Here is a 57,286-nt window from a genome sequence, read left to right on the forward strand (position 1 = left end):
CCCGCGTGTGTCCCACAGGCCCGGATGGGATCGCGGTTCGGCCAGTACCTGGACCAGGAACATCGTCGTGCCATACATGACCATGACGTCGCCAGGCGCGCTCACGCCGACGCTCGTCGCCTCGGCCCAGGCATCGACGGTGCCCGTGGTCACCGGCAGCCCCTCGGGCAGCCCGGTCAGTGCCGCCGCGGCGGCCGTCGCATGTCCAGCGATCTCGGTGGGCCACCGGAGCTCGGGCAGCGCCAGGCCGGGCGCGACCAGCTCCGCCAGTCGTGGGCCCAGCCGGCCGCCGCGAGATCGTAGAGCGGCACGCACTGGCTGGCCGGGTGGTGGTCGAGCACGTACCGCCCGGTGAGCCGGTGCACCAGGAACGAACTGGCCATCAGCATCATCCGGGTGGCACGGCTCACCGCTGGCTCGTGGCGCGCGAGCCAGCGAAGCTTCGGGCCGACGGCCTGACTGGTCAGCGGCGAGCCGCAACGCGCGAGCACCTGATCGCCGCCCAACTCCGCCTCCAGCTCATCGATCTCGACCAACGCGCGAGTGTCGACGCCGTAAAGGATCGCGTCACGCAACGGTTTTCCATCAGCGTCGGCAGATAACAGGCAGGGACCGATGCCGCTCACCCCCAGCGCAGCGAGCTCCCGACCAACCGCCGCCTTGACCAGCTCGCTGGTGATACCCGTGAAATCCCGCCACCACACGGTTTCCGGGTCGTGCTCCACCCAGCCAGGTTGCGGCGTCGAAACCCGTGCGCCCGACTAGCCCTGGCCAGCACACAGCTGTCCGGATCGACCAGGGCACCCTTCGACGCCGACGTGCCGATGTCGACGCCAAGCAGCAAGCCCACGCGATCAGCCCTGGGTGAACTCGTCAAGCCTCACACCCAGCAACCGACACACCGCACGCAGCTCAGCGCGGCGGTCACCCGGCACGGCGTGGATGTGGTTCGCGCCAAATCGCGACAGAAAGTCGTCAGCCTCGGCGTCCAGGCGAGCGAACGCGTGCGGCCACTCTCGCGTCGACTGCCTCATCAGGGCTTCGTTGGTCTCGTCGTCGTAAGTTTCGAACTCGCCGAGCATGAGCTGAAGCCGGTAGTCACCGTCCTCGCGGGTGAGCCGCGCGAGGGTCATCTCACCGGGCGCGCCGAGGTGGTGCACCAAACCGCCCCCTGCTGGGAAGAAGAACACCTCCGGGTAAAGGTGCACCTTCGCGAGGTTCTCCGCGGGATCGTCGCTGCGGGCCGCGTACCAGGTGGCGTGCTGCCCCGAGTTGCACAGGTCCCACACGTCCCGAGCGGCGTGGTGGTGCCGGACGTCCGCGAACAGCACAGGAGTCCGGGCCACGTGCTTGAGCAACTGCATCGTCAGGGCGCCGTCCATGTCCGCTTCGGTGGCGCACACATGCGGTTCCTTGGGTCCACGCCAGTCGTACGGGTCGTTGAGCAACGCCTCGGTGACATCCATGGTGACGAAGTGCGTGGTCAACTCCGGCTGACCCTTGATCCCCGTGAAGTCCAGCCGCCACTCGTCGATCAGCTCCCTCACAGCCAGGTAGGAGCGCAGCTGCCGCTCCAACAGCTCCGGCGTGAGTTTCACCCCGTCGTAGTGCACCGTGGCCAGCCGCCAGCCACTCCCTTCCGGCGGTCACCTCGGCCGCATCCACTGTCGCCGAGCGACGCACGATCTCCCACTGGTCGATCTCCTCGACATCGACCCCGAACATGCGCTGCCACTGGTCAGTATTGGCCACCGCGGTGTTCATCCCCATCGGCCGGCCACCAACCCTGCCGAAGGTCGAGCCGCGCAACGCCGCCACGGCTGACGCCGCGGTCGCGCGCACTCCGATCGCGCTGATCAGGCCGGGGTCGTCGGTGTCGCCCCACAGCCGGTCGTGCACCCCGTCCGATCTGGTCGAGCGCACCACCCGCCGCGAGCATGCCGACCAACCCCGGCTGAACCGGGTCGATCGTGGACACCAGCACCAGCGGGCTGGGAGTCGCGGCCGCGGCGAGCATCGTGAAGTGTGGGAACGCCCAGACCGCGTAGTGCAGGATGGTCAGGTCGACCCCGGCTGCGGCGACCTCCCTGGAGACCGAGACGGCCAAGCCGTTGTCGCTGACCTGCCTGCTGCCAGCCACCACGTCGTGGCCCGCCACGCTGAGACTGCGGACAAGCCGGTCCTCGTTCACCTTGATGTGCTCAGCGATACCCTGATGCACGTAGTCGCGCCCATCCGAGATGCTGATCACGCCTATCCGTGCCACGGGCCCTCCTGGCTGAGGCAAACGCCGGAACACCTTGGTCGCCTCAGTTGAGAAATCGTTTTCCCGCAAGTTATTCTTGTCGTTGACGGGGTGTCAAGAGACCTCGTCGAGCACAGCATGAGAGCGAGGCTATGTAGTGGCGACCATGCGCGAAGTGGCGGGACGCGCCGGGGTGTCCACCGCCACGGTGTCCCGCGCCTTGAGCGGAAACCCGACGGTGGATCCCGACCTCGCGGCGAGGGTGCGATCGGCGGCGCATGCGTTGGGCTACCGGCCAAACGGAGTGGCGCGGAGCCTGCGCCGGCAGACGACAGCCGTGCTCGCGCTGATCATCTCGGATGTGGAGAACCCGTTCTTCACCGCGATCGCTCGCGGTGTCGAGGACACCGCACAGAGCGCGGGCTACTCCGTCGTGCTGTGCAACTCCGACGAGAGCACCGCCAAGGAGCGCCGCTACGTCGACGTCCTGCTCCAAGAGCAGGTGGCAGGTGTCATCGTGTCGCCGACCTCGGCCGCAGGTGCGCTCGAACCGCTGTGGGACAACGGAACACCTGTCGTAGCGGTGGACCGGCCGCTGCCCGGCCTGGAGTGCGACACGGTGTTGGTGGACAGCCGAGTGGCAGCGAACGTGGCCACCACTCACCTCGCCGCTCAGGGCTATCAACGCATTGGCTGCCTCACCGGCCCGGTCGGCGTTCACACTGCCGACGACCGCTTGGCCGGCTACCGGGACGCGCTGCGCGCGGCTAAACGCCGTTCCGCCGCGGACCTCGTTCGACGTGCCGAGTTCAGGACCGTCGGCGCAAAACGGTCTGCGGCGGACCTGTTCGGCATCGCGGAGCCACCGGACGGGTTGCTGGTGGCGAACAGCACCATGGCGACAGGTACCCTCGAGGCGATGAGCGAGTTGGGCCTGCGCGCAGGCCGCGATGTGGGTTTGGTGGCGTTCGACGACTCGCCGTGGGCAACTCTTGTCGACCCGCCGCTGACAGTGATCTCCCAGCCCGCGTACCAGATCGGCACAATGGCCGCCCAGTTGCTGCTGGCGAGAATCGGCGGAGACGCTCGGGCACCTCGAACCATCACACTCAACGCCCAGCTCGTCGTGCGCGGCAGCTCTCACCGCTGAAGTCTTCGGACGCAACGGCGAAGCCGTATCCGATCAGGCGCCGGCACGGCCCGATCCTCTGTCAGTAGGTGCACGAGCGCACTCTTAAACGGTTCCAGGCGAGGTCGATCAGCGGGTCAGCCGGATCAGCGTCACGGTGGGAGATCTATGGGCCGCGGACGCCGTACGCGGCGGGATTCACCGAATAGTTGGGGCACAACAGTTAAGCGCCGACTGTCGTGCGGACACATCAACGTCGCATGATTCACCTGAGCCGGTGGATGCAGACAGCAGCAATCGACTCCGCCGAGTTCGGCCTGGCAACCGCAGCCGCGTTCAGCGCGGCCCAGGGTTCAGCGGGGCGGTTCTCGGACTGGAACGCCGGATCATGGGCGGCGCTGCTGGAGTATCTGAGGTCGATCAGAGTGCCGTTGGCCAATCCGCCCGCACCGGTGGTGACCGCCGCCGATGTGCTGCTGACTCGGTATTCCGAGTACTAGGTGACGGAGCGGGGCCTCGCTGCAGTCGATCAAGCTAAGTGTGCACGGTCCGGCCATTCGTGGAGTGCGGATGCGCGACGGGCAGCATGGACTGGAACAGTTGACCGCCAGGGAGGTCACCGCGTTTGTGGTCGAGCAGGCGCGCTGAGCTCCCCCGGTCGCTGGCGCGCCGCGGTCGCTATTGATACTGCACGTCACCAGAGCCAGCCGGTCGGGCTTGCGAGCGCGATGCCGAGCGTGGCTCGGTGAAACTGGCCGGGTTTGTCGACGGCGTTACGCGAAGATCAGGTATGGATGCTGTTGGCCTCGTTCGACCCGGAAACCGAGATAGTGCAACGCGACCTCGCGATCGTGACCATAATGTGGCGGCTGGGACTGTGCATCGGCGAAAGTCGCCGCATTGCGGCTGGAGGACATCGACTGGCGCCGCGGTGAACTGATCATCACGTGCAGGAGCTCGCGCTGTGACCGGTTCCGCTGCCCTGCGATGCCGGGCAGGCGATCGTGTCCTATCTGACCAGCTGGCGGCCCGAGATCGATGCTCAACACGTGTTCGTCTGCGCGAAAGTTCCTCACGGCCTCACGTTCCGCAACACGCGCTAACGCGGAGGCCAGAGCCGCCCGCCGGACCCGCCTGGGCATGGCGCTTGAGCATCGGCACAGCGCGGCCACCTCCATGCTCAGCGTCGACGCCTCCCCCGAGGAGATCGGCCAAGTCTTGCGCCATTGAGACTCCCTCATCACAACGATCTACGCGAAGGTCGACCTCGCCTCACTGCGCGTGATCGCCCGCCCCCGACCACGACGGTTACTACATGGGGCCGAATGTCAGCAACTTCCCGTCTCGGAGCCGTACCTGCCACGCTACGTCCGTCCTCAGTGGATGATGTACGCCGTGTCGTGAAGCTAGCCGCAGATACTTCGAACTCGTTGCACCCCATCAGCACAGGTCACAATTAAGGTCTGGGCTCATGCGAACCCGCTGTTGACGGGGTCTGTTTCCTCGATCTTGGGACCTTCACGAGGTGCGCGGTGTTGACTTCAGCCACGGCTGGGCTTCGATCGTCGACACCAGCAAAGACGTCGTTCCGGCTGCCCACAACCCAACGCCGCCGCACCAGCACCCAGACCAACTGAACGTCACTCAGAACGGGGCATCGCGCCAGTCCAACGCCCCGCCCGCCCGGCGGGACATTGCTGTGTCGATCTAGATTCGCTCACCTGTGGCAATCTCGGCAGCATCGTTGACGCAGTCCCCGAACCGCAACAGCCTTGGCGCCACAGTGATTGCAGCCAGAATCGTGGGTTGGCCGAACAGTTCGCGGTGGTGCCGGCGCTGGGAGATCACCACCAAGGGCAGACGTGCCGGTCGCAAAGTACTCGTCCGCGCCGACTCCGCCAGCGGCACTTACGAGTTCGCGGAATGGCTGCACGGAAGGAAACTGGGCTATTCAGTTGGGTTCAACCTGCCCGACAACGCGATCAAATGCCTCGGCCGCATCCGCGCACACACGTGGACCTCGGCCTACGACGACGAGGAACGCCTCCCGCGTGACGGGGCGTGGATCACCGAGGCTGCCGACGTTCTGGAGATGTCCTGGTGGCCGAAGACATGCGGGCCGCTGTAGGGAACGCCGAGCAACTGGCAGATCACGAAGATCGGAAAGGGGCGGAGACGCGATTCAGCACATACTAGGAGTGTGGCCGCAGTGCTGGATTCTTTGGTGTCGATCTTGTTGCTAGCCGCAGCAGCGGTGGCCGCGGGTACACGGTCGTTCACCGCGATCAGGGAATGAGCGGCGGACGCTTCGCTGCAGTGCTTACGCTGCTCGGGGTTCGCCAGCCCCGCGCCGGACGAGGCGAAGATGCGCCGGGAGCTGCAACGAGTAAACGGCGACGCGGTAGAAGCCGCAATCACGGCCGGGATCCAGGTCCAACGCGGCTGACTGCCACCACCGGAAAGGCCTGTTGTGATCGGCGATGGACGGCAAGACCATGTGCGGCACTCGCGGTCTCGACGAATCCGGGGCCGGGCAGTTGCTCCTGGCGTTCTCCCACGCCCGACCCGCTGATGCTGGCCCAGGTTCTGGTGAAACCAAGTTCAGCGAGATCAAACGTCCCATGGCGTCGGCTACGTGCTGCCGCTGAAAGGAACCAGCACCTGCTCTACGCCCTACCCTGGTACGAGCCCCGCACACACAACAGTGGACGGGGAAGGCCGCCACGAACGACGCGCCATTCAGGTTTTAGCCATCCCTGAGGACGTCGCGTTTCGCGTTGCGGCACAAGCGTCTCTCATCGAGCGCTACGTCACCCGCAGCGCAGGGAAAGCACCGCTAGGACCGTCCTCGGCGTCATCAGCCTCACCCACACCAAGCCGACCCAGCCGAGCTCGCCACCTGCACCCGCGACGTCATCTAGATGAGTAAGTCCTAACTGATCAGTGGTCGTAGGCGATCAGCGATCGGGTGAGCGGCTGGCCGGTGGCGCGGTTGTGCCAGATGGCGGCGGTCAGTGCGAGGACGCGTGGAGCGATGCGCGCGGTGACACCGTCGATGGTGCGGCCGCCGTGCAACTCGAGGTCGAGCTGGCCTTTGAGCGTGTCGTTCATCGACTTGATCAGCTGGCGCACGGGTTTGAGCAGGTGTTCGGCCGGGTGCGGTTGCGGTAGTTCGGGCGCAGTAATCGGACCCCGCGTGCGGCATACACGACTCGGTGGGCACCCGCCCTCGGCCTCGAAGCGGACCGAGAGCGGTTGTCCCGCGACGGAAGCCTCCAGAGCCGCTCGCAACGACGGGGAGTCGCGCCATGGACGGCCCTATGGCAAAGGACCACGCGATACCGAGGATCGCGGCGAGAGCCGAAAGGATCATCCTGCAGTGAGGACGTGAACGCCAGCAAACCAGATGCTCCACGCTCCAGCTGCGCAGAGGAAGTCACATGTGGCTGACCCCGGCCGAGGTGCACCCCGGACAGCCCGCCGTCCGTCTCCTCGCCGAAGTTGAGTGCCGTCAGCCACTCGAGGTTGTGCGGCCGCAGCCCTACCAGATAGCACCGTGCCGCAGCACTTGCTGGGCGTTGGCATAAGCAGCCAAAGTAGCCCCACACACGGGCCACGGTCTCAGGGACAGCGAAACGCACCACCCATCCTGATCAGGCCGCAGTCTCCCCCTCGGCCGCGAAGTGATCACAGCTCGGGCTGGCCCAGGTGCCGGTCGAGACGCGCACTCCCTGCGTCAGCGAGACTCTTCTCGGCGACCAGCCGGATGACTCGTGTTCTCGACCGAAACAGTCGCGTTCAGTCAGCGGCGTCGCCCCTGGCCGGCCCGATCTCAGCCAGGGCTCGTGCCCAAGGCCCCGCACCATGCTGCGGTCGTGTACTCCAGCATCGCCACGTCAAGATTTATCCGTATAACGACAAAATGGTCCGGCAACTCGATCAGCAACTCTCCCGGAGATTCCGCCCGCCCGGCAGACACAAAGTCCATTAATCGTCCCATTACCCTAGTCAACTAGGACAACAATCCACTGCGTCAGTCAGCGCATCGCCGCGCCGAAGCGGCCCGAACACCTATCGCCGAAACGTGACGTTCAACCAGGAAAAAAGTCAGTCGAACACCGACCCGCGAGCCTGTTGATCTTACGGGTGGCCGAGTGTTAAATGACGCCGGACAAGAAGCCTCAGCGCCCCCACGAAGGAGTTCTCCCTGCCCGACCACGAGCACACAAACCGCAGACGAAATTTTCACCCTCATCCAACTAGTCCAGAAACAGACATGACGAGATGTCCAGGATCTCGCGTTCGACCGTCTAGGTGAAATTTTCGGGCACAAGTGCCGACCGGACGAGATCAGCGATTCGCAGGGGTTGGCTGCACTGGAACACGTGGCGGACGTGACGCAGCTTTGCCATGAACTTTTCTCAGCTCCAGGGACGAGGCAGCAGAAACGCGTGTCTTCGACCTTTCACGGTCGTCATCCGAGAAGAAACGTCTTCAAGAAGCAAGAGAGCGCACTTGTTTCGATTCCCTCCACTTCCACCCAGCAATGAAGAAGAAGGCCCCAGCAACTCTCCCGAGCTGAGCGCCGCGCGGCAGCAACTCGTCGGATACCTACAGCCCCGCACCGTTCACGGCCATTTCACGCAGGGCATGTTTGCGAAAACCCCAAAGCACCAGCGCTCCAACGCCTCGACTACCAGGCTGTCCGCCGAACCTCGAGGCCGCAAGTGAGAGCGCCGAGAGCTACCGCAAGTGGCAGTTGAGCAGGAGACTGAGCTGCGAACCGCCGACTGCACATCCATGCTGGCAACTGAAACCACCCGTCCAGCGATCTCAGCCGTTCGAGGATCGAGCACGCGGCATCAGCGCGGCAGCGACGCGGCACTGACATGGCAGTGAGTGCTGCCAAGCTGACGCTCAGTGTGGGGTTAATCAGCGTGCCTCGGCAGGCTTGCTCTCGGGGGACATAGGGTTTACAGGATGTGCGATGGAACGTGAATCGGACTTCGGAAAAGGCGGCGGACAAGGCTGGCTGGTCGGCCAGCTCAAGGGCTGCACGGTAGAACAGGTGGAGATCGCCACTCTTGCTGTATCGGCGTCTCCGCGGCTCAACGGAGAAGTTGAGGAGCACGTCCGACTGTTGGCAAAATCGGAGGCGATCCTGCCGCCGATCGTAGTGCATCAGTCGACAATGCGCGTGATCGATGGGATACACAGGCTACGTGCAGCAGCGCTGAGGGGCCAGAGTGTCATCACAGCACTCATGTATGACGGCGACGACCGCGACGCTTTCGTGTTGTCCGTGCAAGCGAACGTCACGCACGGGTTGCCGTTGTCGCTCTCGGACCGCACTCATGCCGCGAGCCTGATCATCGATTCGCATCCGGATTGGGCTGATCGAATGATCGCGTCGGTCACTGGATTGGCCCCAGGCACAATCCGTTCGATTCGGCAGCGCACTGGTGCGATGACTACAACGACGGTCGCCCGCATCGGCAAGGACGGTCGAATAAGACCGATGGACGTGTCGGCAGGCCGTCGGCTGGCTGGCGAGCTGATCACCACAGATCCGAGTGCGCCGTTGCGCCAGATCGCGAAGACCGCCGGGATATCACTGTCGACAGCCCACGATGTGCGTAAACGCGTGATGTCAGGACTCGATCCTGTTCTGCCACGACGGTCTGAAACCGTGGCCGGGGCCACCAAAGAAGAAGTTCCGCCAGCCACGCGCCGTTCGGTCACGAGTCGCCCAGCGGGTCGGCTTCGCACGGTACCTGTTGCGGATCGTTCCGTGGTGATGTCGAGCCTGCGGCGCGATCCGTCACTTCGGTTCACTGAAGTGGGTAAGACACTGCTGCGCCTGCTTGAGCCCGATCTCACCATTGCAGAGCAGCGAGAGCGAGTCGTGGCGGCGGTGCCACCTTATTTGATTGACACCGTTTCCCTTCTTGCGCGCACGAACTCGGAGGCGTGGGCGGCCATCGCGGACCTCCTGGAAGGGCAGGCGATGTCGGAGGCGGCTCAAGGAAAAATGCGGCGCGCACGCTGACCGGTGGGTACTAGGCGTAGCGACGGCGTACTCGCCCGCGTGAACAGGCTGCGGCTAGAAGTTGCACCAATTCGCTCGCTGCTGGTATACCAACTACGCTCAAGGCACATCGTGGCGACAGGCTGCACTCCAGTCCGCTTAAGCCCATCTCTGAACCGCAAGTCGCGTTCAGGTGAGAGCCTTCTGGGTCAGTCAGTCCGAGTCGGACGTTCTGCGCTGCTGATCGTCGAGCAAGTCGCAGTTCTGCTGACGAACGGCAGCGCGGCAAACCGCCCTTTGTGGATCTTTCGAGACTCTTCTAATCGAGTCGTCGAACGACTAGCGCCCCAGCCTCCCGATCTATACCGTCTCAAACGGCACGAGGCGTCCGCGTTACCCGCAAAAGCGGGCCAGTCTCATTGCCATCATGTGCGCGCCCGTCGACTCTGCCCCCAGGTCGGCGGGCGCACGCCGTGAGGGCGAAGCACCAAAGACATTCCAAATGGGATGACATAAAGCAGCAAGGAAAATAAGACCACCGCGGCTGTTCGCTAGCACGTGAAGCGCTTACTACCTTGCCAAGATGGCCACTACAGTAACCGAGATTGCTATAACCGCCTGCAGGGGCAGGTGTGTCTCGGCATGGTCCTGTATTCCAGCAGGAGCGAGCCGTGGACCAGATCACTGGGAGTACGTCGAGCAACGAATGCGGCACAGACTGGACCGCTGAATGGCGAAGCAGGCCGCCAGCCGAGATACAAGCTTGAGCTGATCCCTTCCCGGGCACTCCGACCAGATGTGTGACGCGCCAGAGATCAGGTCCGACTTGCTACGTGGAGCACCAACGTTCGACCGGAGATCTTCACCGGTCGAACGTCGTCGATCGGATAATTGTTCACACGCCCCCGAGTTGCCTCAGCGTCTCTTCCAGGCCGATAGCTGGTGACCGCTAGGAGCTGGCGCATCTTGTCGGCATGCTGTACGCGCCTCAGCTCAAAGCATCACTACTTCCAGCGTGGCGTGCACAAGCAATAAGACTCTTCGTGCTCGCACTAGGAGCTGAGCAGCCGGGGGGCGCAGTCCACATAATTCGCCAAGCGCGAAATCTGGGGACATTGTACGTGACCGTCGGAGTCGAACTGCGGACCTTGCTTGCACGAACGAAAGATCGATGTTTCTCTTTCAAGGGATGGCGTCAATCTCGATGGTTCAGGTCGCCGAGCACGAGAGACGCCAACACTAGAGGGATTTCGGATTGACGGGGTGTCGAACGGCGGCATTCCAGGCGTGTGGAACAGCGTCAGATGATGTGAGAGAGCAGCAGTGACCGAAGAGGGGCGGCTCATCGTCGGCCGTTACAGGCTTGCGCAGTGGATTAGTCAGGGCTCGATGGGTGTCGTTTGGCGCGCACACGACGTGCGGCTGCTGCGAGATGTGGCCATAAAGCAAATCAAACTCGGTTCGACCGGCGTCACGTACAAGCGAGATGAAGCCGTACAACGCACGTTGCGCGAAGGGCGAATTGCCGCTCGTCTCCGACACCCGAACGCCGTCACAGTCTACGACGTTGTCGAGGAAGAAGGGCTCCCCTGGCTAGTCTTGGAGTACTTGCCGAGCCGGAGCCTTGCGACCGTTCTTGTCGAGCGGGGCTCGCTGCCGTACCAGGAGGTCGCGCTCATTGGTTCGCGGCTGGCCTCAGCACTGGCAGCTGCACACCGCGCGGGAATCGTACACAGAGACGTCAAGCCTTCAAACGTCTTGATAGGGCACAACGGCGAGATCAAGCTGACTGACTTCGGCATCTCTCGCGCAGCGGGCGATGTCACCGTCACCGCAGCCGGTCTGATCGCGGGCACTCCTGCATACCTGTCTCCGGAAGCAGTTCACGGTGCGCGTCCAGACAGCCCGGCGGATGTATTCGCGTTAGGGGCAACGCTCTACGCTGCAGTAAGTGGCGATCCACCTTTCGGCAGCGATGACGACACCATGGCTGTCATGCAGAGGATCGCCTCCGGCTGGGTACCACCGCCGCACAATGCGGGACCACTGAGTGCGATCTTGATGTCGCTGCTCAAGTCCACTCCAGAGGAGCGCCCATCGATGACTAGCGTTCGGCGCATGCTTGATTCTGTGTCATCTGGCAGACAGGATTCTGTTTTGCACTTAGCTGCAACACAGTTCCGCGATGGTACTGGAATCGCATCGCGCGGATCGCTCATGGTCACACGAAGCAGCCGGTTTTCGCTGCTCGATTGGTTCCATCGTCAGTTGCGCTGATTGGTGCCCGGAAAGCGAACCTCCGGAGCAGCTCAACTGCCCTTGCGAGGAGCAAGCCTCGCGCTCCCCAACCGCCGATCTTCTTATAAGCAAGATTCGTGTTACACACTTCCGACCGCGAAGCGCCGACGTCGTGAGTAGAGGCTGCGCGAGTCCGCCGCAGGATTCCAACAGGCCGAATTGCCCTGTTCCCGCCAGGCTTTTCTGCGGAAAGAGTGCTTTTCTGAGAACAGACCACCCCGTGAGCACCTACGAGTTTTCACGGGGCCGTCGTCACCCAAGCGGCCGCGTTGATGACCACGGAGAAGAAGGCCTAGGAATATAAGGAGACTTGGCACCTCAGCCTCAGGTTTCCACTCGGCTTTGCTGACCCTGCTACGTTCGCTAACGCAGCAGGCCTACGTGCGGGGAGCAGCAAACGTCGTCGTGTGCACGACGAGTTCCTCCCCGTCGCCGAGGGCCATGTTGTCCAGCAACAGCTTCACCCGCGGCTGTCCGCCGCACTGTCTCTTCGACGCCGGGGATCTGGGTCATGAGGGCAACAACAGTGGGCACGACCAGTGATCGAGGGGCGACGCCCCGCCGAGCACGGCGGTCATAGTCGCAGCACCTCGACGACGTCAGCGCCCACCACCCCGATCGCCGTGGACCTCGACCAGCACCGCACAACGCGGTGAAGTGGCATGTCACCGCAGCCTCAGATAGCGCCACAGTCGGCCGATCTCGCAGCAATCTCGATCGCGTGGCATAACCCAAGCCATGTCGGATGTGAGCACCGCGATTCGTCGCAATGTCGTGAGCCCGAACGTGTCTGAAATCAGCGCCGGAGATGGGTAGTGCACCCCGACTGGCCGGTTCGGCTCGATGACGACCTGGTCCTCCCTCTCCGAACCGCGTCGGAGTGAGCAACAGCGCTCGGTCGTTGGTCGGCACTCGATTGCTGACGACCTTTGTCGATCACGAGCCGGCCGAACGCCGCCGTGACCGCAGGAGTCAGCTGCCGAGCGCAGACAGCCAACCGGTGTGCGCCGCGCGTTGCGACCTGACATCGATAGCCTGCCGCTGCACCACCCAGTCCGGCCCGCTCAGGTTGGTGGCCACGCTCATAAGCAAGTACCAACCCACCTGCGGAGGCAGGTCTGCCGAGATCGGATAGCCGGACCACACGCGCGACCACGTGTCGCAAATGTTCAGCGCTGCAGCTCAGACGCGGTAGGTGAGCTGCAGCGCGAAGCATTTGTCCCGTGTCGTCGAGTTCGAATGGACGTCGGTGACCCAGTTCTTCTCTCTCTCCCCCGGCGATCCGTACCCACGCAGCTGATGAGGTCCACAAGTCAGAGGGTTGATTTGGGAGGGTCGCGACTCTGGCCCCACGCTTCCCAGGTTGGCGGGACACCGTTGCGGCATCGTGACGAAATCGCCGCGTGTAACAATTTAGCAACTTGTTATACCTGTCGGCCGCTTCGGCTGGCCCAGGCGTGGACAAGATCAGAAAAGAGATCTCAATGCCGGTTCACAGTTTCAGCCGCCGTTGGTCGTCTTCGGCTGGGTCCGCTGCTGCAGTAGGGGCTTCAAGGGAGTTACCGGACCGCACGAGCGTGCAAGTTTGATTCTTGTTTGTTTCTTCTCGAACAGTGAAACGCTCACTGACGTTGGTATAGCGTTGAGAACGCGGAATCTTCCGTGCTCCAGTGCTTACGACACTGTCGAGCGTGGGAAGGCGGATGTCGGATCGACTTTGCAGGGAACCAAGTCGATCCGACATCTCGACCTCGACCACCAGGACCTCCGCCAGCTGAAACGAAGTTCAGCAGAAGCGAATCGGCCCAGGCTCCAGCCCAGCACGGTCGGGCTTGTGGCAGCCGGGCGCCTTAGTCAAAGGTTGAACTGGCACCTCGTCCCCGCCAGGCTGGACAGGCCTCGCCGAGCTCGACAGCAGCAGAGCAGCCGCCCGGGCGACGAACGGCCAGCCAGGCAGAAACAGACCCTTGACTGGCGGAGAGTCCGGCGACGACGTGCTTGGCCGTGGTCACAACCTTCCCCCGCCTGCTGCAATCGGGTGGAAGACCAGGCCCGAGTCCGGCGATGCCGCGCTGCCTTCTGAATCATCCTCATCGAACGTTCAGCCAGCTGACAGCTCTCTCGCGCCCCCAGCATCAGGTTCTACCTGATCGACAGTCAGGCCTTGATAGCTGGAAGCAACGATGATCGCTGAAGAGTTGCGGGCCTTTCGTGCCCAGCCTGCCGGCTACCGGCCACTGCCGACGATGAAGTCACCCGAACGATCGAAGATCCCGATTCCCGACGCCCCGTGGGGAGTCTGCTGCGATCACTGTTCCGATCGAGGCTGATACGCGTGACAGAGCTGCAGTGGCGAGACTGACTTGACCGACCGAACACAGCCGTCATCGCTCCTCGATCGGGTGAGCAATTCGAACAGCGCAGCGAGTTTCGCAGAGGCAGCGTTGGCCTTCAGCTGGAGCGACATACAGCGTAACCTGACGTGGGAAAGTTGCGAGATTCATCCACCGCGTCGATGAACCCACCCTCACACGAGCAGGCTCCCTGAAACCTTGGCTCGCGATGCTCGAAGGGCTGCCAGGCGCACTGCCAGGACTCAGTCGAGCGGCCTCGCGTCGTCGTTCACCTGGACGGAGCGAAAGTCAGCGGAGGAATGACTCGATCTTGCACAGCGCAATATTCATCTGCTGTCTACTTGCTGTCGGCGTGCACGCCTCCTTGTGGCATGTGAATCTAGAGTCTGTTCTGGCCGGGTTGCGCCCAATCGTTCTATGAGGGCGCACAGGACACTTTGCGCCGACGACGCACCATCGAAGATTCGGTCGCCCTGCGACCGTACGACCTCAAACCACTCCTTCCCTGCTTGGAATTGGCGCGCGAACGCCTACCGTCTGCCGTCACCAGTGTGAAAAACGATGGCAATCGACTGATGTCGCACACTCAATACAGGGCAGCGTGTTCGACGCACTTACTGGCTACTTAATGCATTGCCGACTACGGTGTTCGCACTACTAACCGTCTGAAAAGTCCACTGCATCCCAGGCGATCGACTGCGCATGACTAGGCGTAGCAATGAAATCGAGGAGTGATGGTTGCCAGTAGCAATAGCAATTCGAGGACCAGGGAGCAAAGTGGTGATCAAGCTCGCAAAGATAGTGTTCTTGAGCGTCGAATGGTTCGCCCGTACGTCGCCGTAGGCGGCCGCACCAGTGTCGACGGCAGCCAGGAGTTGGAAATCACCACGCCCCTGGTACCAGTGGAGCAAGCTGGCTGGCGAATGCCGATCGATCCGCAATCGTATGCCATCTGGAAACTCTGCCGGGATTCTGTGCTCTCCCCAGTCGACGTGGCAGCGAAGATGAGATTGCCGATCGGAACCGTTCGCGTGGTCCTGGCCGATATGATCGCCTCCGGTTTTCTGATCGCGGGCTCGAGCGCTTTTGATATGGACAAGGGTTCATTGGAATTCATGTCCAGGGTCCTAGCAGGCCTTCGCCGGTTGTAGAACGGCAGAGATCGAAAACGGTCGGATGCCCATGGAGGCTGCTCTCATCGGGTGCCACGAAGGCCTCGCGACCGCTACGACAAGCCGTGCTGATCATGTTCGGGATGGCCCGTGTCACTCGCAGCTGAAGTTCCTGAGACCAGATATCGGAAACCCGCACGCAGTCAGGACGTTCAGCTGAATCGGAAAGCGGAGAGCCTTGTCGGCAACTAGCTGCGGCAGACTCTCAACCGTGCTCAGGTCCTGCGCGTTGTGTTCTTCGCTCTCGGGCGCGTCAGCAGGCAAGTGCCCTTGCGACGCGCGAGAGCTGTTTGCCTAGCTCAGGGAACCCGGTCCCTGGACTCCTGGTGGGTGTCTGATCATTGGCACGAGCGAATCCGAGATCGGCGCTCCGTGACCACCTTGGCGCGAATGGGGCCAGCGACACCGTAGCCAAGCAGTGTGAGGGGACGCACGTCGCGGACTGCGGACAAAAACACTTCGTTCCCCAGCGTAGGACAGGTACTTGCAAGAGATCAGACATGGAAGGCTCTCCGCGTCTTCCTAAGGCCAGGTCGAAAGCGACGTCTACCGCGTCAAGATGATCAACGACAGACTTCCAGGAGAGTCAGCTCTCTTGGTGATGACAGCTGGACGTTCGGGTGGATTGGCGATCACTCAATCAGAACGGAGCAACCACAACTTCAGTGGTGTTCGACCGAGCATTGCCAACACTCGAACGATTTGTTCGGACCGATGGCTCGAAGCTCGGATGGACACAATCTTACCAGCTCGAATCCCCTTGCAAGAGTGGAAATCTCCCGAAATCAGAGCTAACCTTATTCGCAGTCGATCTGAGATGAGTGATCGACAACCTTGGCGCTTACGGATCTTGAACCCGGATGCGGTCCTGTCGACCTCTGCCTCTCACAGGCCCGTAACTCAATGCGGCTGAATCCGTGCTCCGCAGGGGTGCAACGACCTGCGGAGCACGGATTCAGCTGTGAAGCTGCGCCGGCTTCGACGCGCCGGCCTCACGCGAGGAACAAGAAGTTGTCAGGCCCTCGCCGAACTTGACGCGGGACGGAATCTGCCCGACCAGCATTCCTCGGTGCGCACGTTTGGATCAAAAAGGTCAGCGCGACCGGACTAACAGCCCGCCTCAGCCTATTTGTAGCCTGTGCACTCACAGCGGGACCCAGTGACATGAATTCCGGCAAGATCACATATATCTTACCAGGAAATCAGGCCCAGTCCCGGACAGCAGCAGGGGTTCGCCGCCACCTCGGCTGCGAAGAAACAAGATCTCGGCAGAGTAGCCAGAGATGCAAATTGCAGTTCTTCAGGAAGCCGATTCGGACGGCCGGTCTGAGCCTGCTGGGACACCCCGGGTCTCTAGCGCTACGTCGAATCGGCCAGGAGCACACTCCACAGCTAATCCGCGTCCGCAGGTCCGCCCGCATCAGCCGGCCGGGTACATCGGGAGAGCGGCTATCAAGGTTCGGTCGTTCACCTCCGGAACCCGGACCGGCCGCTCGTCCGCCGCCCACATCTCGCGCAGACCGAGGACTCCGAAACGCAGGACGTGTGGTTTTCGGTGCTGGTCTGACGCCGCTGGCGAGGAGTCAGTCGGCGGCTCGGCGCGGGACGGCGATCGTGGTGGCGGTATGTTCGTCGTGGGGTACAGGTGTAGGCGGTCTGGCGGTGATCGTCGATCATGACGTGCGCGAGCCCGTGGCCTGGTGTCGGGCTGCGGTGGGCGGTGCGTGGCTTGCCGGTGTGGCGAATCTGGTGCGGTCGCCCCTGGGGTCCGGCCGGCGAAGCGTCAGCCGCCCCTGCCGGTGATGTTGCCCGGCATCGTGACATCAGCGTGCAGCAGGGCGCCGGGCGCAACGTGCTCATCGGGGCGGACCCTCTCGCCGGAGCACCGGTCCAGGACCGGGAACCGGTTGAGCCGGCAACCCACCAAGAATTGATGCACAGCCGGCCAGGCGACACCAGCCACGCGGGCGAGAGCGGCTGGCTTGAGCGTCCGGCCACGCCAACTTCGCCGGACGGCGGAAACCGCTACACCCAACGGTTCGCCGTCAGCCACAACACCGCGAAACGCGTCGTCACATGACCAACCTCGCCCGGCCAATGCACCTAGCGCAGCACCCCGACGATGGACACGAAGTCGATCTGAAGCGGCCTGAAGCCCCGGTCCACACGATGGTGGCCATGTCAGAGCGCTACAGCCAGGACCAGGGCATCCGGCCCAACCTGATGCTCCCCGTCCAAGCGTTGATCGACGAGCGAGTGGCCGCCGGGCCCAGTCGTGGCTTCATCCAGGATCCTTAACAGAAAGTGGGTACCGGACAAAGTAGTAGGTACTTGTTGCCGCGTCAGTACCAGAACGAGCATTCACGGCATGGGGATTAAGGAAACCGTGAGCGCCGCGTGCCTGGCCGGTGTCATCAACGTGGTCGAGAGCCCGGTGCGGACCTGATGAACGAGCTTGCGCGCGAACCGAATGTCAGCCGCACGGTGTCCGTCCGGCTGAGCGTGAATGGGGAGGAACAGGACGCGACCGTCGACCCGCGCATGACGCTGCTCGACCTGCTCCGGGACGAGCTGGGCCGCACCGGCACGAAGGTCGGGTGCAACCACAACACGTGCGGAGCGTGCACCGTGCAGGTCGACGGTCGCCGGGTGCTGCCGTGCCTGACGCTGGCGGCGAGCGCCGACGGCCGCTCGGTCCGCACGATCGAGGGCATGGCCGCCCCGGACGGCGGTCTGCATTCGTTGCAGCAGGCTTTTGTGGACGAGGACGCGCTCCAGTGCGGCTTCTGCACGCCGGGCCAGCTCATGTCGGCCGAAGCGTGCATCCGCGAGGGCACGCCGGGTCGGACGACGACGTCCGGGAGTACATGAGCGGCAACCTCTGCCGCTGTGCCGCCTATCCGAACATCGTCCGCGCCATCCGCTCCGTCGCCGAAAGGACCTAACCAATGCGGCCGTTCACCTACACCAGGGTCACGACGCTCGCCGAGGCGGTGTGTGCAGTCGCCCGCGACGGCACGATGCCGCTCGCCGGGGCACCACGCTGATCGACCTAATGCGGGACGACATCCTGGCCCCGAGCCACGTCGTCGACATCGGCCGGGTGGCCGATGTCGACCACTTCGACACGTCCGGGCCGACACTGAGATTCGGCGCGCTGGCCAAGATGGCTGACGTCGCGGAGGACCCGGCGCTGCGCGCCGACTACCCGGCGCTGGCCGAGAGCCTGCGGCTGGCCGCCTCCCAGCAGCTGCGGAACACGGCCACCATCGGTGGCAACGTGCTCCAGCGGACCCGCTGCCCCTACTACCGGGACGGCACGTCCGCGTGCAACAAGCGCGCCCCGGGATCCGGCTGCAGCGCCATCGACGGGGTCAACCGCGACCACGCGGTGCTCGGCGGTTCTGAGTCGTGCGCCGCAGTCTACCCAGGCGACCTGGGCGTAGCACTCATCGCATTCGACGCTCAGGGAGAGCTGGCATCCGCTACCGGCCCCAGAACCCTGCGCTTCGCCGACCTGCACCGGGATGTGGCCGACCGCCCGGACCGAGAGACGAACCTGCAGCCGGGCGAGATCACGGCCGTGACGGTGCCGGCCTCGCCGACGGGTCGAAGATCGGCCTACGTCAAGGTGCGCGACCGCGCCAGCTACGCGTTCGCCGTCGCGTCCACTGCGGTGGTGCTGGAGATCGAGGGCGGCGTGGTGACCGCCGCGCGGGTCGGCCTCGGCGGCGTGGCGACCCGCCCGTGGCGCAGTCCGGTGGCGGAGGCCGAGCTGGTCGGCCGACCGTTGACTCCGGAGTCCACCCGCGCCGCGGGACAGGCCGCCTTCGCGACGGCCGTGCCACGCCGGGACAACGCCGTGAAGACCGCCCTAGAACCACGGGTCGTCGAGCGGGCCTGCCTGCTCGCTCACAGCAGAGGGGAATCTCGATGAGCGGAGCACTCGGGACGTCGGTCGTCCGCGCCGACGCGGTCGCCAAGGTGACCGGCGCCGCGGCGTACGCGGCGGATCACGTCGAGTCCGGCGTGCTGCACGCCACGCTGACGACGAGCACGATCTCCGTCGGCAGCATCACCAGCATCGATGTACGCGCGGCCGAGCAGGTGCCCGGCGTGCGGCTCGTCCTCACACACACCAGAACCTGGGTACCGGTGTCGGCTACGGGCAGTTCATGGTTCCGTTCGTCGGCGGGCAGTTCCAGTCGAGCTTCAACCCACTGGGCTCTGACGAGATCCGGTACGCCGGACAGATCGTCGCCCTCACGGTCGCGGACACCATACCGGCCGCCGAAGAGGCCGCCCACCTGGTCCAGGTGGGCTACAAACCCCGGTCGGCGGCGGTGATCTCGTTGGAACGTCGAGCGAGGTGGCCCGGAGACCACGGTGCTGTTCGGCGTCGAGGCAGGCGGCCCACCCCAGCGAGCTGCGCGGGTCCGAGGTCGTGATCGAGCAGGAGTACGGCACTTCGGTCAATCACCACAACCCGATCGGGCTGTACAACGTCACGGCGAGCTGGCGCGGCGGCGCGCTGGAGGTCCGGGTGCCCACCCAGTGGGTCTCGGGCGAACGCTACGCCCTGGCCACGGTGCTCGGCCTCGCCGAAGAAAACGTCCGGGTCATCTGCCCGTACGTCGGTGGCGGGTTCGGCGGCAAGGCGTCGACCCTGTAGCACACCGTGTTCGCCGCCGAGGCGGCCCGACGCCTGCAGGCGTCGGTCAAGCTGTTCGTCACGCGCCGGCAGATGTTCACCGTCGGCTCGTTCCGCCCGCAGTCCCGGCAGGTGGTCAGACTCGGCGCGCACCGGGATGGCCGGCTGACGCCTACCAGCACGAGATCGTGACGCAGTCGTCCAGGAGTGATCTCCTCGTGCTGCCGGGCACCGACAACACGAGCCGGATGTACGCCTACCCCAGCATCCTGACCCAGGAGAGCTCGGTGCCGGTGGACGTGAACAGTCCAGGCTTCATGCGTGGTCCGTTGGAGTACCCCCGAGCAGTTCGCTCTCAAGAGTGCGCTCGACGAACTCGCCATCGCGCTGGACATGGACCCAGTAGGCGCTGCGCCTGCGCAACGAGCCGGACCGGGAACCCGTCCAGGGACTCCCCTGCAGCAGCAGGTCGCTCGTCGAGTGCTACCGGCGAGGCGCCGAGCTCTTCGGCTGGGACCGCCGCGACCACCGGCCGGGGTCCATGCGGGAACCCGACGGCGAGCTGCTCGGCTGGGGATGTGCGACGGCGAGCTATCCGGTGTTCGAGGGCAGCGTCTGCGACTGCCGGATGACCGTCGCGGCGGATGGCCGGGCGCATCTGGAGGTGGCAGCCCACAAGATCGGCACCGGCACGTACACCACGCTCGCGCAGATCGGCGCCGACGCGATCGGCCTGCGCGTGACGGACGTGCGGGTGTCGCTCGGGGACAGCGATCTGCCGCGCGGGCTGGCGGTGGCCGGCTCGTCGACGACGGCCAGCATCGGGTCGGCGGTGCACATGACCGGGCTCGTTGCGCGAGAGCGGCTGGTCGCCGCGGCGGCCGACCACTTCGGCATGCCGACGGATGCCGTGGCGGGCATCGCGGTCGAGGACGGGATCGTGCGGGCGCCGGACGGCCGGCAGGCGCCGGTGGGCAGATCGTCGAACGGCTGCCAGGCGGCGTGCTCGTCGTCGAGGAGCGCTACCTGCCACCGAACCTGCCCACGGAGCTGGCGAAGGCGACCATCGACAAACACGCCATGAACTTCACGGGCCCGATCGGCCCGGAACACGTGTCGTTCAGTTATGGCGCCAACTTCGCGGAGGTCCGGGTAGACCCGCTCACCCGCCGCATCCGGCTCGGGCGCATGGTCGGGGTCTTCGCAGTAGGCAAGGTGATCAACCCGCGGCTGACTCGCAGTCTGCTGATGGGCGGGATGATCTGGGGGGCGGGCCATGCCCTGCTGGAGAAGACTGTCATGGACCGCGGTCGAGCCAGATTCGTCAACACCGACCTGGCCGGCTACCACATCGCCACGAACGCGGACATCGCCGAGGTGGTCGTCGAAACCGTCGATGAGCGCGACGACAAGGTGAACCCGTTGGGCGCCAAGGGTGGCGTGGGCGAGATGGGCATCGTCGGCATGCCAGCGGCCATCGCGAACGCCGTCCACCACGCCACCGGCGTCCGCGTACGCCGAGCCCCCATCCTGATCGACGACCTGCTCACTGCACCCGAACTTCCGGTGGAACGGTGGCCCGGTATCGCCTGATTGGGTCTCACGGCCGCGGCGGTGTCCGTTTGCCACAAGGCCACCGAGCCCAGTTCGACCAACTACGGACTTGAGGCGTGGCCGCACACCCTGCGTCCGGTATGAATCGCCGAACCGAGGAGAGGCATCGCCGCTGGCGCATCGTGCGACTCTTCTGGTGCGCCTTGCCGACGCCCGCCCAGGGTGCTGGGGTCGAGTTGCTTCTGCCCTGGACACGGTCTCAAGCACGAGATGGACAAGTACCGGTGATGCCGAGCGGGCCATCACCACCAGGTCAGGACGCCCTGGAAAGACTTGCCGGGACCAGCAGGCGGTGCGCGGTCGTCTGGCTCGGCAGCCCGATCTCGGGTGGGGAGCGAGGACACACGGCGAATCACTGGCCGGGTTGGTCGACCGGACAGCGGACCGAAGCAGCCCGGGGCGTCGACGGTGAGCTGGGCGAACACGTTCTGCACCGGGCGCTGATTCTCCTCGGCGCGCTCGATGCTCTCCGTTCGACAGTGGACAGGTTCGGTCGGCTGGTTCAGCACTTTCTCCAATAGGCTCCGTCGTACCGTGGTCCAACGCACGACGTCACACGACATTATGGCATCGACTGCCGCGTGGAAACGGTGCTTGAATGTCGCCAGAGGAAAGTCTTGGCCGAAGGAGCAGCAACGGAGTTCCACAGGCTTCCTGCAACCCGGCCTTGCTGACGAGTCACCCTGTCTCAGGACGCTTGCGTCCAGTGCGGTGCTGGCTCTCCGCAGAACGAACCGGAAATCCGCACCTCGCTATTCCGGTGCCTCGACAGGTAGACCCGCAGGTCTCGACCCGTTTGATGGACATCTCGACAAGAGCAGTCAGGGTGAGATGCCCCCGTCCGACGGCGGAGTGTTGATCGGGTGAGCGGCCACCAGCATGCCCTCCGTGACCTCGGACACCCTGCGAGACCCGATTTGAGCGTACAAGAACCTGGCTTCCCAGAGTTCACGCTCGGCGGTCTCTGTTTCCCCGGCTGCGTAGTCCACTCGGGCGAGTTCCTCCAAGGCCTGTCCTTGGCCGAGAACGTACTTGCAGTCACGGGCGATGCCGAGCGCCCGCAGAACCACAACCTTGGCCTGCCCCAGCTCTCCCCCAGCCCGCAGACAGCGGGCAAGTGTCACAAGCGCCCGGATCAGCGACAGCCGCCGCACCGGCTCCTCTGCTCGGGCAACGGCCTCCGCTGCGTGCACGGTCGCGGTTCGGACGTCACCGGCGTCCAGGGCCACAGCCGCAAGGCCGACAAGCGCGTCGCATTCCAGGTGGCGAGTAGCCGAGTCGCAAGCGACCCGGAATGCCTCCTCGTAGTGCGTACGGGCTCCGTCCAGATGACCGGAGCGGCGGAGGACCTCGGCGAGGGTCACTTTCGCGTTGGCCACATTCCGGCTGTCATGCTGCTCGGCCTTGGCCAGGTTGGCCACTGCGAGCCGTGCACCCTCCTCGTCGTTGCCCCGCTCCAACTGGCAGGACGCGAGCTCGTCACGCAGGCCGATCTCGGTGCGGTAATCCCCCTGCGCCTCAGCCTCGGCGACGGCTTCGGTCAACATCCTGGCGGCGTCGCTCAGGTTTCCGACGTGCTTGGCTATCACCGCGGTCACCCCGAGGGAGAGCAGGTCAGCAGGCTCCTCCGAGGTCGCGCGGAGCATGGCGCATTCATTCGCGGCCTGTTCCAGCTCGCCGAGCCCGAGCTGGGCGAGGACGAGGTTCTGCCGAGCCCGCCGTTCCAGACCGAGTTCACCCTGTGCCGCGTATCCCTCCACCGCGTCACGCAGATACTGAACGGACGCCTCGAGGTCCCCGCTGACTTGAGCGGTGACGCCCAGGTTGATCCGGGCCGCGTTCGCCGATGGCGAGCCGATCCGCTCATACACCTTGAGTGCGGCTGTCATGTCCTCGATGGCCGCGTCCGTGTCACCCGCGTAGTAGGAAAGCACGCCTCGGCTGTTCAGCATCGCAGCAATGGCCTCGTGGTCACCTGCCGCCTGCGCCGCCGGCAGGCCGGCGTTGACGCAGGCGAGCCAGTCGGCCGTGTGCCCGCGCAGCGTGAAGTACCCGCGCAGCGCATCCGCCAGGTGGTAGGCCGATTCGTGCATTCCTCGCTCCGAGGCGTTGATCACGGCGGCGACCATCGATGCCCGGTCGCTGTCCATGTCGAACACAGTCGCCCGATCGACCACGACCGCGGTGACAGAAAGCGGTCGGGAGAGCCTGCTCAGCGAGACCAGGGGACCTGTCGCCGCATCCGCGACCGCGATGTAGTGATCGAGCAATCGCAGCCGAGCGTCGTTCCGGTCAGCTTCCGGCTCCTCCTCACTGCACCGGATGAGCGCGTAATTGCGGATGAGATCGTGGAGATGGTATCTGTGCGCGGATGTGCGCATGACCAGGCTGGACGCAGCCATCTGCTCCAGTCGAACGGCTGCGGCGTGCACGTCGATCGCGCAGAGCGCCGCGGTGGCCTGAGCGCTGAAGCTGGGGCCGGCGACCAGACTGAGGAGTCTGAGCATCTGCCTCTGCTCGACGGTCAACCACTGGTAGGACCAGTCGAATGCGGCGCTCAGGCTGGTCTGATCGTCGCCTGCCACTCTCAGCGCGAGTACGGTTTTCTGATCACGCAATTGATCGAGGTAGTCTTCGATCTTGAGATCTGGACGCAGCACCAGATGCGCGCCCGCGACCCGCAACGCGAGCGCAAGACCGCCGCACAGGCCGACGAGTGAGACGACCGCTTGCTCCTCCCGGGCGACCCTGGCTTCCCCGATGACCTTCGCCAGCAACTCGCGTCCCTCGCCAGTGTCGAGCGCGTCGAGCGTGAACCGCTGGGCGCCCGGTGAAACAACCAGCCCAGCTAGCTCGTTTCGGCTCGTGACGATCACGGCGCTGCCGGCTGAACCCGGCAGCAGTGCGCGGACCTGAGTTTCGTCGCTCACGTTGTCCAGCAAGATCAGCACCTTCCGGCCGGAAAGCCGGGACCGGTATACCGCGACGAGATCGGTCAGGTTCAGCGGAATCGCGTCGGACTCGACTCCCAACGCGCGCAGGAAGTGCCCGAGCACCTGTTCGGTCGTCAGCGGTGCAGCCTGGGCATACCCGCGGAGGTCGGCGTAGAGGTGACCTTCGTCGAAGGAACCGGCGACCGCGTGGGCAGCGTGCACCGCCAAGGTCGTCTTGCCGACACCCGCAACCCCGGAGACCACGACCAGGGGTACTGAGGCCTCGACATCGACCATCGCACGCATTATCCCCACCAGCTCGCGGCGCCGTCCGACGAACCCGGTGCCTGCCGTCGGTAGTTGCCGCGGCTTGGTGTCGGCGCCGGCGAGACCCTCCGGTCCGATTGCCGATTCAGCCTCCCCGTCCGCCCCCGACTGCAGGATCTGCTGATAGGCAGCACTGAGTTCTGCTCCGGGGCCAACCCCGAGTTCGTCCGCGAGAAGGCGCACGACCTTGCGATAGGCGACTAGCGCCTCACCTTGGCGTCCTGCACCGTGCAGTGCTCGCATCGACAGCGTCCAGAATCGCTCCCGCAGCGGGTGGTCGTGGACGAGGCCCATCAACTCACCGACCACCTCGCCGTGCCTGCCCAGACTCAGGTCGACCTCGATACGGCGCTCGAGAGTTTGGAGGTACTGCTCCACCAGCTGAGGAATCTCATTGCGGTGCAACGGCTCCGAAGGCACATCGGCCAGCGGTAGCCGACTACGCCACAAACCGAGAGCGGCCCGCAGCAGTGTGGCCTCGGCCTCGGCATCGTCCGCCTCCGCGGATCGCTTCGAGCGCTCCACCAGTTCGATGAAACCGTCGAGGTCGAACCAATTTTTCGACACATCGATCCGATATCCACCTGGCTCCGTGCGGATGACCCCATCGGGCAGGAGATGCCGAAGGCGGTGGACGTACTTCTGCACAACCCCCTTGGCGTCCGCGGGCGGCGTCCACCCCCACAACTTGTCGACCAACTCGTCGATGGACACCGTGCGGTTCCGGCGGAGCAGAAGCAGTGCCAGAACCACACGCTGCTTCCCCGAGGCAATCCGGATCGGCCGGCCGCCGTGGCTGACCTCCAGCGGCCCAAGGATCTGGAACTGGATATCAGTCGCCACGAGCACACCGCCCCAAGGTCACTGTCCGCGCCTACCAGTGTGACCCCTAGGGGACACGACCTGCCGCCAACTTGATCTTGGAGGCGAGTGGTGGCTATCATGTTGGCGCTTGGTGAATCCGATTAGGACGACCACAAGGGACTATCGGAACACGAAGCCAGCACTTGAATTCACACCAACAGTCCAGCTCGCCTCCGAGCAGGGATGCACTTTCGACTCCAACAGATCCATAGTGCATCGAAGCTTCTCTTGCGTCAAGCTGCCTGTCCTTGACAGATATGACTGTAGTCGCTTCTGGAACATCGCGCCCCGTAGTTAGTGATTTTGAGGGCCATCATTCCGCGTTGGACTCGTCGAGGTTCTCACGTGCCGCTCGGCGTCGAGTGCCAGACCGAAGACCCGAGCACCCACGCCGGACGGATTGCACAGCGACCGGGTCAGGAGCACGTCCTCGGTCATCGCGGCGAGGCCTACTTCGGTGTCGTTCAGCAACGAGACGTCGGGAGGTGGCTCGACGCTCATCCGGATCATCATCATGGACGGTCGGCCTCATGGTCACCGATGCCCAACGCCGCGTGGTGCGGAGCCAACCCTTACTGCCTGTCGCGCCGAAGGCACCCAGACCGATGAACTCGACAGAGTCACCGCGCACGCTGTACACCGCCGCTTTGCCCGCGCTGACCCTGTCGCAGGTACGGCCGCGCGAGACCGGACCCCACTTCGACCTGCACGAACACCAGCTCTGCGGTCTCCTCGAAGCGGCAGCACCGTCTCGCCCAGAGCGAGAGTTCTGGTCGGGAGGCCGAGGTCGTGGACAGCATCGCCGCCCGTCCGCTCCTGATCCGAGAAGTTGCGGTGGATCGTACGATTGCCGAAGGACACCTGACCGCGGTCGCCGCGCTCGTTGGCGTCCTGTTGAGACCCGTCGGCGCCAGCGCGCCGGACGACGACAACCATGTCCAGCTGCGGCGCCTTCGTCAGAGACGCTGCACGCGGTCACGTTGATGGTGCCCAAGACGACAAACGCGACAAGGATCTCTCGCAGCACGCCTCCCTGGGCCCACGCCTCAGACATCGCTCGCCTACTCGACCCGCTGCCCGATCAGGAAGTGATCAGCGCTGCCGCAGCTAAGTCCGGCCCGAACCAGCAGCACGAGTGAGTCAACGCCCATGGTCGCCACCACGAATCCGGCATCGATGGGCCGGATCGCTGATCGGCGGGTACCCGTTGGGGAACTGCGGATCATGGTTTTCCAGAAAGTTGGTGTGTCCATGGCGGTGGCACTACCCCTGGCTGGTCAGAAGCGGCGCAGGGCGAGCTCGCCGGTGATCGCGCCACTGATCACCGCGTCGATGCGACCGCTCATCATCGAGTTGTCGTTCGGGTTGTCAGCGAAGGTGGACGAACCCGAGTCCTCCGACGGCGAGACGTTCGGAGTCATACAGGCCGAGGCCTACCCATCGTGCGCTTCAAACTCGCGGAGCGTTCCCTTGATGCTCTGGCTCAGCGCGTTCGGTACGACGACGAGCGAGCCGATGTCATAGCGGACGGCGAACAGGTGACCATCGGGGTACCAGACGATGTCTTTCAGTCCGTCACTGGTCAGAGCAGCGAAGCGGGCGTCCTGGGCCAGCACCGATTTTCGGCCGTGCACGCCGACCTCAAAGATCTTCTCCGCTGTTGTGTCCGTGACGTGGGCGTTGCCCGCGGAGCGGAGCGCGAAGTCGTCCGCCACGTGCAGATCCGGCACTACAGCGAGGCCGGCCGAGCACAGGGTTCGGCCGGCCTTCAGGTCGAAGATCCTGAGCCCGGACTGGATGAACGGCGTCACCAGTGGACCGTGTGCCGACGCCGTGGTGTGCACGCGCCGCGAGCATCCGGTTCCGCTCAACGTCGACGTGCACGCCTGTCGCTGGCACGATTCTCGGCTCGCTCGCCAGCGTCTGGGTCCGTCCGTCGGTGCCGACGACCGACACCGTGCCGAGCCGCAGAAAATCGGCCAGGCGTGACTTCCGCGTCGGCCCCCAGGCAATCCCCTCCCGAGGTAGCGATGCCGCGCTGCCATTGACCACATCGGACAGGGCACCCGCCCGGAAACGCTGCGCCATTGCTGACTCGCCGATCCGCCGGCGGAAGCCAAGACAGCGCCAGCGGTCATGATCACGGCGAGCGTCGCCATCTTGCCAATCGAGTACCTCGAACGCATGTATGCGCTCCTAGATCATCGAAGCTGGTGAACGCACACGATCACCGTGTGGTCCACAGTCGACCATCAGGGGCATCGAGGACGGAAAGACCGAAACGGTCACGTGTTATACAGCGCGGGTATGAATGATCTCGATGTTCGTGAACTGCGCCGCTTCGTGGCGGTTGGCGAGGAGCTCAACTACGAGCTGACCCACTGCGCCGACCTGGTCACACTGCCATTTCGCACCCTGGCCGAACGAAACCCCTCGAACAGGCCTGCTCGTCCGCTCAAGACATCACCAGCGCCGGCACGCCGTCCTCTGGCTCGACCGGCCCAGCAGTCAGTGAGACCGCCCGACTGCTGGAAGTCGTCTGCCTACCCGCTTGTGGATGCCAGCGCATGCGTTCTGTCGATTGTGCGGCGCGAGGGTAGCCCGCTCACCAGCTATGGGTTCGCCAACCCACTCACCCCGGCTCACTGTCGCGTTGCCTGGCCAAGATTGATGATCTTGGCGGCGACCTGGTGATCAGTATCGAGCAGGGAGAGCAAAAATGCTCGTATCTCGCCGGATCGTGGCCTCTTGGAGCGGTAAGCACATCGGGATCGGTCGGCGTTGAGCCTGTCGCTGGAGGTCACGTGTCACTGGGGACGGTGTGCTCGATCTCGCTAACGGGTTCGACCTCACGCCAGATGCTGAAGACCGTTGCGCGGCCGGCCCCGAGCTCATCCAGGCGGTAGCAGAGGACTGAGTCGCCATGCCTGGCGTCGGTGTTGACGAGACGCGCGAGTGGCACCAGGTCGGGATCGCGAACGTAGATCCGCTGCTCGATCTCGTGCAGCGAGTCGGGTGAAACCGCCGGTCCACCTCGATCGAGGGGTACAGCCAGCTCCCAAGGTTGATTGCTGAAGTCCACCCGCAGGTCCAGCGTGAATGGCCCGGCCTCAGCGATCACGAAGAACTCCTCTGGGAACTCAACCCTGTAGCACTGGCGCAGGACCTCACGTGGGTTCAGACCCTCGTCGTGCAACGCCCGTGCCAAGCGGGCCATCGACGCATAATCGGCGCGCGACACCTCTGCCCGCAACCGCTCGATCGCGTTCGTCACCTCGACGAGGCTATCTGTCCTGAGCCACTCGATGTCCCCGGCGACCGCCAATCCGGCGCGTCGATCTTCGCGCCAATGACTCACGCGGTTCGCGTGACACGCCCGGATCACTCGGCCATTGGCCCGATCCCCAAGGACGCACGCCGAGTTCGCCACCCCGTAGAACTCCAGCTCGCCAAAAGCCGCATCAACCACACCAAGGCGATCAAACGACAAATGCTCAGCAGCGCCAGCCTCGCACCAGACACGGCAACCTCACGACACGCCCGATCGCCAAAGTGGGCCAGATCCCAAGTCTCGTCAACAAGGTCGTGCGCACCTCCTGCTGCAAATACGACGGCATCCGACACCCGCCCGAGGCGTCTCCCACACGCTCAACCTGTCTACAACGGCATGGGCGATCAGCGACCGCGCAACCGCGCTGTTCCCCATCTCTGCCAACTGTTTCTGCAAAGCCACTTGTGGCACTTCCCCGAGCAGCTCGGGCTCCGACGCTTGGAGATCACCGTGGCGTTCTCGCCGTGCGCGGCGGCGATCGACATGCTCAGCCCTGCCCTGTGGCCCGCACGCTGGAGTTGTCGTAGAACCCGTTCGAGCGCGTGCTCCTGTTGTTCCTCGATCATGTCGGGCCCACCGTCGGGTCACTTCGATCACAACGTTCGGACTAGAGCTGCCAATGCACACGTGGGCGGTGACTCAGGACGAAGTGCGTTTCAAGGTATTGGACCATAGCGGCCCAATACCTGGTGCACGCGTGCAGGCTCGCTGAGGACTGTCGCCGCGTACCGCGGCTCGATACCAGGTCCTGATCAGAGACTCGACGACAACATGCAGCTGGTACTTCCCGCCCTCCCCAGTCGTCGCCGGCTCACAACCCGAGAATGACGCGACGCCCGTCACACATGACCGCGAGCGTGACGTAGATCAGCAGGTTGACCACCTGCTAATCGCGGATCTTGACGTGGGGCGACGTCGCTGAAGATCACCGGCGACACCGGGGGCCAGACCAGTTCTGCCGTTCGACCACGCTCTCGATCACATTGTCAGTGATGGTGGAGATGGCTTGGAACGATACTTCGGCCTCCGTGATGCGCGCAAAGATCTCATCAGTCGTCAAACCCCTGACGGCTGACGGGATCAGGATCTCGTCCACACCGACCAAGCGATTCTGGCGCTTGGCGAGGACCTCGAGTTCGACGCTGGCGTCCTGTTCCCGAGGCAGGTCGATCTCGACCAGGTCTACAACGGCGAGCACGGTCTTGGACTGAGGGCCGTCGCGCGAGTTGCCAGTCCCGCGGCCGGACGGGTTGTGCCGGTCGTAGCCGAGGTGGTTGGTCATCTCACCCACCAGGGCCAGCTCGGTCAGCTGCGGCCCGATTGCCCCAGCGCTGCTCACCAGCCGCGCGACGAGCTGTCCGTTCAGGCCGACTAGCAGGATTCGAGTCCCGGTGTTCTCGGCGCAGGACACCATGTCGGTCAACCGGTGCGTTTCCCACGATCGGGAACTACGCGACTCATCGTATAGTCCTGGCAACCGCAAGCAAGGCACCAAATAGTCGCATGTGGACGTACGAGCCAGCGCCGCCAGCAGGCGAGCCGCGGTCGCAGTGTCGCGCTGCGTACCTCGCACGACGAGCCGGCACCTATACCGCCGCGATATAGGACATGACCGGATTGGTCTTTCCGTCCGTTGTGGACCTTGTGGTTTCTTTGGCCATCAAGGGTTCTCTTCGTTCCTTTGGGTCGACCTAGGAGAGGTTCGTGCCACATAACTATCTAGGCGGGATCGTTGTCACTCTCGCCCTCACTGCTGCATCAGTAGTGGGCTTCGCGGCCGCTGGTCCGGCCTCGGCGAGTTCTACGTCACAGCATCGCGCATTGTCTGATGTGGTCAACGGAACCGGTGCCGCACTGCACCCGGAAGGGGTCGGCTGGGACCCGTCCCGCAAGGCGTTCCTGGTCGGTTCTCTCCGGCACGGGACGGTATCCGTCGTTGGCGCCGATGGGCGGGCCAGCACTCTGGTGAACGAGCCGCGGATCGTGTCCACGGTCGGCGTGCACGTCGACGTCGCGCGCAACCGGGTGCTGGCGGCCTACGCGGACTACGGGGTCGGCACTCGATCGAGTCCGTCGACCATCCAGACGCAGGCCGGTCTGGGGATTTTTGACCTGAAGACCGGACGGACGCTGCATCTGGTCGACCTTGCGATCGGTCCGGGTCCCCACATCGCGAACGACTTCGCACTGGATCTGGCCGGCAACGCGTATGTGACGGACACGGCGTCGGACAAGATCTACAAGGTCGACGTGAACGGCCGCGCCTCGGTGCTGGTCCAGGATCCTCGGTTGGCGGGCCCGACCGAGGACGGGATGAACGGGATCGTCTGGCACCCAGGCGGATACCTGCTCGCGGTCGGTTACGAGACTGGTTCTCTGCTGCGGATCCCGTTGAAGGATCCCCAGGCAATTCATGAGGTTCGGCTGGATCAGGCTCTGGTCGGAGGTGACGGCCTCGCCCTGCGCCCGGACGGGACGCTTCTGGTCGTGTCGAACGAGTTCGGCCGGAGCACTGCTGGAAGCGTGAAGGTTCTGCGGTCCCGTGACGGATGGACCTCAGCGAAGACGGCGAAGACGGTCGCTCAGTGGCCGGATCCTCTGCCTACCACGGTGGCGGTTTCGCCTGCAGGAGCCTACGTGCTGAGTGGCCGGCTCGACGTGCTGATCACCGGCAGCACATCCGACCAGTTCACGTTGCGCCGGATCTGACGCTGCAACCTGATCAGCACGAAAAAGAGAAAGACTCACATGAATCAGATTCGACAAATTCTGACAGGTACGTCTCCTGCGATGAACGACATTGGTCTGCTTGCCTTACGGCTCGTGGTCGCGACAGTGTTCATCGTTGCCGGGGCCGCAAGCCTCTTTGAAGAAGGCATTGACGCGAACATCGAGGGCTACCAGGCGATGGGCATCCCGTTGCCAGCGCTGAGCGCTGCCTTCACCGCTTACGTCGAGTTCTTCGGCGGCTTGCTGTTCGTCCTGGGTGTTCTGACCCGGCTCGTCAGCGCGGGCTTCATCGTCGTGATGGCAGGCGCCATGATCTTCGTGCACGCCGATCACTCACTTCTCCCCGGACCGGACGGCCCCGGCTCTGCGCTCGCGCTCGTCATGGGCGTGGCCTCGATCGCGTTCATCTTGACGGGTCCCGGCCGCTTCAGCCTTGATCACTACTTGATCGCCCAGCGAAAGACGGGCTCGAGGCAGCACAGCCGTGTCTGACGTCCTCCCCTGGACGAATGCGGCGCGGCGGCGGCCTGGGGGCGTCGCCGCGCTCACCCTCCGTGCCGCACACAACGAGACGGCATGCACCAGCTCGGCAAACAGGTCCGGCCGTAACGCAAGAATAACGAGAGTCAGCAGACCAACGCCGTCTGGCAGCAACGGACTTCTGGCTCAACCGGCTCAGCGCGATCTCTTCGGGCAAGGGCGCACTGGTGCTGAGGCCATTGGCTGGCCGAAGGTTCCAGTGGGGCGACTGCGGGCGAGCCCTCACAGCCGTTCCAAAGCAACAACCGATCTGGCCTTGGCCACATTTGATGTGGTGCCCGAGTTGAACAGGCTTGTCCGAACGCAACCACCTGCGTGGCTACGACGTGGCTCTGCCAGATGGGGTGCGACCCGATGACTGGAGTGCTCTTGACCAGGCACCGAGGCTCAGATGCGAAGCCGCCGCGGATCCTTCGGATCGCCTTCACGGCTCTACGGCGGATGCGGGTGGGTGCGGTTGTCGCCGCGGTTCTCGCCGTATCGGCCTGCAGCTCTGGATCCGCACCGAGAGTTGGGCAAGCCATTGGTTCCGGTCCCGAGTCATCAGCTGCCGTCCCCGCAGACGTGGCGCGTTACGTGCTGCCCAACCTCGTCACGATCGAGGCCAGGCACAGCAGTGGGGTGACCACGACGGGGTCCGGGATCCGCGTCCCCATCGACGGGATCGTGGTGACCACCGCACATGTCGTGGGGGACGCGGCAGAGGTCTGGCTGACCCTGCGGGACGGTTCTCGCCGCTTGGGAAGCGTCCTCGGCACGGCGCCTGAGCTTGATGTCGCCGCTGTACAGCTCCCCGGAAGCACCGATGTTGCCGTGCCGGTGAACGTCGGGGACGCGCTGGCCAAGCTCAAGACCGGAGACGGCCTGTTCGTCGTCTGTTCAACGGTGTCCGGCCCAACCGTCACAGCCACGAAAGTTGCTGCACTTTCCCGGCTGGTTCAGATAAACCAGGGGCCTGCTGTCGCTATTCTGGAGATGAATGCGGCGATAGACCCGCCTTGCTCCGGCGGATCGCTTGTCAACACGACCGGCGACGTCCTCGGATTGACCACCACCGTCGCTGTGCGACCGGTTGACGACAACGTCACGACGAACAGCTTCGCCATACCGGTGCCTGTCTCCCGCAACGCCGTTTTCCGCATTATCCTGAACCGTTAATCGAAAGTGCAGCTCCAGCAAGTGGAGCAGATTTAGAATAGCTGTTTCTACGCGCCCACAAGCGCCCTGAAACTCGAAACCCGTAGGCAAGATGGGCATTACAGCCTGTTTCCAGGAGAAAGTTAGCAATATGTCTCTCAATGCGAAGTCGATCGTCGGCACGTTCGCCGCAGATCCAGCACACTCGTCGTTCACGTTCGCCGTGAAGCACATGACGATTTCATTGTTTCGGGCGTCGTTCGACGATGTTGAGGCACAGGTGGTAGCGAGCGAGGACGGAATCCGATTCGAGGGCGCGGTTCGTGTCGAGTCGGTCTCGATCAGGACCCCGGCGGAGTTTCGCGACAAAGTTGTCAACGGTGCCGATTTCTTTGACGGGAAGAACCATCCTGAGATGAAGTTCCGGTCTACCGACGTCGAGCTTCGCGACGACGGCACGGCGATCGTCGATGGCGAGCTGACGATCAAGGGCATCACCAAGCCTTTCAAAGCCACCGGCACGTACGAGTTGCCGGTCGAGGACCCGTTCGGAGGTACTCGTGCCGCGATCGCGCTCGAAGCGACGGTTGACCGGCGTGAGTGGGGGCTCACCTGGCAGATGCCTCTGCCCAAGGGGGGCGACGCGCTCGCTTACGAGGTTCGCCTGATCGCCAACGTCGCTCTGACCAAGACGGGGTGACCATGGTGCGCGTTCTCGGTCTCTGCGGAAGTTTGCGCGAAGCTTCACACAACAAGCAGTTGCTGCTGGCGGCCGCGAGGGAACTGCCTGCTGACGTGACTCTAGAGGTCTACAGTGGCCTGCGGGACATTCCTCCTTACGACGAGGATGTTGTCGCACCGGAGTCAGTCAACCTGTTTCGACGAGCGATCGCGGAGGCCAACTGCGTCCTGGTGGCAACGCCTGAGTACAACGCTTCTGTGCCGGGGCAGCTGAAGAACGCGCTGGACTGGGCGTCACGCCCCTTTCCTGACAATGCTCTTCGCGGAAAGCCGGTCGCTGTCATCGGCGCGTCCACCGGAATGTTCGGTGCAGTCTGGGCACAAGCCGAGGTCCGCAAGGTGCTCAAGACGATTGGCGCCGATGTGCTGGATGACGAACTGCCCGTCGCGAATGCCGACACGGCATTCGCCGACGATCTCGCCCTAGCTGATCAGGAGTTGCAGGCGGCACTGGCCGACATAGTGGGCCGGCTGCTGCTGCGGACTGGCTCCCAGGTTCTGTGACCGAGCAAGTCTCAGTGTGGCGAATCCCGGGTCTTCAAACGCTCAGCCTGAACTGCACACTGAGACTCGACCTGGACGCCTTTACATCAACAGGCGTCCAGGTCGGTTTGCACGTCGTGACACTCCGGGGTCCGGCTAGATCGAAGGCCCCTGAGCGAACCAGGATTTCTGCGGCTTGGGATACGAGCGTCGGACATCCATACCGCCCTGGCCGTTTCGGCGATTCCGAGAGATGAATTACGCCCACAGAACAGAAGATTCAGCGCTCAACCCGCTTGGTCATGGGAATCAACGTCCTGCAGGGCTGTGGTGACTTCGACTGCGGTGCGCACGAAAGCTGCAAGGTGCGGATCCGAGCTACCGGCGGGCCACGCCATTGCCATCGTGAACGGACTGGCATCGACTACTGGCCGATACGCAACATCCGCACGGGGATTGTTCTTTGCCACGGAAATCGGAATCAGTGCCACGGCTTGTTCAAGCCCAACCACGTCCAAGAGCGCGGAGATGTCACTGACGAGAGGACCGGATACATCCACGTCGTTGCGTGGGGCCAGGCTACGAGTCCCTGAGAAGTCGCGATCCTGACCACACCAGTACGCGCGCGCGGCCGCATCGATGCCGGGCCAGTCTGGAAACGGCAGGCCGGCCAAGTCCCGGCAGCGCAAGGTCGGCCGACGGGCAAGTTCATGCTTCGCAGGTAGGGCCGCGACTCTCGGTTCGGTCGTCAGTTGCTCGCTGTCGAGCCCCGTGAGGTCGAACGGGGAGCTCGCCAAAGCCACGTCGACCTCGCCGTTGCGCACCAGTTGCACCTGCTGCCGGTAGCCACTGACGAGGATGTCGACTTGAATCGCGCCCGGCAGGGCTCCGTAGGCCTCGACAATGCCGCGGAGCAACCCGGACGCGAAGCCTGGTTTGGCAGTCGCGGTCAACTTGGGCGTGATCTGCCCTGCACGCCGGGTGCGGTTGACGGTTGCGGACACCGCCTCGACGATGCTCAGCGCTTCGGCCAGCAAGACCCTGCCGGCCTCGGTGAGTTCAACCCGGCGGGTGTCACGCCACAGCAGCTGGACCCCCAGCCGACTCTCGATCTGGCGAACGGTACGAGAGAGTGGCGGCTGCGCGATACCGAGCCGTTCAGCGGCCCGCGAGAAATTGAGCTCCTCAGCCACCGCGATGAAGTATCGCAGTTCGCGTACTTCCAGGTCAGTCATACCTTCACCGTAGTGCGTTGTTCCGTTTGGGTCTACACGGATGGTCTTTTCGTAGCCGACGACTGCGGTGCTGGAGGTGCGACGGCATCGGTCCCGGTTTCGAGGCAGTGCCCAGCAGCGCTGCCGAACCAGCGGGAACGGGCAACTTGAAGGGGGCTCCTCGAACTCGAGCCGGGGGAACAAAGATCAAGAAGATCCTCGTCCCCCCGGCTCAGAGCATTCACGAACCAGAAGCTGGCCCGCTCATCCCCTCAACTTCTCGAGATGCCAGCCGAACACTGACCAGCTCACGTTTCCGGCCAGCCCACCGGCAACGCCGAGGGGTCGAACCCAGCAGCTGCGTGCTCGGCGAGGCGCCTGTCCGTGTTGGCCATCAGCGAGACGAGGAACTGATCCTTGCGAACGCCCTCGATCAACGCGTCAGCCACGTCTTCCGCAGACATGGGCGGCTGGGTTCGCATACGCGGCCCCGCGAGCCGTTTCATCTCCTCGGCGTCAGCGCCGACGAGCCGCGCGGACGTGCGGAATCCCGTCTCGGTGAGATCGGGCAGCAGCAGAGTCACACCCACACCAGAGCCGTCGAGGTACCGCGAAAGCCCTTGAGCGAGTCCGATCTGGGCAGCTTTGGACGCGATGTAGGGCAACGCGAGCGGTTTGTGGCCGAACAGTCCCAGGGTCGACGACGTGATCACCACCCGACCGGCGCCTCGTTCGCGCATCGACGGCAGGAACGCCTGCAGAGCGCGGGAGATGCCGAGAACATTGGTGTTGAACACCCACTTCCACTCATCGGTCGGGATCCGTTCCACCGGCCCCTCGGCATTGGCACCTGCGTGACACCACAGCACGTCTGGCACAAGGGCGTCGCCCGCAAGCTCATCTCGGAGTGACAACACCGCAGCGTCATCGCTGACATCACAGGCATGAGCGGACGCTGCTCCTCCGGCTGCCGTGATCTGACCGGCAACCACCTCCGCCGCTGCCTTGTCGACATCCGCGACCGCGACCGCGGCGCCGGTAGCGGCGAAGGCGAGAGCGCCGGCCCTGCCGATTCCCCCTGCACCGCCCAGCACGAGAACCAATCGATTTTCGAGTTCCATGTCTTGTCCTTTCGTCAAGTCCGATCGGCGAGCCCGCTGCTAACGGCCGTGCCGCTGCGCCAGCTCGAAGAGTGTGAGAGGGGACTGCGGCATCGCGTCAATCGGGAAGCCCAGGGCGTCCTCGATGGCGCTGGCGATCGCGGTGGGAACGGGAACACTCCCGGCTTCGCCCGCACCCTTGACGCCGTGAATGCTCACCGGTGAAGATGACTCCATGTGCCGCACCTCGACCTGGGGGATCTCCGAGGCGAACGGGACCAGGTAGCCCATCAGATTCTGGTTGAGCAGTTGTCCGGCGTTGTCGTAATGACGCCGCTCGTAGAACGCATCGGCGATGCCGTGCGCGAATCCGCCAAGGACCTGCCCTCTCACGAGCATGGGATTGATGACCTTGCCGCAGTCATGGGCGATCACGTAACGCAGGATGTTCAGGTCGTAGGTCTCCGGATCGATCTCAACGACGACACCGTGTGCTCCGGAGGAGAAGATCATCGCGGACGGAGACCAGTAGGACGCGGCCGTCAGACCAGGCGACGACTCGCCCCCTGACGTGCGTCCGAAGCGGGCTGGGATGACCAGCTCGGTCAGCGGGACGGCGACGTGCGCGGCGCCCTTGACCCGGACCGCTCCGTCGGCGAGCTCAAGGTCCCCGGCGTCCACCTCGAGCAACCGTGCGGCTATCGCTTTCGCCTTCGTAGCGACCGTCGCGGCCGCTTGTACAGCCGAACTTCCGCCCACAGCCGCGGTCCGGCTGCCCCACGTCCCAAAGCCGTACTGCGTCCTGCGCGAGTCACCCGTGGTCACCCGGACGCGCTCCATCGGCACTCCGAGCTGGTCGGCGACCAGCTGTGAGTACATCGTTTCGTGTCCCTGACCGGTGTCAGACGTGGCCGCGACCACGGATACCGAACCGTCTGGTAGCACAGTGACCTTCGTGCTCTCGTACGGACCGGTACCACCGACGTCGACGTAGCAGGTGAGCCCCAAACCGATCCGACGCCCTTCGGCCGCGGCCGCCGCCTTCTCCGCGGCGAATCCGTCGTAGCCGATCGCCTCCAGGAGGGTCTCGAACTGCGCAGGGTACTGCCCGGAGTCGTAGACGCTTCGGTTGCCGTGCGGGAATGACAGTCCGGTGTCGTAGGGCATCCCCTGGGGAGGGATGAAGTTCCGCCTGCGGATCTCAGCACGGTCGATGCCGAGATCCCGCGCCACCCAGTCCATCATCCGTTCGACGACGAACGTGGCGTAGGGCTGACCCGAGCCGCGGTACGGAGAACACTGCGTTGTGTTGGTGTAGACGGCGTCGAACGAGAACCGGAGGTTCGGGATGCGGTACTGCCCGGACAATTCAGACGCGGTGACGCTGGGCACCAAGATCCCGAACTGACAGAAGGCGCCGTTGTCGTGCAGATAACGCACGTCGAGCGCCAGCAAGTGCCCCTCGCCGTCCACGGCGACCTTGACATGGGTGACCTGGGAGCGCAGCTGGTTGGACCCGACGAAGGCCTCCTTGCGGTCTTCGATCCACTTGAGCGGAGCGCCGAGCCAGCGCGCGGCCCACGGCACGAGCGCTTCCTCGGGGTAGAGCTGGAACGCCTTCGTACCGAACCCGCCGCCGACGTCCGGTGAGATGACCTCGATCTGCTCCGGCTCGAGCCCGAGGAGTGGTGCCAGTCCGTGGCACACCATCATTGGGGCTTGCGTGGAGTCCCACAGCCGCATCCGGCCGCCGAGTTCGTCGAACGTCGCGAGCAGCCCCCTGCCCTCCAACGGAGTACCGGCCGCACGCTCATACCGAAGGTCGTACTCGAAGACGTGTTCCGCCTTGGCGAGCACGGCATCGACGTCACCGACGTGTTCCGACAACGAGGCGTAGACGTTGCCGTCCATGTCGCTGTGTGCGGGCCCGTCCTCACCACGAGCCGCGCCGACGAGATCCACAGCTACCGGCAGGTGCTGGTAGTCGACGTGCACCACCGCAGCGGCGTCTTCGGCGATGTAACGATCGCGCGCTACCACCATGGCGATCGGCTGGCCGACGTGGTGCACCTCGTCGCGGGCGAGCGGGTACGGCGTACGTGCGTGGCGAATCGCCGGATGGGGCTGGGAGACCCGCAACGGGGCCGCGAGCGGTGTCCCAGCGAGGTCGTCATAGGTCAGCACCGCCACTACACCATCGATCTCCAGCGCACGCGTGACGTCGATACCTGTTATCAGGGCATGCGCGGCCTCTGAGCGCACGAACGCGGCATGCAAGGTGTTGTCCATGGCGATGTCGTCGACGAACGTGCCTTCGCCTCTCAGCAGGCGGTCGTCCTCACGTCGCTGGATCGAGGAGCCGACGAATGATGTGGTCATTTCGCGTCCTCGCGTTCGTCCTCGATCCGCGCGGCGTCCCGGACCGCGTCGACGATGCCCTGGTATCCGGTGCAGCGGCAGATCATCCCGCTGAGGGCCGAGCGCAGCTCGCAGTCGGGCATCTCAGGTGCCTGCCGGTACAGCGGCTTGGCGTTCATGAGCTGTCCCGGGGTGCAGAAGCCGCACTGCAAGCCGTGGTGGCGCCGGAAGCTCTCCTGCAACGGATGCAGCTCGCCGTCCGGTGCGGCGAGCGACTCGACGGTCTCGATCTCAGCGCCCTCGAGCTGGATGGCGAAGAGCAGACAGGCTCTGGCTGGTTGGCCGGAGACGATCACAGTGCAACAGCCGCAGGCGCCGTTCTCGCAACCCACGTGGGTGCCCGTCAGCCCGAGTTGATGGCGCAACACGTCGGACAAAAGCCAGCGGCTCTCGACTGCGACGTCATGGACGATGCCGTTGACGGACAACTTGACGGTGACCTGCTCGCCAGGCGAAACCCTCATTCGGTACTCCTCTCGCTGGTGGCCGCACGGCGAACTGCGCGGACAGCGAGCCGCTCAGCGAGGTGGCGGCGGAACGCGGCGGTGGCATGGATGTCGTCGTGCGGTTCCAGCCGTGCCGCCACCAACTCGCGCACTGCGAGGTCCAGCTGCCCGCCCGTGATGTCATCCGAGCTCATCGCCGACAGCTCGAAACGTCGTGGAGTGGCTCCGACTCCGAAGAAGGCGAGCGCTGTCACAAGCACGTCCCCCACTTCCCGCACAGTCGCCGCGACGCCGCAGACAGCGAAGTCAGCGTCGCGGCGGGTGAACTCCTCGATGGCGAACCGGTCGCTGCGCCGACCTGGGGGGAGACGGACTTCGTCGATCCACTCGTCCGCGGCGATCGTGAGCTCGAACGGGCCGGCGTACAGCTCTTGCCCGGCGAGCGTGCGGATGCCGTTATGACTGCGAACCCGCACCTGACCGCCCAGCAAAACCAGCACAGCCGGGAGTTCCGAGGCCGGGTCGGCATGCGCGATGGCGCCGACGAACGTCCCACGGCTGCGTACCGGCGGGTGGGCGACCATGTCCATCGCCTTGCTCAGCAGAGGAGCGCCCTCAAGCACCGCCCTGGACTTTTCCACCGCGACATGCCGGACGAGAGGGCCGAACCACAGGGTGCTTTCGGCACCACGCCACACGGGCACACTCGGCTCGCCCACAAGCCCGCCAAGGTCAATCACGTGCGCCGGGCTCATCTGTCGCATGTTGAGCATCGGCACCAGGCTCTGCCCTCCGGCCAGCAGTTTCGCGTCGGCGCCGTACTCACCGAGCAGTTCATCGACCTCGAAGCGGGTGGCCGGTCGGTGATAGGTGAACGGCGGCGGCTTCACGATCGCGTCCTTCGGAGCGGGCACCGCCGCGACACCGCTGCGGAAGTGCCATCATCTGTGATTCGCATTCGCGGCTCAGTCTTTCGCGAAAACACCAGTGACCTTCTGTTGTTCATCGAGTTCAGCCTTGCGGAACAGGTGCAGCGCCTCGAGCACCGCCCGGTTGCCGACGACGAAGAGATCCGACTGCTCGGAAACGTTGTGCTCAACAGGTACCCAGGAGGGGACGACGAAGACGTCTCCCGCGGACCAGGCGAACTCGGTGCCGCCGATGACCGAGGTGCCCGAGCCGCGGAAGACGACGTACATGCGCCCGCCGGCCTGGCGCTGTGGCGTGGTCGGGACACCAGGGTAAACACGTGTCATCTCGCACGTCATCGTGGCAATCGCCGGACCGCCGGTGATCGGGTTCTTGTACTCGACTGTCACACTTGCCCCGCCGGCCGCGGCGTGTAGCGATTCGAGCGTCCGGTCGACCTCGCTGTAGGGGTACCGCAGCAGCGGCGAGTGCGATGAAACGCTCGCCGACATCGAAGTCTCTTGCAGCCCCACAGCACCGAAGCCGCGCTCTGAGACGTTGTGGCCGATCACCTCCTGCATGCCGTCCGGATGCTCCTGGAAGAAGATCGACTCCAGTTGCGCCACGAGCGGGTGGTCGATCGCGTCGAACCAGATGATCGGGTCGCTGCCGTAGTTCGTGTGATCGTGCCAGGCCCAGTTCGGGGTGAGGATCAGATCGCCAGGGGTCATTTCGCACGCGTCGCCGTTGACCGTGGTGAACACGTTCTTGCCCTGGACGACGAACCGGATGGCTGCCGGGGAATGCCTGTGCGCGGGCGCCGTCTCACCCGGCGCGAGATACTGGTACGCGCCGAAGAACGACTCCGTTGTGCCCATCTGGAGTCCTGGATTGCAGAACTGCAGTGCGCGGCGGGCATCGCCGCGCTCGTTGACTCGCACCACGGTGCCCGCCTGCTTGGCGAGCGGCGCGATGGTCTTCCACTGCCACAGGTGCGGCCTGGTCCTCGGTGTGGGCTGAGCACCGAGGCCGTCCCTGCGCCACAAACCGGTGAGGTCCTGCGCGGCGAGCGCGCCGCAAAGTTCGTCGTACGCGATCTCCATGGTGTCCGGTCGAGCCGGACCACTGCTGTCGTTGGCGTTCTCCACTGCTCTCCTCCGACCTGACGAGCAACCTGTCGCGGGCCCGAATCCTGGTGCTACCTGGCTACCGTTCAAGAGTATACACTTTGGCCATGACTCCACTGACAAGTGTTCGATTCAGGGTTGCGATTCACACAGCGATCGGATGCCTCGACCGATGAGACTCAGCCTCTTCGACGCTCACCGTCTTGGCGTGTGGGGTCTCCGGGACAGCATCGTCGACATAAGCGACCTGATCGACTCGTCGATCCGCCCGGACGACCGGATGAACGCGCTGATCGAGCACTGGCCGCAGCTGAGGCCCGCTGTCGAAATTGCGAGCAGGTCGGTGGGAACGGCACTTTCGGACGTCGTGCTGCGAGCACCGCAGCCGCGACCGACGAAGATCGTCGCCGCAGCCGCGAACCATGCCGCTCACCTGCAGGAGATGACCACCCGCGGCTCCACGCAGCCCTCAGGAACAATCGAGAAGTACCGCGGGTTTCTCAAGGCTCCGTCTTCGATCGTCGGACCGGACGCCGCGATCGAACTCCCTTACCACGACCGCCGGATCGACCACGAAGGCGAACTGGGAGTGGTCATGGGCGCGCGGGCCCGGCGAGTCACCCGCGAGGACGCGCTGCGGTACGTCTTCGGCTACGTTCCGCTGCTGGACATCACGATGCGCGGCGAGGAGGACCGGCCATACCGCAAGAGCTTCGACACGTTCACGCCCATCGGGCCGGCCATCGTGACCGCGGACGAGGTGCCGGACCCTGACGTGCTGGACCTGCAGCTGCGGGTCAACGGCGAAGTCCGGCAGCGAGGCAACACGGCGGAGTTCATCTACGACGTCCCGCGGCTGATCGAGGTCTATTCGGAGGCGATGACGCTCGAGCCGGGCGACATCATCGCCACGGGCACGGTCGACGGAGTTTCCCGCCTCGTGGGGGGCGACGTCATCGCCCTCACGATCGAAGGGCTCCCGACGCTGCACATGCCGGTGCTCGCAGCAGATCTCAGGCCGAGCACGACATGAGATGTGGCCAGAGGGTGGCCGGAGCCCAGCGCACGACACTGGGCTCCGGCCACCCTCTGGCGGGCAATTCTATCGGCCGTGGTCAAGAACTCGATCAAGACTCAAGCGGACCGCCACCGGGTCGTACCGCGGGGCAAGCTGACCGATCATCGACAGGGCCGAGCGGGCGAGATGGACCACCAACTCGCTCGCGGCACCCGCGGCATCGCCTTCCACACAAAGCGCGGCTATGCGCTCGTGGCCGCCAGCGTGTTGGAACGACGGCAGCGGCCCGCGGTAGTGATACATGGCGCGGAACTGCTCAGCCCGCTGCATGTTGGTCTCAATGGTGCGTCGCAGGTGCTCGCTCACTCCGGACACAAGCGCCATGTGGAACCGGTTGTGCGTCGAGTTCCACTCGTCGGTGCGGTCCGCGCCCGGCGACGTGCGGTTCAGTTCCTGAGCCATTCTCGAGAGGTCGTCGCACTGCGCGCCGGTCATCCTCGGCACGGTCATCGCGGTGCCCAGACCTTCGAGCATGATCCGCTGGACGTACACCGCTTCCAGCTGCGCCGCGTCGAACCCGACCACTCGTGCTCGTTTGAACGGCTCAGCCTCGACGAGGCCCTCTTCCTGGAGCATTCGGATGGCCTCACGGACAGGCGTGCGAGACATCCCCAGCCGGTCGGCGATGTCGACCTGGTTCATCACCGCGCCGGGCGGGATGGCGCCGTCGAGGACCAATGCCCGCAAGTGCGCGTGCGCAACGTGGGCAGCGGGCGCGCCGGAGGGCCGTGGGAGGGGACGCAGCCCGTCCAGCCAGTTATCCATCACCAACGCACGCTACCGGTCGCTCACGGCGGCGGACGCACCTTGCACGTCCGCCGCATCCAGGCAGCAATGGCAGTGGACCCGCGAATGTCTCGCATCGCGATCAGGTCGTTCTGAGCGGACCGTGCAGGCCTGCTGTGGTTTCCTCTTAGCCACCTACCTCACCGCCTCCTTTCCTGGTGGGCGTCGTCAGCCGACCTGTGGTAGCTCAACCGGGACACCGACCAGTGCTTCCGCCCTGCCGGGCCGGACCACCATGAAGTCGGCGACCATGCAGCCCACGTCAGGTTTCCACGCGCTGTCGTGCAGGTTGACGTTGTTGCCGAACGTCATGCCTTCCTGGAGCACGAAGTCCCCGATTCCGTGCCCGTTGAGCATCGGGGGCCCAAAGCCCTCCTCGTAGATCACGGTCGGGAACTCGGGGGAGGCCGCGCCCATGGCGTGAAAGCCGAGCTCCACCCAATCCAGGCCGGCGCGCGCCGCCGGGGCGCGGATCTCCCGCAGCGCCTCGCGCAAGGTGTTCCCAGCGCGGAGCGCGCTCTTGCTGGCCTCGAGACACTCCTGCGACACGTCCCAGATGCGCAGCAGCTGATCTGGTGCTTTCGGGCCGAGGTAAACACTGCATTCGGTGTGGCAGCGGTAGCCCCCGTACTTCGTGTGCCACTCGGCGATGACGAGATCACCCTGGTTCAACGGTCGTTGAGTGGGGGTCTTCGGCCCCTCGGCCGCGTGCAGGAGGTTCCACAGCTCATCGGACGGGTGCTCGACCGGCCCCGCCCCGAACAACATGAAGAGCGAGGGTTCACCGCCCTCAGCGATGTGCGTGCGAGCCATCTCCGCGTAGACGTCCGCCTCGGTCACCCCTGGTCGCGCGGTCTCGATGAGCGCGCGCAGCGTCTGCCTCGCGATCGCCGCCGCCTGACGAAGCCTGTCGATCTCTTCCTCCGACTTGACCAGCCGGACGTCCTGCAGCAGTTGGCTCGAGTCGACGAACTCGGCGTCGGGCAGCAGCCTCCGCAGGGCCTCGATGTCGCCCTGGAGGAACACAGTGGTGGTTTGAATGGCAGACGCGAAGCCGACCAGGCCGAGCCTGCTGCGCTCCAGACCACGAGCACGAACCTCCGCGGCGATTCCAGCCATGCCTTCCCGCGTGCGCACGTCTGAGCACCAGCTCTGCACGGAGAGGTTGCGGTTGGCCGGCCAGGTGGTGTGCGGGGTTCCCGCCCAGACCACCGGTTCACCCTCGAGGGGTAGCAGGCCGTCGCACGCGGGTTGACCTTCGACGTGGAAGAGGTACTGGAGGTTGGCCACTCCCATTCCCCAGAAGATGTCCGTGCCGAGCACCAGCAACGCGTCGACCTCAGCCTCGGCCATGCCGTTGCGGACGAGCCCCCATCGGCGGTCGCGCTCGGCATGGGAGAACTGGGGAAGCCAACGCATGAGCTCACGCGTCGGCTGGGCTCCAGATGGCAACTCCGGTCGTGTGATACGCACAGCCGCATTTCTCCCGTCAGTTCCACACGCAAGTTTTTGTATACACTACAGCTTCAAGTGTATACACATAAGTCTAGGCGGGCCTCCGGAACGGTCCGGTTCGACAAGTCGGAACCGGACCGTCGACGGCCTTTTGACCACCTGATCGGCGCACCCGCACGATTAGCGACTCAGCAGGACGCGAGATCACCGGTGTTCATCGCCTCGAGGAGGCTGTGCTCGTTGAGCTGCTGGTCTCGGAGCTCCCCGCACGCGCGGCCTTGGAAGAAGATGACCACGCGGTCACAGATGTCACTCAGCTCCTTGAGGTCGCTCGACGTCACCAGGACCACCCGCCCGCTCGCCGCCATGTCGGCGACCGCTGCGTGCATCTCCGCCTTGGCCCCGATGTCTACCCCCCTGGTCGGATCGTCCAGCAGCACCAGGGGCGGCTCGGTCTCGAGCCACTTGGCGAACACCACCTTCTGCTGATTTCCGCCGGACAGGTGACCGACCGGTGTGCGGGGTGAGCTCATCCTGATGCCGAGCCGGTTGCGCCAATGTTCCGCGCGGGCCAACATGGCTTTCCCGTTCAGCAGGAAGCCCATCCCGCGCAGCGGGCCGCCACGCACGATCGCGATGTTCTCGAAGATCGGCTTCTCCAGCATCAGCCCGAGCCGTCGGCGGTCACCTGGGATGAACGCCACCCCTGAGCGCACCGCTTGTGTCTCCGACGACGGACCAGGCCGACCGGTCGGCAGGGTGATTGTGCCTGCGTCGGCCCGGCGTCGACCAAAGATCACCTCGAACACCGTGTGCGCCCCAGATCCCTCAAGGCCCGCTAGCCCCACGACTTCGCCTGGGTGGGCGGTGAGGTCGATCGGCCCCACTTCGTCGGCCACTGCGACCCCTTCCAGGCGAAGGGGTGCGCTGTGTGGTGGCTGCTCGCCTTCAGGTCGCTCCGGCCGCTTTGCCGATTCACCGTCGAGTGGCTTTGCCGCACCGAGCATGTGCCCGACAACTCCGCGAATGGTCATCGACGTGCACGGCTCTCCGGCCACAGCGACGCAGCCGTCGCGCAGGATCGTGACGTTGTCGGCAACAGCGAAGACGTCCTCCAGCATGTGTGACACGTAGACGATGCCAACGCCCTGGTCCCGCAGAGTTCGAACTACTCCGAGCAGACGCGCGGTCTCCGCCGCGCGAAGCGCTGAGGTCGGCTCGTCGAGCAGCAGGAGCTTTGGCTCACCCAGCAACGCCCGCGCGATCTCGACCAGTTGCCGTTCGCTGAGCCGAAGCTGGCCGACCAGGCGGTCGACCGGTACGTCCAGACCCACCGCCTCCAGCACAGGCCGCGCTCTGCGGCGCATCTCGGCCTGGTCCACCAGCACCCCGCTGCGCAGCGGTTCGCGTGTCAGGAACAGGTTGTGCAACACACTGAGATCGGGGAAGAGATTCAGCTCCTGCGAGACGATCGCGACGCCTTTCTCCGCAGCATCGCCCACGTCAGCGAAGCGCACTGGCCTGCCGTCAAGCGTGAGCGACCCCGAGGTCGGCTGCTCGGCGCCGACGAGGATCTTGACCAGCGTCGACTTGCCTGCGCCATTCGCACCGAGCAGGGCGTGCACCTCGCCGGCACGAACTGTGAGATCAACACCGTTGAGAGCGTGGACGCCCTGGTAGTGCTTGGTGATACCCGACGCCACGTACATACCGAATCACCATGCCTCGGCGAGGGGGCGAACATGCTTCGCAAGGTCGCCGAACAGCTCCTCGACCCGGGGCGCGTACCCACTCGCAAGCGTCTCGGGCGTGGAGTTGCGTTGTTCGATCTGGTCGACGTTGTCGCGGTTGACAACGGTGAAACCGGTGTCGATGAACCCTTCGGGCAGCTCAGGGCCACCGCGGGCACGCTCGACGAGCAGCCGTGTCGTGATGTAGCCCATCAACCAGTAGTTGTCAGAAACCGCTGCGGCGATAGTCCCCTCGCGCAGTCCACGCAGCACCTCAGGCGGAGTTTCGAGCGCGCCGGCCGCGAGCCGGGCGCCGGACCGCGTCTTGATGTTGTGGAGACTGGCACCGTCCTGATCACAAGCGCCGATGCCGACAACCGCGTCTGGAGTCGACTGAATGGCGGCCTCCCAAGCGTTGATGTTCTCGCGAGGTTCAGGCTTGGAGTCGAACTCCTTGATCTGAGCTCGCGGCAGCCGCTCGGCCACCGCCTGGCGGAATCCCTGCACCCGTTCGTACAACGAGCCGACCGTCTGCGGCACGCAGGTGCCGAGCAACACCGTGCCGGTGGTCTCCGGACCCAGCCTCGCGTTGTCGATGGTCGCGCGCAGGGCCTCCCTGCCCAGAGTGGTGTCGTTCGCCCCCACGTAGGTTCGGATGACGGCGTTGCCGACCTGGTCGGCCGTTCCCACTGGCTTGGCCTGATACGTGACAGCTTCGACCTGGTCAGCGACCTGGGTGAGCGTTCGCTGCCACACGTCCGGCGGCTGAGGCGCGATCGCCATCGCGTCCGGCCTGGTGGACAACAGGTCGGTGGTCTGCCTCTGCGCGGCGATCGGGTCGTAGTTGGCCGGCGGCTCGAACGTGAACCGCACCGGGCCCAGATCCTGAGCCGCCCGCTCCACACCCATCAAGATCACCCGTGAGTCCTCACCGGCCGGGACGCTCGTCGAGAAGGCGATGTTCACCTCCCGGCCGCCCTCTCCCTCAGTCGTCTGCTGAGTTTCAGCCCCGGTGCACGCGGCCAGGCCGAGCATCGTGGCCGCGATGGCCAGACGCGAGATGACTGAACGCCGTGGGCCGAGCTTGCGCGGTGCACGCATGACATTGCTCCTCATCTGTTTGTGCGGATGTGAATTCCCGGCTTCACGCCGTCAGTCGCAACGCCGCGTCGCGTCGTCGGCGGATCAAGGCATCCATGCCCACCGCGATCAGGATCACCGCTCCGGTGACGACGTTGGTCCATGTCGTGGGAACCCTGAAGAAGACCAGGCCGCCGTTGATGACCGATACGACCAGGGCGCCGATGAGCGCACCAGGCACGGTGCCCGAGCCACCGGTCACCGCCGTACCACCGATGATCGCGGCGGCGATCACCTGCAACTCGAAACCTGCTCCGACTGTCGGATCCGCTCCCTGGAAATACGCGAGGTTCAACACCCCGGCCAGTCCGGCGAGCGCTCCCACGACCATCAGCGCGTAGAGCCGGATGCGGCCGATGGGAATGCCGGAGAAGGCGGCAGCGTCCCGGTTCGAGCCGATCGCCCGAACCATTGCCCCGAAGCGGGTCTTGGTGAACACGATCGTCAGAACGATGCCCAGGACCACCACGAACCAGGCTGCCACCGGCATGCCGAGCCACTGATCACCGAGCCCGGTGAAGAACGCGTGGTCTACTGGAAGGCCACGCACGGAAGCGTTGTCACTGATCACGGTGACCACCCCGCGGTAAGCCGACAGCGTCCCCAGGGTGACGATGATGACGGGGATGCGCAGCAGACTCGCCAGTACGCCGTTGAGTGCGCCGAGACCGGCACCGAGGACAATCGAGATCAGCGCTGCCAGCCACGGGTTGACACCATCGTTGGCCATCATCACGGCGCACACGATGAAACAGACCGCGTACGTGCCACCCACCGATAGATCGAACTCGGTCATGGCGAGCAAGAAGACCATTCCATAGGCCACGATGGCGACGAACGCGGCCTGCCGCAGCGTGGTGAGCAGAACGTTCGGTTCGAGAAAGACCGGATCGTACAAACCGATGGCCAGCACCAGCACGACGAGCACTGCGCTGATTCCGAACTCGTTGACTGACAGCAGTCGGCGCGCCGCTGATCGGATGGCGCGACCGCGAACTGTGGAGGACGCCGACGCCGAATCGCTGCCGACACGCGAGGTGGCTGTCTGCGCCGGTGGCTTGAGGTCATGGTCCGACATCAGTAACTCCAGTATGTGCCGCGTCGTCGATGAACATGTCGTCGCCTGCTGGCGGCAGGCGGCGTACGAGGTACTCGAATGCCTGGAGAAGCGCAGGCCGTGAGTAGCAGTTGGATCGCTTGGACAGCGACTCATGTGGATCAGACCAGGTCGGCGAGCCGCCGAACTGTTGCACCAGCAGTTGCTGTCGCGCAGCCTGCTCCAGCAACACGGCCGCCATGGTGGCGGCAGGCAGGTCCTGCCCGACAGTCACGATGCCGTGGTGTAAAAGGAAAAGCGCGGTCGCGTCGCCGAGCTGAGCCGCTACCTGCTCGCCGAGGTGCCGAGTCAAGATCAGGTCGCCGGTTGCGGTGAAGCGGGGGATGTCGGGCGGCACGAAGAGGTTGGCGGCATGGCTCATCGGGCGAAGTGGCAGCCCGGCGGCAGCGAGTGCGACGGCGTGCGGCGCATGCGTGTGCACTACCGCGCCGACGTCCGGCCGTGCCGCCATGATCTCGGTGTGAATCGGGTACTCGCTGTGTCGCGCACCGGTGCCCTCGACGACTACGCCATGTCCGTCGACGAGGTGAACCCGGTCTGGCGTGACCTCTTCCAACCCCCATCCCGCACCCTTGATCCAGACTCCTCGCCCCGCGGGGTCGCGCGCGGAGGCATGCCCCCAGATGAAGTCGCGATGCCCGGACGCCCCCAGTACACGCGACGCCAACGACACGAGTCGGCGAATCTGTTCGGACATGTACCTCCTCCTAGTTGGACTGACGCTGGTAATGGATGGCGTGCCAGGCAGCACACGCGCCGAGGCAGCGCGACGTTAACAGCAGTCCACTGAACAGTATACACTTGGTCAAGGGATGTCGCTGCGACGCAGCGTCGACGAGTGACCACGGAGCGCTCAACAGTACTGCCATCAAAGGACTTTGTGTCCCCCGAGGAGGGCAACGAACCCTGAAGGCGAGGGCTGCAGCTCCGGCGTCAGTTCGTAAGTTGTATACAGTTTGAACTCGGATGGGGCGACAAGTTGTGCCCTGCACCGATCACGCCGCATCGGCGGATTCTCATGTCGTTGAGCCCCGGCAGGCAACCAGAGGCAGATCGCCTGCGCGGCAAACGACACCCTTGAGTCCATGCGTGATGACCCAGCTGCGGCGCGACTGGAGCAACAAGGGCATGTCGGATCCGCGACCGATTCACTCTCGTAGCTCGACAGCATCACCCCCAGCGCTGACGGAGCCGCTCACCGCTGGCCGGTTCGGAACGCAGCCGTGCAACGTTCTTGCCTGCAAGGGAGAACGGCCGATGACACCCTCAGCGCGAACTTCTGTGTCATCGGCTACGAGCATAGATCCCGCCATAGGATGCGGGATCAACTTGTTAAGCAATGATCCTGGCCTCTGCGATCACGCTGACGGAGATCGGTTTCCCGGACGGGCAGGCAATAACCTACGATCTTGAACGAACGGTGTTCAACGGAAAATTTGCGCAGTCGAACGCCATTGAGGCAGTCTCCTGACCGGAGACTCCCGCATGACGAGGTGACGGCCCCCCAGCTGCGGAAGGTAGGAACCTGAGTCGAGGAAAACACCAGGCAACACTGGATTCTTGAAAATCGAATCCGAAGCCGCATGCTTCTCATGATCTCAACGGGTTTCGGTCAAGTCGTTCGCGCTCGGAGCCCGTCAAGACGAGTACCACTTCGTCCGTGTCGTCGATCTTGCGAAGCTGGTAGCGGAGCACGACAGGGCGCCTCTTCGCCTGGCAAAGCCGCGTCCACCCAGAGGACCCTGCCAGCACGTTGATCACGAGTGAGGTCTCGTCGATGCCCCGGACCGCGTGTAGCCCCTGGTGATCATCGAGCAGGCGACCGATCTGGCCTCTAACAGTTGAACCGACCACATTGCATGCCCCAGTACATCCCCGCCGACTTCATTGCCGCGCGGCGCGAAAATACAGCTCTGTACCGCAGGCTTGATAAGTCGCGTGCCGCGAGTCAATTCTGTCATCTGTCAAGAATCCCTGCCGGCCACAAGCTTCCACGGCATACCGCGCCTATCCGCGACAGATCTTCACGTCTCTCCCGAGTTTGAATCTAACGGACCTGTTGACAGGTTGGAAAACTACCGACACCCTGACGCCCCAAGGCAACGAGTACGGCCTATCCGGAGGAAAATGATGAGGCTGCTCACTGGAGTTGTTGCAAGCGCACTCGGATTCGCGGTCCTGGCCGCTCCCGCAGTTTCTGCGGCTTCTGCCAGCGCATCTGTTTCTGTAGCAGAGAATGTCTCAGCTGCTGCAGCGACGGTATCGCGGCAGGAACTTGTCAACCGCGCCAAGTCATGGAACCCGCACACCGCGCAGCGAGTGCCCTACAGTCAGACCAAGACGCGTGGCGGCTACCGCACGGACTGTTCGGGGTACGTGTCGATGGCGGCGAAGCTACCCGCGCCCGGACCTAATACAGTGGGCCTCGCGTCCTCGACCTACACCGTCGCCATCAACAAGAACGACATGCGGATGGGCGATCTGTTCATTGACGCCATCGGCAACTCCAACACCCGCCACGTCGTGATCTTCGAGAAGTGGGCCAACGCCCAGCGCACCTCCTACTGGGCCTACGAGCAGCGCGGCGGATACGGCACGGATCACCGCATCGTCAGCTACGGCCTGAAGGCGGGCAGCGAGTACAAGCCCCGCCGTCTCAAGAACATCACTGGCTAAGCTCGTATACATGAGTTAGGCGGTTCGCTTTATGCGGGCCGCCTACTTGTTGTGTCGCACGATCGAACGGATGCCAATTCTCTTCACGGTACCCAGGCCACTATCAGCCAATCCAACGCATTTATGCGAATTTTCTACCAAGTAGCACACGAATGCGCCCTTGCCGCTGTAAGTGCGGAAGCCGTCAACGACGACTCCAGCACGGCGACGACTCGGCGTTGGCCTGCTCTTGCGTGGTGTCGGTGCGGTCGGCGAAGAAGTGCGCGACGATGCCGCAGCTTGAAGGTCTATCCGATCCTCGAAGCGCTGCCCAGAAACAATCAAGTCGGCTGGCGAGACCTGCCTGCTGTCGTCTGGGCTCACATACCAGCTGGCAGTTTTAGTGAAATGTCGTCTGCGAGCCCCGGATGAGACAGGTCCCTTGCAAAGCCGAACCGGCTACCGCGACAAGTTCGCCGGTCGGCGGGTTCGCGAGCGAGCAGGACGAGCTGGAGATTCGCCGGCGAAGAAGGACCCGCTTCGTGAAGGAGAGGGATCGTCGACATGCAGCGGTTCCTCTCCGAGCACCGTGCCACTTCGGCGTCGTCGAGTCCTCCCTTCTAACACCAAAGATCAAGGGCGCGAGCCGTTCCGAGCCAACTGTCGACGCGCGCCTACCTATCGAGCACGACGTTCCGGTTGGCCTGGCCACGAAGCTCAGGCTTGGTATGAGGCTGGAGATCCTCAGCGACTGTCTCTATTCTGCTGCCACCTTTGATACGACCAGTTGAAACTGGCGACGAGGCCAGCCTGCTCAACTTTTGGCACCCGAAAAGCAAGCTCGGGCCGGGGGCCGTTATCGACACGAATACAGACTCAGAACGGAATGCCATCGAAGCTGCGAAAAATAGATCTGACTATTGACCACCACTCCTGGCGGAGCGTCAGAGCATCCAGCTGATCACCCGTCCTGCGTTACCTCCATTTGCACTGTCGAGTCAGGAAATGCAATACGGATCAGAGCAGCCGGGGACATGACCCGAAGCGCGCGCGCACGATATCCGCGCCTTATTCGGCAAACACTCTTAACAGTCGCGGGAATCCTTGCGGCTGGGCCACCACTCGCGGTGGAGCGTTCGACTGGTGGCCTAGCCTCGGGCGCTCAGCCCGCGCTCGCCCACCATAGAACGCAGCGGACAGTCGCAGCGCTCGATGCGCTTACTCGTTTTCCTCTCGGCTCGTTGACGACAACGAGAGGTTGTGGCGATACTAAGATCAATCACTGAATGATTATCTACTCCTGTCACACTCAAGAGCTGCACGAAAGATTTGGTCGCACCCTGCGCAACAGCAGCGCATGATCAGCGAGCGAGCGCCATTGGTTCACGTCTTCCGACGTGCAGTAAATACCAATCAATGGAAACGCACTGGCTGACAACTCAGCCTTGCACTGCGACCCACAAGGCAACAGGAGGATTCGCCGCAGACGTATTGCGCGATGATTTGAAGAGTCGCCAGCACCATTTTGTCGACACACCTGTTGAACTCGCCCATAGCGCGCCACTGACAACCTTCAAAGTGGAGATCTTACACATGCGAGATTCCTCGAAGTTCCGGACCAAGGGGTTGGCTGGGGCTCTGTTGGCCGCCGGCCTGACGGTCGCTATGACTACGACGCTAGTGGAAATGGCCGCTGCGGCTGAAGGCGACATTCAGGGCACAGGCATTGAGAACCCCTTGAATGACAGCTACATCGTGGTGCTCAAGGAGCCGAGCGAGTTCAGCTTCGCCACGTTGAGCAGTAAGTACCAGGCCACCGTCAAGCACACCTACAGCAGTGCCCTGCACGGCTTCTCCGCCACCATGAGCCGGTCGCAGGCCCGTCGGATGGCCGCGGACCCGTCGGTCTCCTACGTCCAGCAGGATGCGGAGGTGAAGATCTCCGAGTCGCAGACGCCTACGCCGTCCTGGGGCCTGGATCGCATCGACCAGGCCGCTCTGCCGCTGAACGACTCCTACAGCTATCCAAACGAGGGTGAGGGCGTCACGGCTTACGTTCTCGACACCGGCATCCGCAACTCTCACAGCGACTTCGGCGGCCGTGCCCGGTCCGGATGGGACACCGTCGACAACGACAACGACGCCTCTGACTGCAACGGCCATGGCTCGCATGTCGCGGGCACCCTCGGCGGAACCAAGTACGGTGTAGCCAAGAAGGTCAACCTGGTCGGTGTGCGGGTGCTGGGCTGTCAAGGCGTTGGCAGCTGGGCAAGTATTATCGCGGGCGTTGACTGGGTAACTCGGAACGCGGTCAAGCCAGCCGTAGCGAACATGTCGCTTGGACAGCTTGCTAGCAGCGGCAATGACGCCCTAGACCAGGCGGTTCGCAATTCTATCAATTCGGGCGTGACCTACGGGCTCGCGGCAGGAAATGAAGAGAGCGGCCTTGGAAGGGCTTGCTCCTGGTCTCCTGCCCGTACGGCTGAGGGAATCACTGTAGGGTCAACGACCGCAACGGATCGAAAGGCGCCAAGCAGCAATTTAGGGCCATGCTTGGACCTGTTCGCACCCGGTGAGAACATCACATCGGTCTGGCACTCGGACGACAACGCCACCAGAACGATCAGCGGAACCTCAATGGCGACTCCCCATGTCGTCGGTGCTGCCGCACTCTATCTGGCGGACAACCCTACAGCCACTCCGCAGCAGATCCGGGACGCGATTGTCAACAGCGCCACAAACGATGCCGTACAGAGCAGCCATCTCGCCGGCTCACCGAACAAACTCTTGCGCATTGTCAGCCCCAGGTAAGTGTTCCACCACCTGATAGGCCAAGACGTAGAGCGATAACATTTGATGGCGGTGCCCACACTGGGCACCGCCATCAAATTTTACAACTGCCCACCGAGTGCAGAAATGGCGATGCCTCCCCAGCTGAAAGCAGTCGTTCCGAGCCGAGACCATTTCCTCCGGCAGCACCCACCTCAAGCAGGTCAACCATGTCCAGCCATCTCAATGCCGCGCTTCCGCGCCACCGGACACTGCTGTGCGACTAGATCATCACATGGCTAATCGCATGGCTCATCGTGCAACGTTCCACCACAGATCCCCGTGGTTGGCTTGCACTTTGACCAGCGGCCACAGCTTCGCATCGTAGTACGCGTTGGAAGGAACCGGAGGGGAAACATTCGCCGCCTCCATGAACATCTGTTCGCTGCGATGCATCACAACTCCCTGCGTGGCCGCAAGCCTCCTGATCCGGCTGTCATTCACGTCTAGGACGCGCACGTCGACACAGTGCACGGTCACCGAACTCGAAAGGATCTCGCGGAACGTGGTCGCCAAGGTCCCGCTCCCCACGGGCAACCAGAGCGCGCGTGGCTCTCCGCCCAGCTCTTCGACGACGTGGGTCCACTCGAGTGTCAGCGCTCGTTGAAGGTGTGAGATGTAGTCCGGAGATCCGAAGCCCAGCGGCAACTTGATCTTGAGCGGGTCTTCTGAGGTAAATTCCGCTGCTTCACGCTCGGCGTCATCCAGTGAAGCGCAGGCACGAATTTTTGCCCCGTAGGTCTCGGCGAGCAGCGCATACTCGTGAAAGTTGCCAGCATGGGTCTCACAAAACAGGAAACATTCTACACCGAGAAGACCAGTCGAGTGTGCCAGAGCCACCTGAGCGAATCCCGGTGCAGGACTCGCGTAGACGAAGGCTGTCGCTCCTTCGCTCATGAACTGTTGCAGATACGGGATGATTGCGCGTTGTTTCGTCCCGCCGGTAAGAAGATCCTCCCGCGCGACGGCGGCAACCCCGCCGTCGACCAGCAGTCGGTCGATGACGACATCGGGAGACATCGTTGCGACAAGGGACTGGTTCATCATCATGACTAAGTAATGCAGTTCGAGGGCTGATCGGTCCAGTTGGCTGCCGAAGTTATCAAACGCTCAAGGAGTACGAATGCGCACAGCTCCCTGTTGGCGAATGGGGTTCGCCACGGTGCAGGCAACCAAGCCTGACGGCTTGAAACTTCTGAGCTCCCGCTCTCACCAGCCGGTTGCCCGCACCAGGGTCGACACTTGGAAATGAACAGGCCACAGGCCTGGTCTCCCGTGGCTGCTGCCAAGATTCTCTTGTCTGCATCGCAGATGCAGAAGTCCGCGTCTTGCCGATGCGGACCGAAACGGGTGAAGCAGTCTCGCCTTCACCATGTAGAGAGTATGAGCCTGCATGTGTCGCCTACCTGCACTATGGTTGCCGGTTCGACGCTGACGGCTGAAGGCGGCACGTGAACTCCGTGCGTTACCTTGTACTCTCCCGCCTTTATCGAGAAGATGCCTGCGAGCGGATGCGGCAACTCGTCCAGTTCGCCATCCCATCGCTCCGTGGAAGCTGTACTCGATCACTGTGCGCTGCGTCCGAGCATCGGCATGTCAGAACCTCGATCCTGCAGGCAGTCGGCCAGAGAGGCTCACGCAGCCGCGTTGGCAAGCGCCAGATGGACAACCGTGTCCACCAAGTGAGGCGGAACCGTGGCCGCGATGCGCTCCCGCTGGGATTCGATGGACAGGTCAGGTTCCAGCAGACGCAGCAACACCCGTCCAGCCGCGCTGAATCGCAATGACGGATCCTGCCGCAACTCTGCCCATGACCGGCGCTCGGTCGATCGTCGGCAAGGCACGCAGCCGGGCGCCTGGGTGACGCCCGTTCGACGCCAGCGGGCTTCGAGCAGACACCACCGCTTCCGACGTCGGAGTGCTCGGCCTGTGCCTCCCCGGCGTGGAAGCACCGGGTCGAGTCCTGACATGACCCGCTTGCGAACGTCGTGCGCGGTCGACGGTGAGATGCCTGCGGCTTTAGCGATGTAGCGCAATGAAGCACTTGGGTTCGCGCTGATCAGCTCCCCGCCAGCCGACGTCCGCCCTCCCCGTCGATCGGGCGGATCCTGCCGTCCCGTCCGATCCTGGATGTCGAATGCCCGACCTGCGCGTCGGATCGCTGGTGGCGGCGCTTGGTGTCGATGATCAAGTATTCAATCGTGCTGACTACGCGAGAAGGTGATCAGCAGCCTTGACGAGCGCTGCCAGTGGTAACGCAGATGGAAGCTCAGCCCTGGTCGAGGCTTTGACGGGGAACAAGCGCGCCGCACACTCAGTGTGCGGCGCGCCTCTTTCACGCTGGTGGCTGGCTGCTCGAACAGATCTAGTTACCAGGCGCGTCGGAGATTCGGCCCCTTCCCGCGCTTAACGCGTCAGACCGAATCCATCCGGCGAAAGTGTCGGTTGAACTGCGACGATTACCCTCCTCTGCCTTGATCAAGCGAGCCTTGACCCCGACCTACGGACATCGAAGGACTTTGAACACTGACAACTTGACGCCGAAATGCCGATATTCTTGATTCAATCGAAGCCGCGGGAGAAACACCACTGCAATTATGCTTTCACCACCCGGCTCGCCAGCACCTCTTTACCGTAGCGGCGGTCCGCCGATCGGGCTCCACCCGCTCCACCGGTCATTCGGGCCGACCTGGTAGTTCTGATGG

General features: G+C 64.0%; 41 protein-coding genes and 4 pseudogenes. 22 read left to right on the forward strand and 23 right to left on the reverse strand.

The genetic code is table 11. The features are described 5' to 3' along the window. From IEY88_RS42125 to IEY88_RS44750, 3 genes and pseudogenes are all read right to left on the reverse strand, one after another. Positions 1–850, reverse strand: a pseudogene (locus IEY88_RS42125) (FGGY family carbohydrate kinase); the annotation flags it as partial. Between the two features lie 4 nt (positions 851–854). Beyond that, positions 855–1,598 carry an L-fucose/L-arabinose isomerase family protein gene (locus tag IEY88_RS44745; protein ID WP_229694277.1) on the reverse strand — a complete coding sequence of 248 codons (744 nt, stop codon included), beginning with the start codon at positions 1,596–1,598 and terminating at the stop codon, positions 855–857. Between the two features lie 140 nt (positions 1,599–1,738). Continuing rightward, the gene (locus tag IEY88_RS44750) at positions 1,739–2,251 is read right to left on the reverse strand and encodes a hypothetical protein (RefSeq protein WP_229694278.1); all 513 of its coding nucleotides are present in this window, start codon (positions 2,249–2,251) and stop codon (positions 1,739–1,741) included. Positions 2,252–2,402: 151 nt separating this feature from the next. Between IEY88_RS44750 and IEY88_RS42135 the strand changes: the two genes are divergently transcribed. The 3 genes from IEY88_RS42135 to IEY88_RS42145 all read left to right on the forward strand — a co-directional run bounded on the left by IEY88_RS42135 (position 2,403) and on the right by IEY88_RS42145 (position 5,502). Beyond that, positions 2,403–3,395, forward strand: coding sequence for a LacI family DNA-binding transcriptional regulator (locus tag IEY88_RS42135; protein ID WP_189160509.1), 993 nt, complete (start codon positions 2,403–2,405; stop codon positions 3,393–3,395). Positions 3,396–3,634: 239 nt separating this feature from the next. Next, complete coding sequence (locus IEY88_RS42140) at positions 3,635–3,874, forward strand: hypothetical protein (protein ID WP_189160510.1); 240 nt, start codon at positions 3,635–3,637, stop codon at positions 3,872–3,874. A gap of 1,301 nt (positions 3,875–5,175) precedes the next feature. After that, complete coding sequence (locus IEY88_RS42145) at positions 5,176–5,502, forward strand: transposase (RefSeq protein WP_189160511.1); 327 nt, start codon at positions 5,176–5,178, stop codon at positions 5,500–5,502. An 812-nt stretch (positions 5,503–6,314) separates the two neighbouring features. Here IEY88_RS42145 and IEY88_RS42150 read toward each other — a convergent pair. Next, a pseudogene (locus IEY88_RS42150) lies at positions 6,315–6,568 on the reverse strand (IS982 family transposase); the annotation flags it as partial. Between the two features lie 1,793 nt (positions 6,569–8,361). Between IEY88_RS42150 and IEY88_RS42155 the strand changes: the two are divergent. From IEY88_RS42155 to IEY88_RS45205, 10 genes and pseudogenes are all read left to right on the forward strand, one after another. Continuing rightward, positions 8,362–9,423: a ParB/RepB/Spo0J family partition protein gene (locus tag IEY88_RS42155; RefSeq protein ID WP_189160512.1), complete on the forward strand. Its 1,062-nt coding sequence runs from the start codon at positions 8,362–8,364 to the stop codon at positions 9,421–9,423. 1,302 nt (positions 9,424–10,725) lie between these two features. Then, the gene (locus IEY88_RS42160) at positions 10,726–11,679 is read left to right on the forward strand and encodes a serine/threonine-protein kinase (protein WP_189160513.1); all 954 of its coding nucleotides are present in this window, start codon (positions 10,726–10,728) and stop codon (positions 11,677–11,679) included. 3,193 nt (positions 11,680–14,872) lie between these two features. Next, positions 14,873–15,205: a DUF742 domain-containing protein gene (locus IEY88_RS42165; protein ID WP_189160514.1), complete on the forward strand. Its 333-nt coding sequence runs from the start codon at positions 14,873–14,875 to the stop codon at positions 15,203–15,205. A gap of 2,562 nt (positions 15,206–17,767) precedes the next feature. Beyond that, positions 17,768–18,171 (forward strand): annotated as a pseudogene (locus tag IEY88_RS42170) ((2Fe-2S)-binding protein). A gap of 110 nt (positions 18,172–18,281) precedes the next feature. Then, positions 18,282–19,163, forward strand: coding sequence for an FAD binding domain-containing protein (locus tag IEY88_RS42175; RefSeq protein WP_229694279.1), 882 nt, complete (start codon positions 18,282–18,284; stop codon positions 19,161–19,163). Beyond that, positions 19,160–19,573: a hypothetical protein gene (locus IEY88_RS45665; protein WP_189160515.1), complete on the forward strand. Its 414-nt coding sequence runs from the start codon at positions 19,160–19,162 to the stop codon at positions 19,571–19,573. The genes IEY88_RS42175 and IEY88_RS45665 overlap by 4 nt, the downstream gene beginning before the upstream one ends. Continuing rightward, positions 19,480–19,674, forward strand: a complete 195-nt coding sequence (locus IEY88_RS45670) for a hypothetical protein (RefSeq protein WP_373294299.1) — start codon at positions 19,480–19,482, stop codon at positions 19,672–19,674. The genes IEY88_RS45665 and IEY88_RS45670 overlap by 94 nt, the downstream gene beginning before the upstream one ends. Next, positions 19,596–20,069: pseudogene (locus IEY88_RS44760) on the forward strand (molybdopterin cofactor-binding domain-containing protein). Before IEY88_RS45670 ends, IEY88_RS44760 begins: the two are co-directional and overlap by 79 nt. A gap of 223 nt (positions 20,070–20,292) precedes the next feature. Continuing rightward, positions 20,293–20,961: a molybdopterin cofactor-binding domain-containing protein gene (locus tag IEY88_RS45200; protein WP_268241292.1), complete on the forward strand. Its 669-nt coding sequence runs from the start codon at positions 20,293–20,295 to the stop codon at positions 20,959–20,961. Further along, on the forward strand, positions 20,880–21,470 hold the full coding sequence (locus tag IEY88_RS45205; protein ID WP_189160518.1) for a molybdopterin cofactor-binding domain-containing protein: 591 nt from the start codon (positions 20,880–20,882) through the stop codon (positions 21,468–21,470). The genes IEY88_RS45200 and IEY88_RS45205 overlap by 82 nt, the downstream gene beginning before the upstream one ends. 842 nt (positions 21,471–22,312) lie before the next feature. Here the strand turns inward: IEY88_RS45205 and IEY88_RS42205 are convergent. The 5 genes from IEY88_RS42205 to IEY88_RS42225 form a co-directional block, all read right to left on the reverse strand. Continuing rightward, positions 22,313–25,594: an AfsR/SARP family transcriptional regulator gene (locus tag IEY88_RS42205; RefSeq protein ID WP_189160519.1), complete on the reverse strand. Its 3,282-nt coding sequence runs from the start codon at positions 25,592–25,594 to the stop codon at positions 22,313–22,315. Positions 25,595–26,892: 1,298 nt separating this feature from the next. Further along, positions 26,893–27,036: a hypothetical protein gene (locus IEY88_RS42210; RefSeq protein WP_189160520.1), complete on the reverse strand. Its 144-nt coding sequence runs from the start codon at positions 27,034–27,036 to the stop codon at positions 26,893–26,895. A 12-nt stretch (positions 27,037–27,048) separates the two neighbouring features. Further along, positions 27,049–27,426 (reverse strand): hypothetical protein, encoded by a 378-nt coding sequence (locus tag IEY88_RS42215; RefSeq protein ID WP_189160521.1) that lies wholly within the window; start codon positions 27,424–27,426, stop codon positions 27,049–27,051. A gap of 989 nt (positions 27,427–28,415) precedes the next feature. Next, entirely contained in the window at positions 28,416–28,889 is a 474-nt protein-coding gene (locus tag IEY88_RS42220; RefSeq protein WP_189160522.1) for a hypothetical protein, read from the reverse strand. A 982-nt stretch (positions 28,890–29,871) separates the two neighbouring features. Next, a complete protein-coding gene (locus tag IEY88_RS42225) occupies positions 29,872–30,360 on the reverse strand; it encodes a transposase (protein WP_229694283.1) in 489 nt (162 codons plus the stop codon). Positions 30,361–30,710: 350 nt separating this feature from the next. On the opposite strand from IEY88_RS42225, the gene IEY88_RS42230 reads away from it, so the two are divergent. The 5 genes from IEY88_RS42230 to IEY88_RS42250 all read left to right on the forward strand — a co-directional run bounded on the left by IEY88_RS42230 (position 30,711) and on the right by IEY88_RS42250 (position 34,598). Next, positions 30,711–31,655, forward strand: coding sequence for a hypothetical protein (locus IEY88_RS42230; RefSeq protein ID WP_189160524.1), 945 nt, complete (start codon positions 30,711–30,713; stop codon positions 31,653–31,655). An 81-nt stretch (positions 31,656–31,736) separates the two neighbouring features. Next, positions 31,737–32,168, forward strand: a complete 432-nt coding sequence (locus IEY88_RS42235; RefSeq protein WP_189160525.1) for a DoxX family protein — start codon at positions 31,737–31,739, stop codon at positions 32,166–32,168. 612 nt (positions 32,169–32,780) lie between these two features. Continuing rightward, complete coding sequence (locus IEY88_RS42240) at positions 32,781–33,374, forward strand: trypsin-like peptidase domain-containing protein (RefSeq protein WP_189160526.1); 594 nt, start codon at positions 32,781–32,783, stop codon at positions 33,372–33,374. Between the two features lie 130 nt (positions 33,375–33,504). Next, positions 33,505–34,053: a YceI family protein gene (locus tag IEY88_RS42245; protein ID WP_189160527.1), complete on the forward strand. Its 549-nt coding sequence runs from the start codon at positions 33,505–33,507 to the stop codon at positions 34,051–34,053. 2 nt (positions 34,054–34,055) lie between these two features. Beyond that, positions 34,056–34,598, forward strand: a complete 543-nt coding sequence (locus IEY88_RS42250) for an NADPH-dependent FMN reductase (RefSeq protein WP_189160544.1) — start codon at positions 34,056–34,058, stop codon at positions 34,596–34,598. Between the two features lie 266 nt (positions 34,599–34,864). Here IEY88_RS42250 and IEY88_RS42255 read toward each other — a convergent pair whose 3' ends face one another. The 6 genes from IEY88_RS42255 to IEY88_RS42280 form a co-directional block, all read right to left on the reverse strand. Next, positions 34,865–35,812 (reverse strand): LysR family transcriptional regulator, encoded by a 948-nt coding sequence (locus tag IEY88_RS42255; RefSeq protein ID WP_189160528.1) that lies wholly within the window; start codon positions 35,810–35,812, stop codon positions 34,865–34,867. A gap of 287 nt (positions 35,813–36,099) precedes the next feature. Next, positions 36,100–36,912 (reverse strand): SDR family NAD(P)-dependent oxidoreductase, encoded by an 813-nt coding sequence (locus IEY88_RS42260; RefSeq protein WP_189160529.1) that lies wholly within the window; start codon positions 36,910–36,912, stop codon positions 36,100–36,102. Positions 36,913–36,951: 39 nt separating this feature from the next. After that, positions 36,952–39,270, reverse strand: coding sequence for a xanthine dehydrogenase family protein molybdopterin-binding subunit (locus IEY88_RS42265; RefSeq protein ID WP_189160530.1), 2,319 nt, complete (start codon positions 39,268–39,270; stop codon positions 36,952–36,954). After that, on the reverse strand, positions 39,267–39,773 hold the full coding sequence (locus tag IEY88_RS42270; protein WP_189160531.1) for a (2Fe-2S)-binding protein: 507 nt from the start codon (positions 39,771–39,773) through the stop codon (positions 39,267–39,269). The genes IEY88_RS42265 and IEY88_RS42270 overlap by 4 nt, the downstream gene beginning before the upstream one ends. Further along, entirely contained in the window at positions 39,770–40,645 is an 876-nt protein-coding gene (locus tag IEY88_RS42275; protein WP_189160532.1) for an FAD binding domain-containing protein, read from the reverse strand. Before IEY88_RS42275 ends, IEY88_RS42270 begins: the two co-directional genes overlap by 4 nt. 75 nt (positions 40,646–40,720) lie before the next feature. Next, positions 40,721–41,812 (reverse strand): cupin domain-containing protein, encoded by a 1,092-nt coding sequence (locus IEY88_RS42280; protein ID WP_189160533.1) that lies wholly within the window; start codon positions 41,810–41,812, stop codon positions 40,721–40,723. Positions 41,813–41,999: 187 nt separating this feature from the next. Between IEY88_RS42280 and IEY88_RS42285 the strand changes: the two genes are divergently transcribed. After that, a complete protein-coding gene (locus IEY88_RS42285) occupies positions 42,000–42,824 on the forward strand; it encodes a fumarylacetoacetate hydrolase family protein (RefSeq protein ID WP_229694281.1) in 825 nt (274 codons plus the stop codon). A gap of 69 nt (positions 42,825–42,893) precedes the next feature. Here IEY88_RS42285 and IEY88_RS42290 read toward each other — a convergent pair whose 3' ends face one another. The 6 genes from IEY88_RS42290 to IEY88_RS42315 form a co-directional block, all read right to left on the reverse strand. Then, on the reverse strand, positions 42,894–43,634 hold the full coding sequence (locus tag IEY88_RS42290; RefSeq protein WP_189160535.1) for a GntR family transcriptional regulator: 741 nt from the start codon (positions 43,632–43,634) through the stop codon (positions 42,894–42,896). 189 nt (positions 43,635–43,823) lie between these two features. Further along, a complete protein-coding gene (locus IEY88_RS42295) occupies positions 43,824–45,074 on the reverse strand; it encodes a M24 family metallopeptidase (protein ID WP_189160536.1) in 1,251 nt (416 codons plus the stop codon). A 224-nt stretch (positions 45,075–45,298) separates the two neighbouring features. Next, a complete protein-coding gene (locus tag IEY88_RS42300; protein WP_189160537.1) occupies positions 45,299–46,819 on the reverse strand; it encodes a sugar ABC transporter ATP-binding protein in 1,521 nt (506 codons plus the stop codon). Between the two features lie 6 nt (positions 46,820–46,825). Further along, a complete protein-coding gene (locus IEY88_RS42305; RefSeq protein ID WP_189160538.1) occupies positions 46,826–47,875 on the reverse strand; it encodes a sugar ABC transporter substrate-binding protein in 1,050 nt (349 codons plus the stop codon). A gap of 109 nt (positions 47,876–47,984) precedes the next feature. Further along, positions 47,985–49,058 carry an ABC transporter permease gene (locus IEY88_RS42310; RefSeq protein ID WP_189160539.1) on the reverse strand — a complete coding sequence of 358 codons (1,074 nt, stop codon included), beginning with the start codon at positions 49,056–49,058 and terminating at the stop codon, positions 47,985–47,987. Beyond that, a complete protein-coding gene (locus IEY88_RS42315; protein ID WP_189160540.1) occupies positions 49,045–49,794 on the reverse strand; it encodes a class II aldolase/adducin family protein in 750 nt (249 codons plus the stop codon). The genes IEY88_RS42310 and IEY88_RS42315 overlap by 14 nt, the downstream gene beginning before the upstream one ends. 642 nt (positions 49,795–50,436) lie before the next feature. Between IEY88_RS42315 and IEY88_RS45210 the strand changes: the two genes are divergently transcribed. From IEY88_RS45210 to IEY88_RS42325, 3 genes are all read left to right on the forward strand, one after another. Further along, positions 50,437–50,568 (forward strand): hypothetical protein, encoded by a 132-nt coding sequence (locus IEY88_RS45210; RefSeq protein WP_268241291.1) that lies wholly within the window; start codon positions 50,437–50,439, stop codon positions 50,566–50,568. An 848-nt stretch (positions 50,569–51,416) separates the two neighbouring features. Continuing rightward, the gene (locus IEY88_RS42320; RefSeq protein ID WP_189160541.1) at positions 51,417–51,773 is read left to right on the forward strand and encodes a hypothetical protein; all 357 of its coding nucleotides are present in this window, start codon (positions 51,417–51,419) and stop codon (positions 51,771–51,773) included. Positions 51,774–53,168: 1,395 nt separating this feature from the next. Then, complete coding sequence (locus tag IEY88_RS42325) at positions 53,169–54,563, forward strand: S8 family peptidase (protein WP_229694282.1); 1,395 nt, start codon at positions 53,169–53,171, stop codon at positions 54,561–54,563. Between the two features lie 270 nt (positions 54,564–54,833). Here IEY88_RS42325 and IEY88_RS42330 read toward each other — a convergent pair whose 3' ends face one another. Beyond that, positions 54,834–55,631, reverse strand: coding sequence for a pyridoxal-phosphate dependent enzyme (locus IEY88_RS42330; RefSeq protein ID WP_189160542.1), 798 nt, complete (start codon positions 55,629–55,631; stop codon positions 54,834–54,836). A 584-nt stretch (positions 55,632–56,215) separates the two neighbouring features. Further along, positions 56,216–56,551: a hypothetical protein gene (locus IEY88_RS45790; RefSeq protein ID WP_505744130.1), complete on the reverse strand. Its 336-nt coding sequence runs from the start codon at positions 56,549–56,551 to the stop codon at positions 56,216–56,218. Positions 56,552–57,286: the final 735 nt, after the last annotated feature.

This window comes from Lentzea pudingi, from assembly GCF_014646255.1.
Classification (GTDB): Bacteria; Actinomycetota; Actinomycetes; order Mycobacteriales; family Pseudonocardiaceae; genus Lentzea; species Lentzea pudingi.

Excerpts from the sequence above, each read along its gene's own strand:
- IEY88_RS42140 (WP_189160510.1), top strand. The coding sequence starts at position 3,635 with ATGATTCACCTGAGCCGGTGGATGCAGACAGCAGCAATCGACTCCGCC.
- IEY88_RS42155 (WP_189160512.1), top strand. The coding sequence starts at position 8,362 with ATGGAACGTGAATCGGACTTCGGAAAAGGCGGCGGACAAGGCTGGCTG.
- IEY88_RS42165 (WP_189160514.1), top strand. The coding sequence starts at position 14,873 with ATGGTTCGCCCGTACGTCGCCGTAGGCGGCCGCACCAGTGTCGACGGC.
- IEY88_RS42175 (WP_229694279.1), top strand. The coding sequence starts at position 18,282 with ATGCGGGACGACATCCTGGCCCCGAGCCACGTCGTCGACATCGGCCGG.
- IEY88_RS45665 (WP_189160515.1), top strand. The coding sequence starts at position 19,160 with ATGAGCGGAGCACTCGGGACGTCGGTCGTCCGCGCCGACGCGGTCGCC.
- IEY88_RS42210 (WP_189160520.1), bottom strand. The coding sequence starts at position 27,036 with ATGACTCCGAACGTCTCGCCGTCGGAGGACTCGGGTTCGTCCACCTTC.
- IEY88_RS42225 (WP_229694283.1), bottom strand. The coding sequence starts at position 30,360 with ATGGTGTCCTGCGCCGAGAACACCGGGACTCGAATCCTGCTAGTCGGC.
- IEY88_RS42235 (WP_189160525.1), top strand. The coding sequence starts at position 31,737 with ATGAACGACATTGGTCTGCTTGCCTTACGGCTCGTGGTCGCGACAGTG.
- IEY88_RS42245 (WP_189160527.1), top strand. The coding sequence starts at position 33,505 with ATGTCTCTCAATGCGAAGTCGATCGTCGGCACGTTCGCCGCAGATCCA.
- IEY88_RS42250 (WP_189160544.1), top strand. The coding sequence starts at position 34,056 with ATGGTGCGCGTTCTCGGTCTCTGCGGAAGTTTGCGCGAAGCTTCACAC.
- IEY88_RS42255 (WP_189160528.1), bottom strand. The coding sequence starts at position 35,812 with ATGACTGACCTGGAAGTACGCGAACTGCGATACTTCATCGCGGTGGCT.
- IEY88_RS42260 (WP_189160529.1), bottom strand. The coding sequence starts at position 36,912 with ATGGAACTCGAAAATCGATTGGTTCTCGTGCTGGGCGGTGCAGGGGGA.
- IEY88_RS42265 (WP_189160530.1), bottom strand. The coding sequence starts at position 39,270 with ATGACCACATCATTCGTCGGCTCCTCGATCCAGCGACGTGAGGACGAC.
- IEY88_RS42270 (WP_189160531.1), bottom strand. The coding sequence starts at position 39,773 with ATGAGGGTTTCGCCTGGCGAGCAGGTCACCGTCAAGTTGTCCGTCAAC.
- IEY88_RS42290 (WP_189160535.1), bottom strand. The coding sequence starts at position 43,634 with ATGGATAACTGGCTGGACGGGCTGCGTCCCCTCCCACGGCCCTCCGGC.
- IEY88_RS42295 (WP_189160536.1), bottom strand. The coding sequence starts at position 45,074 with ATGCGTTGGCTTCCCCAGTTCTCCCATGCCGAGCGCGACCGCCGATGG.
- IEY88_RS42300 (WP_189160537.1), bottom strand. The coding sequence starts at position 46,819 with ATGTACGTGGCGTCGGGTATCACCAAGCACTACCAGGGCGTCCACGCT.
- IEY88_RS42305 (WP_189160538.1), bottom strand. The coding sequence starts at position 47,875 with ATGCTCGGCCTGGCCGCGTGCACCGGGGCTGAAACTCAGCAGACGACT.
- IEY88_RS42310 (WP_189160539.1), bottom strand. The coding sequence starts at position 49,058 with ATGTCGGACCATGACCTCAAGCCACCGGCGCAGACAGCCACCTCGCGT.
- IEY88_RS42315 (WP_189160540.1), bottom strand. The coding sequence starts at position 49,794 with ATGTCCGAACAGATTCGCCGACTCGTGTCGTTGGCGTCGCGTGTACTG.
- IEY88_RS45210 (WP_268241291.1), top strand. The coding sequence starts at position 50,437 with ATGATCCTGGCCTCTGCGATCACGCTGACGGAGATCGGTTTCCCGGAC.
- IEY88_RS42325 (WP_229694282.1), top strand. The coding sequence starts at position 53,169 with ATGGAAACGCACTGGCTGACAACTCAGCCTTGCACTGCGACCCACAAG.
- IEY88_RS42330 (WP_189160542.1), bottom strand. The coding sequence starts at position 55,631 with ATGATGATGAACCAGTCCCTTGTCGCAACGATGTCTCCCGATGTCGTC.
- IEY88_RS45790 (WP_505744130.1), bottom strand. The coding sequence starts at position 56,551 with ATGTCAGGACTCGACCCGGTGCTTCCACGCCGGGGAGGCACAGGCCGA.